The organism is Paraburkholderia fungorum, assembly GCF_046027605.1.
GTDB classification, from domain to species: Bacteria; Pseudomonadota; Gammaproteobacteria; order Burkholderiales; family Burkholderiaceae; genus Paraburkholderia; species Paraburkholderia fungorum_F.
Window position 1 is genome coordinate 57,672 of sequence record NZ_JAQQEF010000022.1, and the last position, 57,671, is coordinate 115,342.

General features: G+C 61.8%; 47 protein-coding genes and 1 pseudogene (1 of these 48 only partly in view). 33 read left to right on the forward strand and 15 right to left on the reverse strand.

Annotated elements, in window-relative coordinates:
• The 3 genes from PQR53_RS28945 to PQR53_RS28955 form a co-directional block, all read left to right on the forward strand.
• Positions 1 to 1,492 carry the 3' portion of a fimbria/pilus outer membrane usher protein gene (locus PQR53_RS28945; protein WP_408461754.1) on the forward strand. It extends 1,220 nt beyond the left edge of the window, so 1,492 of the gene's 2,712 nt are visible here — the last part of the coding sequence; the start codon falls outside the window, past its left edge; its stop codon occupies positions 1,490 to 1,492.
• Positions 1,493 to 1,619: 127 nt separating this feature from the next.
• Positions 1,620 to 2,624 (forward strand): fimbrial protein, encoded by a 1,005-nt coding sequence (locus PQR53_RS28950; protein WP_408461757.1) that lies wholly within the window; start codon positions 1,620 to 1,622, stop codon positions 2,622 to 2,624.
• 322 nt (positions 2,625 to 2,946) lie between these two features.
• Positions 2,947 to 4,548: a peptide chain release factor 3 gene (locus tag PQR53_RS28955; protein WP_408461760.1), complete on the forward strand. Its 1,602-nt coding sequence runs from the start codon at positions 2,947 to 2,949 to the stop codon at positions 4,546 to 4,548.
• A 158-nt stretch (positions 4,549 to 4,706) separates the two neighbouring features.
• Here PQR53_RS28955 and PQR53_RS28960 read toward each other — a convergent pair whose 3' ends face one another.
• From PQR53_RS28960 to PQR53_RS28975, 4 genes are all read right to left on the reverse strand, one after another.
• Complete coding sequence (locus tag PQR53_RS28960; RefSeq protein WP_408461763.1) at positions 4,707 to 5,177, reverse strand: hypothetical protein; 471 nt, start codon at positions 5,175 to 5,177, stop codon at positions 4,707 to 4,709.
• Positions 5,178 to 5,585: 408 nt separating this feature from the next.
• The gene (locus PQR53_RS28965; RefSeq protein WP_408461766.1) at positions 5,586 to 6,710 is read right to left on the reverse strand and encodes a fimbrial protein; all 1,125 of its coding nucleotides are present in this window, start codon (positions 6,708 to 6,710) and stop codon (positions 5,586 to 5,588) included.
• 306 nt (positions 6,711 to 7,016) lie between these two features.
• The gene (locus PQR53_RS28970; protein WP_408461769.1) at positions 7,017 to 7,886 is read right to left on the reverse strand and encodes a LysR substrate-binding domain-containing protein; all 870 of its coding nucleotides are present in this window, start codon (positions 7,884 to 7,886) and stop codon (positions 7,017 to 7,019) included.
• Complete coding sequence (locus tag PQR53_RS28975; protein WP_408461772.1) at positions 7,846 to 8,139, reverse strand: hypothetical protein; 294 nt, start codon at positions 8,137 to 8,139, stop codon at positions 7,846 to 7,848. Before PQR53_RS28975 ends, PQR53_RS28970 begins: the two co-directional genes overlap by 41 nt.
• Positions 8,140 to 8,242: 103 nt before the next feature.
• Between PQR53_RS28975 and PQR53_RS28980 the strand changes: the two genes are divergently transcribed.
• Positions 8,243 to 10,591 (forward strand): bifunctional acetate--CoA ligase family protein/GNAT family N-acetyltransferase, encoded by a 2,349-nt coding sequence (locus tag PQR53_RS28980; protein WP_408461774.1) that lies wholly within the window; start codon positions 8,243 to 8,245, stop codon positions 10,589 to 10,591.
• A gap of 2 nt (positions 10,592 to 10,593) precedes the next feature.
• Here PQR53_RS28980 and PQR53_RS28985 read toward each other — a convergent pair whose 3' ends face one another.
• Both PQR53_RS28985 and PQR53_RS28990 read right to left on the reverse strand, forming a co-directional pair.
• Positions 10,594 to 11,139, reverse strand: a complete 546-nt coding sequence (locus PQR53_RS28985; protein WP_323045451.1) for a hypothetical protein — start codon at positions 11,137 to 11,139, stop codon at positions 10,594 to 10,596.
• Positions 11,140 to 11,216: 77 nt separating this feature from the next.
• Positions 11,217 to 12,005, reverse strand: a complete 789-nt coding sequence (locus PQR53_RS28990; RefSeq protein ID WP_408461777.1) for an IclR family transcriptional regulator — start codon at positions 12,003 to 12,005, stop codon at positions 11,217 to 11,219.
• A gap of 311 nt (positions 12,006 to 12,316) precedes the next feature.
• On the opposite strand from PQR53_RS28990, the gene PQR53_RS28995 reads away from it, so the two are divergent.
• The 9 genes from PQR53_RS28995 to PQR53_RS29035 all read left to right on the forward strand — a co-directional run bounded on the left by PQR53_RS28995 (position 12,317) and on the right by PQR53_RS29035 (position 21,483).
• On the forward strand, positions 12,317 to 13,315 hold the full coding sequence (locus PQR53_RS28995; RefSeq protein WP_408461872.1) for a sugar ABC transporter substrate-binding protein: 999 nt from the start codon (positions 12,317 to 12,319) through the stop codon (positions 13,313 to 13,315).
• Entirely contained in the window at positions 13,312 to 14,910 is a 1,599-nt protein-coding gene (locus PQR53_RS29000) for a sugar ABC transporter ATP-binding protein (RefSeq protein ID WP_408461780.1), read from the forward strand. Before PQR53_RS28995 ends, PQR53_RS29000 begins: the two co-directional genes overlap by 4 nt.
• A complete protein-coding gene (locus PQR53_RS29005) occupies positions 14,900 to 15,958 on the forward strand; it encodes an ABC transporter permease (RefSeq protein WP_179739671.1) in 1,059 nt (352 codons plus the stop codon). Before PQR53_RS29000 ends, PQR53_RS29005 begins: the two co-directional genes overlap by 11 nt.
• A gap of 25 nt (positions 15,959 to 15,983) precedes the next feature.
• On the forward strand, positions 15,984 to 16,337 hold the full coding sequence (locus tag PQR53_RS29010; RefSeq protein ID WP_408461783.1) for a UxaA family hydrolase: 354 nt from the start codon (positions 15,984 to 15,986) through the stop codon (positions 16,335 to 16,337).
• Between the two features lie 42 nt (positions 16,338 to 16,379).
• The gene (locus tag PQR53_RS29015; RefSeq protein WP_408461786.1) at positions 16,380 to 17,693 is read left to right on the forward strand and encodes a UxaA family hydrolase; all 1,314 of its coding nucleotides are present in this window, start codon (positions 16,380 to 16,382) and stop codon (positions 17,691 to 17,693) included.
• A gap of 155 nt (positions 17,694 to 17,848) precedes the next feature.
• Complete coding sequence (locus tag PQR53_RS29020) at positions 17,849 to 18,889, forward strand: aldo/keto reductase (RefSeq protein ID WP_408461788.1); 1,041 nt, start codon at positions 17,849 to 17,851, stop codon at positions 18,887 to 18,889.
• 7 nt (positions 18,890 to 18,896) lie between these two features.
• The gene (locus tag PQR53_RS29025) at positions 18,897 to 19,727 is read left to right on the forward strand and encodes an amidohydrolase family protein (RefSeq protein WP_408461791.1); all 831 of its coding nucleotides are present in this window, start codon (positions 18,897 to 18,899) and stop codon (positions 19,725 to 19,727) included.
• 76 nt (positions 19,728 to 19,803) lie between these two features.
• Complete coding sequence (locus PQR53_RS29030) at positions 19,804 to 20,547, forward strand: SDR family oxidoreductase (protein ID WP_408461794.1); 744 nt, start codon at positions 19,804 to 19,806, stop codon at positions 20,545 to 20,547.
• A gap of 87 nt (positions 20,548 to 20,634) precedes the next feature.
• Positions 20,635 to 21,483 carry an ureidoglycolate lyase gene (locus PQR53_RS29035; RefSeq protein ID WP_408461797.1) on the forward strand — a complete coding sequence of 283 codons (849 nt, stop codon included), beginning with the start codon at positions 20,635 to 20,637 and terminating at the stop codon, positions 21,481 to 21,483.
• Positions 21,484 to 21,588: 105 nt separating this feature from the next.
• On the opposite strand, the gene PQR53_RS29040 is transcribed toward PQR53_RS29035, so the two are convergent.
• On the reverse strand, positions 21,589 to 22,023 hold the full coding sequence (locus tag PQR53_RS29040; RefSeq protein WP_179739653.1) for a PaaI family thioesterase: 435 nt from the start codon (positions 22,021 to 22,023) through the stop codon (positions 21,589 to 21,591).
• Between the two features lie 270 nt (positions 22,024 to 22,293).
• Between PQR53_RS29040 and PQR53_RS29045 the strand changes: the two genes are divergently transcribed.
• Complete coding sequence (locus tag PQR53_RS29045) at positions 22,294 to 23,916, forward strand: methyl-accepting chemotaxis protein (RefSeq protein ID WP_408461800.1); 1,623 nt, start codon at positions 22,294 to 22,296, stop codon at positions 23,914 to 23,916.
• Between the two features lie 112 nt (positions 23,917 to 24,028).
• On the opposite strand, the gene PQR53_RS29050 is transcribed toward PQR53_RS29045, so the two are convergent.
• Positions 24,029 to 24,232, reverse strand: coding sequence for a cold-shock protein (locus tag PQR53_RS29050; protein WP_007178724.1), 204 nt, complete (start codon positions 24,230 to 24,232; stop codon positions 24,029 to 24,031).
• A gap of 229 nt (positions 24,233 to 24,461) precedes the next feature.
• Here PQR53_RS29050 and PQR53_RS29055 point away from each other — a divergent pair, with 229 nt between their 5' ends.
• Entirely contained in the window at positions 24,462 to 24,737 is a 276-nt protein-coding gene (locus PQR53_RS29055) for a hypothetical protein (protein WP_179739647.1), read from the forward strand.
• Positions 24,738 to 24,790: 53 nt separating this feature from the next.
• Here PQR53_RS29055 and PQR53_RS29060 read toward each other — a convergent pair whose 3' ends face one another.
• The gene (locus PQR53_RS29060) at positions 24,791 to 25,900 is read right to left on the reverse strand and encodes an AGE family epimerase/isomerase (protein ID WP_408461803.1); all 1,110 of its coding nucleotides are present in this window, start codon (positions 25,898 to 25,900) and stop codon (positions 24,791 to 24,793) included.
• A gap of 260 nt (positions 25,901 to 26,160) precedes the next feature.
• Here PQR53_RS29060 and PQR53_RS29065 point away from each other — a divergent pair, with 260 nt between their 5' ends.
• From PQR53_RS29065 to PQR53_RS29085, 5 genes are all read left to right on the forward strand, one after another.
• The gene (locus tag PQR53_RS29065; protein WP_408461806.1) at positions 26,161 to 26,847 is read left to right on the forward strand and encodes an MgtC/SapB family protein; all 687 of its coding nucleotides are present in this window, start codon (positions 26,161 to 26,163) and stop codon (positions 26,845 to 26,847) included.
• Between the two features lie 133 nt (positions 26,848 to 26,980).
• The gene (locus PQR53_RS29070; RefSeq protein WP_408461809.1) at positions 26,981 to 28,378 is read left to right on the forward strand and encodes a hypothetical protein; all 1,398 of its coding nucleotides are present in this window, start codon (positions 26,981 to 26,983) and stop codon (positions 28,376 to 28,378) included.
• A gap of 237 nt (positions 28,379 to 28,615) precedes the next feature.
• On the forward strand, positions 28,616 to 28,774 hold the full coding sequence (locus PQR53_RS29075; RefSeq protein ID WP_179739636.1) for a hypothetical protein: 159 nt from the start codon (positions 28,616 to 28,618) through the stop codon (positions 28,772 to 28,774).
• Between the two features lie 440 nt (positions 28,775 to 29,214).
• Positions 29,215 to 29,514, forward strand: a complete 300-nt coding sequence (locus PQR53_RS29080; protein WP_408461812.1) for a hypothetical protein — start codon at positions 29,215 to 29,217, stop codon at positions 29,512 to 29,514.
• A gap of 109 nt (positions 29,515 to 29,623) precedes the next feature.
• On the forward strand, positions 29,624 to 30,577 hold the full coding sequence (locus PQR53_RS29085) for a 3-hydroxyacyl-CoA dehydrogenase family protein (RefSeq protein ID WP_408461815.1): 954 nt from the start codon (positions 29,624 to 29,626) through the stop codon (positions 30,575 to 30,577).
• Positions 30,578 to 30,613: 36 nt separating this feature from the next.
• Here PQR53_RS29085 and PQR53_RS29090 read toward each other — a convergent pair.
• Positions 30,614 to 31,425 (reverse strand): annotated as a pseudogene (locus PQR53_RS29090) (HipA domain-containing protein); the annotation flags it as partial.
• A 49-nt stretch (positions 31,426 to 31,474) separates the two neighbouring features.
• On the opposite strand from PQR53_RS29090, the gene PQR53_RS29095 reads away from it, so the two are divergent.
• On the forward strand, positions 31,475 to 32,086 hold the full coding sequence (locus PQR53_RS29095; RefSeq protein WP_323045709.1) for a flavin reductase family protein: 612 nt from the start codon (positions 31,475 to 31,477) through the stop codon (positions 32,084 to 32,086).
• A 190-nt stretch (positions 32,087 to 32,276) separates the two neighbouring features.
• Positions 32,277 to 32,711, forward strand: a complete 435-nt coding sequence (locus PQR53_RS29100) for a cupin domain-containing protein (RefSeq protein ID WP_408461817.1) — start codon at positions 32,277 to 32,279, stop codon at positions 32,709 to 32,711.
• A 56-nt stretch (positions 32,712 to 32,767) separates the two neighbouring features.
• Here the strand turns inward: PQR53_RS29100 and PQR53_RS29105 are convergent, their stop codons facing one another.
• Entirely contained in the window at positions 32,768 to 34,219 is a 1,452-nt protein-coding gene (locus PQR53_RS29105) for a polyhydroxyalkanoate depolymerase (RefSeq protein WP_408461820.1), read from the reverse strand.
• 218 nt (positions 34,220 to 34,437) lie between these two features.
• On the opposite strand from PQR53_RS29105, the gene PQR53_RS29110 reads away from it, so the two are divergent.
• Complete coding sequence (locus PQR53_RS29110; protein WP_408461823.1) at positions 34,438 to 35,091, forward strand: glutathione S-transferase family protein; 654 nt, start codon at positions 34,438 to 34,440, stop codon at positions 35,089 to 35,091.
• A 5-nt stretch (positions 35,092 to 35,096) separates the two neighbouring features.
• On the opposite strand, the gene PQR53_RS29115 is transcribed toward PQR53_RS29110, so the two are convergent.
• The 3 genes from PQR53_RS29115 to PQR53_RS29125 all read right to left on the reverse strand — a co-directional run bounded on the left by PQR53_RS29115 (position 35,097) and on the right by PQR53_RS29125 (position 40,670).
• Complete coding sequence (locus PQR53_RS29115) at positions 35,097 to 37,070, reverse strand: methyl-accepting chemotaxis protein (protein WP_408461826.1); 1,974 nt, start codon at positions 37,068 to 37,070, stop codon at positions 35,097 to 35,099.
• 195 nt (positions 37,071 to 37,265) lie between these two features.
• Positions 37,266 to 39,812 carry a heavy metal translocating P-type ATPase gene (locus PQR53_RS29120; protein WP_408461829.1) on the reverse strand — a complete coding sequence of 849 codons (2,547 nt, stop codon included), beginning with the start codon at positions 39,810 to 39,812 and terminating at the stop codon, positions 37,266 to 37,268.
• A gap of 138 nt (positions 39,813 to 39,950) precedes the next feature.
• Positions 39,951 to 40,670 carry an FMN-binding negative transcriptional regulator gene (locus PQR53_RS29125; RefSeq protein WP_408461832.1) on the reverse strand — a complete coding sequence of 240 codons (720 nt, stop codon included), beginning with the start codon at positions 40,668 to 40,670 and terminating at the stop codon, positions 39,951 to 39,953.
• A 294-nt stretch (positions 40,671 to 40,964) separates the two neighbouring features.
• Between PQR53_RS29125 and PQR53_RS29130 the strand changes: the two genes are divergently transcribed.
• Together PQR53_RS29130 and PQR53_RS29135 are read left to right on the forward strand one after the other, a co-directional pair.
• Positions 40,965 to 42,386: a DUF1254 domain-containing protein gene (locus PQR53_RS29130; protein ID WP_408461835.1), complete on the forward strand. Its 1,422-nt coding sequence runs from the start codon at positions 40,965 to 40,967 to the stop codon at positions 42,384 to 42,386.
• A gap of 302 nt (positions 42,387 to 42,688) precedes the next feature.
• Complete coding sequence (locus tag PQR53_RS29135) at positions 42,689 to 46,489, forward strand: DUF748 domain-containing protein (protein ID WP_408461838.1); 3,801 nt, start codon at positions 42,689 to 42,691, stop codon at positions 46,487 to 46,489.
• A gap of 13 nt (positions 46,490 to 46,502) precedes the next feature.
• Here PQR53_RS29135 and pdxR read toward each other — a convergent pair whose 3' ends face one another.
• The gene (gene pdxR / locus PQR53_RS29140; protein ID WP_408461840.1) at positions 46,503 to 48,044 is read right to left on the reverse strand and encodes a MocR-like pyridoxine biosynthesis transcription factor PdxR; all 1,542 of its coding nucleotides are present in this window, start codon (positions 48,042 to 48,044) and stop codon (positions 46,503 to 46,505) included.
• Between the two features lie 129 nt (positions 48,045 to 48,173).
• Between pdxR and PQR53_RS29145 the strand changes: the two genes are divergently transcribed.
• The 8 genes from PQR53_RS29145 (at position 48,174) to PQR53_RS29180 (ending at position 57,649) form a co-directional block, all read left to right on the forward strand.
• Positions 48,174 to 49,280, forward strand: a complete 1,107-nt coding sequence (locus PQR53_RS29145; RefSeq protein WP_408461842.1) for an ABC transporter ATP-binding protein — start codon at positions 48,174 to 48,176, stop codon at positions 49,278 to 49,280.
• Positions 49,281 to 49,448: 168 nt separating this feature from the next.
• The gene (locus tag PQR53_RS29150; RefSeq protein ID WP_408461845.1) at positions 49,449 to 50,498 is read left to right on the forward strand and encodes an ABC transporter substrate-binding protein; all 1,050 of its coding nucleotides are present in this window, start codon (positions 49,449 to 49,451) and stop codon (positions 50,496 to 50,498) included.
• Positions 50,499 to 50,615: 117 nt separating this feature from the next.
• A complete protein-coding gene (locus tag PQR53_RS29155; RefSeq protein ID WP_408461848.1) occupies positions 50,616 to 51,893 on the forward strand; it encodes an ABC transporter permease in 1,278 nt (425 codons plus the stop codon).
• A gap of 24 nt (positions 51,894 to 51,917) precedes the next feature.
• Positions 51,918 to 52,757 (forward strand): ABC transporter permease, encoded by an 840-nt coding sequence (locus PQR53_RS29160; RefSeq protein WP_408461850.1) that lies wholly within the window; start codon positions 51,918 to 51,920, stop codon positions 52,755 to 52,757.
• A 187-nt stretch (positions 52,758 to 52,944) separates the two neighbouring features.
• On the forward strand, positions 52,945 to 54,000 hold the full coding sequence (locus PQR53_RS29165) for an OmpA family protein (RefSeq protein WP_408461853.1): 1,056 nt from the start codon (positions 52,945 to 52,947) through the stop codon (positions 53,998 to 54,000).
• A 287-nt stretch (positions 54,001 to 54,287) separates the two neighbouring features.
• Entirely contained in the window at positions 54,288 to 54,923 is a 636-nt protein-coding gene (locus PQR53_RS29170) for a response regulator (RefSeq protein WP_408461875.1), read from the forward strand.
• A 120-nt stretch (positions 54,924 to 55,043) separates the two neighbouring features.
• A complete protein-coding gene (locus PQR53_RS29175; RefSeq protein ID WP_408461855.1) occupies positions 55,044 to 56,654 on the forward strand; it encodes an Hpt domain-containing protein in 1,611 nt (536 codons plus the stop codon).
• On the forward strand, positions 56,651 to 57,649 hold the full coding sequence (locus PQR53_RS29180; RefSeq protein WP_408461858.1) for a hypothetical protein: 999 nt from the start codon (positions 56,651 to 56,653) through the stop codon (positions 57,647 to 57,649). Before PQR53_RS29175 ends, PQR53_RS29180 begins: the two co-directional genes overlap by 4 nt.
• Positions 57,650 to 57,671 lie beyond the last annotated feature (22 nt).

A 57,671-nucleotide genomic window follows, 5' to 3' on the forward strand; every position in this document is an offset into this window, starting at 1 on the left:
CGCGCAGTCGCTGCGTCCCGGAACGACGCGCTTCTCGGTGACCGCCGGGGAACTGCGCAACTCGACGCTCGAAACGAAGCCGAACTTCGCGCAATTCACATTGCAACGTGGCCTGACGAATCTGGTGACGGCCTACGGTGGCGCTGTCGCTGCCAACGGCTACGTGGCGGCTGACGTGGGTGCGGCACTGAACACGAAGTTCGGCGCGTTCTCCGCGGACGTAACAGGCGCGCAGACACAGATCCCGAATCAAAGCACGATGCGCGGCACCAGTTTGCGCATCGGCTATAGCAAGTTTATCGATCCAACCGACACCAATATTGCGGTTGCCGCTTACCGTTATTCGACTGCAGGCTTCATGAATTTGTCGGATGCAGCATCGGTGCGTGATCTCGCAATGCGCGGCGGCGATACGAACTCGGTCTATCGTCAGCGCAACCGCTTCCAGCTCACGGTCAACCAGAACCTGAAGGATCACGGCACCGTGTTCCTGAGCGCTTCGTCGCAGCAGTATTGGAATCATGGCGGTAGCGATACGTTTTATCAGGCTGGCTATACCAACAGTTTCAAGTACGGCACCTACAGCATTACAGCAGGACGTACCCGCAATTCGGACGGATCGATGTCCAATCAGTACATGCTTAGCACCACGCTTCCGCTTGGCCATAGTCAGCATGCGCCGCTGATGTCGACGAATCTGTCGAGTTCGGGCGGCAGTACCAACTTGCAGGCGAACGTGAGCGGCTCGCTGGGTGACAGCAACCAGTATTCGTACAACGCGTACGGCACCTATGGCAGCGGTAATGGCAACAGCTCGGCCAACACAGGCGTGAGCGGTGCATGGCGCGCGCCGTATGCACAGATGACGGCATCGGCTAGCGCGGGTTCGGGTTCGAGCCAGGTATCGGCCGGTGTCAGCGGCACGGTCGTCGCGCATCCGGGCGGCGTGACTTTGTCGCAGACGGTCGGTGACACCTTTGGCATCGTCGAGGCACCGGGGGCGGCGGGCGCAAGCGTGAGTAGCGCGCCTGGCGTCAAGCTCAATAGCCGTGGCTACGCCGTGGTGCCTTATTTGACGCCTTACGGTATGAATACCGTTGACATCGACCCGAAGGGCACCTCGACCGATGTCGAATTCGAGTCGACTTCGGAACAGGCTGTGCCGCGTCTTGGGTCGGTGGTGATGATCAAGTACAAGACCGTGAGCGGGCGTGCCGCGCTGATTCGTGCGCCGCAATTGGGTGATAAGGCATTGCCGTTTGGTGTGGATGTGGTGGATGGCAATGGCCACAACGTGGGTGTGGTCGCGCAGGATAGCCGGATTTTTGCGCGCGGGCTGGAAGATAAGGGCTCGTTGTTCGTGAAGTGGGGCGAGGCGGCGGCTGAGCAGTGCCGGATTGATTATGTGTTGCCGAAGTCGACGGGTAAGGCTGGCGCGGCTTATTTGTCAGTAGAAGGACATTGCGTCGGCGGTCAGGAAAATCTCAACTAAATAGGTGAACACGATGTTCAGATGGAATAGGATACTTCGCTGCCGACTGATTGGTCAGCGCCAAACTGCTAACTCGGATTGCGAGTGCCGATCGAATTCTTCTCTGGCACGATCCTACGTGCGCGCAATGCTTGTTTTATTCGCTGCACTGCTGTCCGCATCCGCGCATGCGAACCTGAGTTGTAATCCAGGTCCGCTCAACATAGTGTTGAACGCTGGCACGATTTCCGTACCGGTAAATGCTGCTGTCGGCGCAACGGTGAAAACAGTAGCGCCGGACGCGTTCCAGTTTTTGTGTTCCATGGGTGGCAGCGGAGGCGCGCAGTCGTCCGCTACGCTGTACGGCGATCTGACGGTTACGAATCCGCTCGCGCCGGGTTTTAACGATGTCTATCAAACAGGCATTACGGGCCTCGGCATTCGTTACACCTTCAATTCAGCGAACTGTGGCATCAGTAACCAGGTGCTTGCCAACGGTTCGACACGCCTGAATTGTCCGTTTACCGGGCCAGCGGGCGGCTCGGCTGTGCCGCTCAATCTCACGGTGACGTCGATTTTGGTAGTCACCGGGACGATTGCGCCTGGAGCGTCCACCTTGTCGACGATACCGCAAATAGCTCTTACGTTCCGCACCTCGGACGGGGGGACAGCTTCGTGGGCTAAATCTCCGATCTATTCCGGTAGTGCGACCGGCACGCTCACGCACGCGACGTGTTCGGTGAGCCAGCCCAATATTTACGTCCCCCTCGCCACGGCCGACACCCGAGCCTTTGCCGCTGGTTCTGGGGCTGTCTTCGCACCTACACCGTTTTCATTGACGTTCGCCTGTAGCGCAGGGGCGAAGGTTTCGATCACGCTGACGGACAACGTTAACCCGGCGAGCCGCTCAAATACGTTGCAACTCACCGCCGACTCGTCGGCCAAGGGAATAGGGATCCAGGTGCTCAATGGTTCGGGGCCGGTTTCGTTCGGCGCCGATGCCGCGACGCCGGGCAATACGAATCAGTGGTTGATCGGTGATTCGCCGAACGGGCAGCTACAAGTTCCCTTGACCGCGCGCTACATCAGTACCGGAGCGGTCTCGGCAGGTACGGTCAAAGCGCTTGCCACTTTCACCATCTCGTATCAGTAGCGGCACAAAGGGCGGCCATTCGCCGCCCTTCCGCGCGCACACCGGTTCTCCACAGGCCCTCTTGGCACCCCGAGGCGAGGCGGTTTTCCCTATACATATCCCCATGACGTGTATCATTCGTTCCCTGCGCTGTTCTGCGCTGGCGATTCCCGTATTGTCGAACGCTCGTTCGTAAGCTGGTTGCGACGCGGTCGAGTTGCCATTGTGAGGAGGGTCCCAAGCCCAACTCCCGCAGCTCGACGCCGCCACGCCACGCGTGGCAGCCCAGAGGCCACAAGCCGCTGAAGACCGCCCGAACCCCTATCCGTGACCGCCAGACCCGATGTCAGTCTCCGAACTCAAACGCCGCCGCACGTTCGCGGTCATTTCCCACCCGGACGCGGGCAAGACCACGCTTACTGAAAAGCTGCTGCTGTTCTCGGGCGCGATCCAGATCGCCGGTACCGTTAAGGGCCGCAAGAGCAATCGCTACGCGACGTCCGACTGGATGGAGATCGAAAAGCAGCGCGGCATTTCGGTGGCCAGCTCGGTGATGCAGTTCGAGTACGGCGACGCCGTGATCAACCTGCTCGACACCCCGGGCCACGAAGACTTCTCCGAAGACACGTATCGCGTGCTCACCGCGGTCGATGCCGCCGTGATGGTGATCGACGGCGCCAACGGCGTCGAAGCACAGACGCTGAAGCTGCTCGAAGTCTGCCGCAGCCGCAAGACGCCGATCGTCACTTTCATCAACAAGCTCGACCGTGAAGTGCGTGAGCCGCTCGAACTGCTCGACGAAATCGAACAGCATCTGGGCGTGGCTGCTGTGCCGTTCACGTGGCCGATCGGCATGGGCAAGGAATTCCAGGGTGTCTACGACATCCAGCACGACCAGGTGCGCTTATTCCGCGCCGGGCAGGATAAGGCGGGCGGCGAGGTCGAAACGCTGCAAGCGCCCAGCAACGAAGAAGGCGAACGCCGCTTCGGCCATAGCTGGATCAAGGCGAAGGAAGAGATCGACCTGATCACCGGCGCGTCGCCTGATTTCGATCGCGAGCAGTTCCTCGCCGGCCAGCAATCGCCAGTGCTGTTCGGCTCGGCGATCAACAACTTCGGCGTGAAGGAAATTCTCGACGCGCTGGTCGATCTTGCACCGCCGCCGTCGATGCGGATGACGGTGCAACGTCCGGTGATGCCGGACGAGCCGAAGTTTACCGGCGTCGTGTTCAAGGTGCAGGCGAACATGGACCTGGCGCACCGCGACCGCGTGGCGTTCATTCGCGTGTGTTCGGGGCATTTCGAACGCGGCATGGCGGTGAAGGTGACGCGTACGAACAAGACGTTCCGCGCGAATAACGTGGTGACGTTCCTGTCGCAGCGTCGTGAGACGGTCAGCGAGGCGTATCCGGGCGACATCATCGGTATCCCGAATCACGGCACGCTGAGTCTCGGCGATACGCTGACTGAAGGCGAAATGCTTCAGTTCGTGGGCCTGCCGTTCTTCGCCCCGGAAATTTTCCAGACGGTCGAAGTGGTCGATCCGATGCGCGCCAAGCAACTCGGTGAAGCGCTGAAGCAGCTTGGCGAGGAAGGCGCGATTCAGGTGTTCCGTCCGGAAGTGGGCGGCTTGATGATTCTTGGCGCTGTGGGTCAACTGCAGTTCGAAGTGGTGTCGCACCGTTTGTCGACGGAATACAAGGTCGATGTGCGCATGGCACCGGCACGTTACCGGATGTCGCGCTGGGTGACTTGCGGCGATGCAGCGGAATTGCGTCGTTTCACCGATTCATATGCAGCGCGGATCGCGCTTGATGCGTCCGATGCACCGACTTATCTGGCGTCGCACGTTTCGGAAATCGAAGTCGCGCAGAAGGCGTGGCCGAAGATCGTGTTTAACGAATTGCGCGAGCATTCGGGCGCGCCGTTCAAGAAGTCGATGTAAGCCGCCCTAGGTGGGCCTGGTATGCGATGAGCCCATCGAGCAAAAAAAGGCCCTGTGGAAACGCAGGGCCTTTTTGCTGGACGGTTCACGTGGTTGTTGTGCTCACTCTCTGTGCAAACGGAAGCTTATGGAGCACAGCGATGATCGCCCTTGATCGATCAGTGTGGCGCTGCCACTGTTTGCTGCGCGTCTGCATCGGCATCTACATCGGTCGCGTTTTCAGTGACGGCTCGTTTGCTTTCTACGGTTTGTTCCGTAAGCGAAGCTTGCCCAGCGGTTCCTGCTGCCTCTGCAAGAAGGCGCGCCGCCCGGCTCGCGGTAATGCGGCTTTGAGGGATGCCTTTCGCATCGAGCGCGATGACCTGGTACAACTCACGGTCACACTCAAGCATCTGCTGATATTGCTCCCCCATGTCGACGAGCAACTCAAGCATGGTGCGATGACGTCGTCTTTCGTCAGTTGTAATAGCAGGATTCCTACACATTGAAGACGCAAGTGTGATCAGCGTATTGATTTGGCTCAACTGCCGGTCACAGAGGCTGAATGCCGAAAGTGCAAGCTTTTCGTACTGGAGTGCGTCGACTGGCGGGCGTGAATCGGGTTGAGATTGTTTTGTGGATTTGCTCATGATGCGATCTCCCTGGTACATCTCGAGACGCCCGACACGCGTTTGTGAAGCGGGTGAGCGGGCACGAAGCGGGTTTGGAAGACCGGGACACAAACAAACCGGCGAGCCTTGCGGCTCCCCCACCACGGCCCGCCCATTGAAATATAGACGTGCGGCGGTAGACGCACGACCCGCCTGGGCGGGTGTGCGGTTTGCATCACAGGCTTCCATTCCTGACCGCCGGGTGTTTCCCGAAGGCTTGATGATTATAAATGAGGGCGGCGTGGCGATGATCGTTTGCGTGGGCCAAATTGCCAGTTTTGACCATTTGGACAAGGCCCACTGAGACCGGTCAGAGCTTGATTAACGACAGCGCGGAATCACCCGGTCGCAATTCGCTTCACCGCAGACTTGAGCAGATTGCAAGTATCACTGGTAAGACATGGTGAACGTAGCGAGCGCCCTTACCGTTCCCGGTGAGACCTTGCCGGTACTAACGTATCGTGCGGTCAGCGGCACCTGTAGTGGCCCACTCGGCGAGGCGCCGATCAGCCACTGGTTGGTATTGCCGACAGTGGCCGAGTCCGGGCCGAACGATATCGGCAGTCCATCCTTCAGAATCTGGACGCCAATGCCTTGCGACGTCGAATCGCCGGTGGGTTGAAGCTTGTTGCCCTGATTGGCCGGGTTGACATTGTCGGTGAGCGTAATGAGTACCTTCGCACCTGACACGCAACTAAATGAAAGCGAGAATGCCTGCGAACCCGCGGCGGAGCCGTTACTGGAAGACAGCGCGCCTGTGCTGATGTTGGGAAGCGTAACAATCAAATTAGGCTGGTTGACCGAACAAGTGGCTTGAGTGAGCGTGCCGGTTGCGGTGCCCGTATAAAGATTCCCTTGGCTCCAGTTGGAAGGTGAGTCCGAGGACTTAAAACTAATTGCGATCGTCGGAGCAGTCGTAAGGTTGGAAATGCCGCCCTGAATGGGACCGGTAACGACCAACTGAGCGGTTATGTCGATCTTGGCCTGCATGTATGCTCCGCCGAGGGGACCGGTGAATGGACAGGTAACGGCGGCCTTACCGTTCGTCATAACGACATCAGTGGCGCCGCATGCCGACGAATTGAATGTGTAGCGGACCCCTAGGCCGGAAACGCCCGTTTGATAAACGTCTGTACCGCGTACGAGCGCTGCCGTCGTCGAGAAATTAGCAGTGTTCGTACCGGACGTGGTCATCTGACCAGAATTGAGGAATTTACACTGCAACGTATATGTGGCGGGTGCAAGTGTGCTTACCGTTGTGCCAACCGCTGTATTCGCGGGAACGGAAATGGACCCTGCGGACAGGATTTGATTGACTCCGGATTGGTTGTTGCATGTGATATCTGCGTGAGCAAAGCGGGGGATCAAGCCCGCAAGCAAAAACAACAGAGCACATACATAGAAGCGCGTTGATGATAAATCAGCATCGCGCTTGCGAGCCCGTCCGGCAGGTTGTTCTGGATAAGCATCTTTAGCGCGAGATCCGGTCAATGCCGCTGTCAATTCAAACATATGTTCACCTTTCCGATTCGCAAACAGGCAAGAGCGGAGCGGCTCAGTGCCGGTACCTGCTTGCGTTTACGCAGATCACATGTTCACCGGGTGCGATCTCGAAAAACATCGGAAATATCTGAATTCGCCAGGAAGATTCCTATCGACCGTGCAGAAATGTCCGGCATGGGAGGCGAATGCTAAGTGAACGAAGCTGCTCGACAGATGGGAGAAGGTGAGGAAAGGGTGAGGCGAAGGCAACTGCGTGGAGTGCTTCAACTGGGAGCGACAGACGGCGGGACGGTGGGAGGTTGGGCTTGGTGCCCCTCACTCCATCTTCAAAACCTCTTCCCGCATCCACGCAGCAAACGCTTGCACATACTCAAGCCCCACATGCTGCTGCGGGATATCGAGCCAGTAGCCAAACGGTCCGGCCACCTCAATATCAGAAAACCGCGCGAGACTCCCATCCGCCAGTTCCTCGACGATCATGTTCCGATCAACCACCGCCAGCCCCGCGCCTTTCCGCGCCGCGCGAATCGCCTGCTCCAGCGTGGAAAACTCAATACCGTTTTCCGCATAACGCGCCGGCAAACCCGCCTTCGCCAGCCAGTTCGGCCATAGATCCAGCCGCGCATCGTTATGCAGCACGTGTAGTGCAGGTAAATGCTCAAGCAGCATATCGAGCGATTCGCTCAGCAGACTTGGCGCGCCAACCAGCACGTGGCGTTCAGTCATCAGCAATTCGGAATGTGCACCCGTCAGCGCGTCGCGGCCGAAGCGGATGTTGCAGTGACAATCGTCCGTGGACGACGTGCGCACCGACAGTTCGACATCGGGCATTTCGTCACTGAGCGAACCGAGCCGCGGCGAGAACCACTGTGTCGCAAAGGTGGGCGGCACGGTGACGACGAGACGGCGCCGCCCTTTGGCCGTGGTGATCTGTCGAAAGCCGCGCTCGATCGTGTCGAACGCGTCGGAGAGGCAGGGCAGAAATTGCAGCCCCGCCTGCGTCAAGCGGACGCCCTTGTGATCGCGCTCGAACAGCTTCGCGCCGAGCGATTCCTCGAGCAGCTTGATCTGCCGGCTCACCGCCCCCTGAGTGACGCACAGCGCGGTGGCCGCACGGTTGAAGCTCATGTGCCGGGCCGTTTCTTCAAAGAAGCGCAACGCGATCAGCGATGGCAAGCGCCGCATAAATCACCTTCTGTTCTTTGTTCATCCGGGGAAGGCGCAATGAGTTGTCGCGCGCGTTCACGGAATCCATGTTCGTGCCGTGCGTTGTCTCCGACGCACCGTGCCGGCCTTCAATCCGCTCGCCCGTTTCAAGGAAAACGGGCTGTTCGGCATCCGTAGGATTGTCGCATTCCGAGTCGATATTTTGCCTAAGCGCGCTAAAAATATTCTGGCGCGCGTTGGGGTGAGTTCGAAGTGATTTCGCGCACTGCAACCCGCGAATTCATAACCACCGCGCAAGGTCCCGACTTCGCCTATCCTGACGAAGACGCGCACGCCTCCCTTCAGGCGCGCTTTCCTCACCCTGCGGAGCGCCCGTGACCGTTCGCAATCTCGATGCCTTGTTCCGACCCAAGTCCGTCGCCGTGATCGGCGCTTCCGAGCGGCCCGGCAGCACGGGCGCGATGGTGTGGGCGCGCGTGCTCGAAGGCGGTTTCGACGGCCCTGTCTGGCCGGTCAATCCCAAATACAACACGCTTGCCGGCCACCCGGTGATCGGCGATGCCGGCGATCTGCCGCAGGCGCCAAGCGTCGCGGTGATCTGTACACCGCCGGATACGTGGCCCGGCATCATCCATAAACTCGGCGGCCTGGGCACGCGCGCGGCGATCATCGTCGGCGAGGTGCGTAGCGATGACGATCGCCTGCATCTGCGGCACGCGCTCTCGGCGGCGCGGCCGAATCTGTTGCGCATCGTCGGGCCGGGCAGTCTCGGGGTGGTGTCGCCGGCGTTTCATGCGCATTTCGGCGCGCCGTCGTGCACGGTGAAGCCAGGCGGCGTGGCGTGGGTGTCGCAGTCGAACGCGCTGACCAACGCGGTGCTCGGTTGGGCGCATGCGCGTGGGCTCGGGTTTTCGCACGCGGTGGCGCTGGGCGGCGAGGCCGACGTGGATGCCGGCGACGTGCTCGACTACCTGGCGAGCGATCCCGGCACACGCGCGATCCTGCTGGAGTTGGACACGGTGCGAGCTGCGCGCAAGTTCATGTCGGCGGCACGCGCGGCGGCGCGCAACAAGCCGGTGCTGGCATTGCGCTCGGGCCGCGCCGATCCCGCCGACGCGCTGTACACCGCCGCATTTCGTCGGGCGGGCATGGTGCGCGTCGACTCGCTCGACGATCTGCTCGACGAAATCGAAACGCTCGGCGTGGGCCGGGTGGCGGCGGGCGCGACGGCGACGCTGATCACCAGCGACAGCGGCCTCGCGACGCTCGCCTGCGACGCCTTCGCCGCCGCTGGCGACACACTCGCGCCATGGCCCGCGGAAGCGGACGCGGCACTAAGCGAAGCGCTGCCGCACTCGGTAGCCGGCAATCCGCTGAGGCTCGGCGACGACGCCCGTCCCGAGCATTTCGGCACGGCGCTCAAGCTGCTCGCCGAGCATCGCAGCACCGGGACGGCGTTCGTGGTTCACGCGTCGACGCACGGCGCCCCGGTGGACGAGGTCGCGCAGGCGTTGATCGCGAATCAGCGCTTTGCGTATCGCGGGCTGCTGGCGTGTTTTTTCGGCGGCGTGGATGCGGCGACGCGCGACGCGCTGCACGCACAAGGTATTCCGGTTCATACAACACCGCAGCGGCTCGCGCGCGCATTTGCGCGTCTGGTCGACTATCGGATGGGCCGCGAGTTGTTGATGCAGACGCCGGAGGGTTTGCCGGCGCAGATCCCCGAAGCGATCGATGCCGCTCAGGCGCAAGCGCGTGCCGCCATCGCCGCAGGTGAGCACCAACTAACCGGCGAGGCGGCGGCGCGGTTTCTTGAGCGTTTTGGACTGCGCGTTGAAACGCAATCGCGCAAACCCGTCGTCGACATCGCCGTCGAACTTCACGATGACGACAACTTCGGCCCCGTCTTCCGCTTCACCGCGCCATCGGTGGACGGCGTCTCCGACCCGCTGCGCGTCTACGGCCTGCCGCCGCTCAATCCAATGTTGGCGCGCGACATCGTCACGCGTTCGCGCTACGCGCGGCTGATCGCGCCGGAGCCGGCATTGGCCGCGTTGACGGCGTTGTCGCAAGCAGTCTGCGACGTCAAGGAACTCGTCGGCCTCACGCTGACGCTGCGTGTGTTCAGCGAGCATGTCGTCGTGGTCGAGCCGACGCTGACCGTCGCAGCCACGCGCAGCCGGCTCGCCATCGTGCCCTATCCGCGCCGCTTCGAAGAGACGCTCGACTGGCAGGGCCTGCGCGTAACGATCCGCCCGATCCGCCCGGAAGACGAAGCCGCGCATCACGACTTCGTCGAAGCGATGACACCGGAAGATTTACGGCTGCGGTTTTTCGGCGCGGTCGGCAGCTTCGATCACTCGCAGCTCGCGCGCATGACGCAGATCGACTACGACCGCGAAATGGCGCTGATCGCAACCGTGACGAGCGAAGAGGGTTTTACGCGCACACTCGGCGTGGTGCGCGCGGTGGCCGATCCCGACAACGAGACGGCGGAGTTCGCCGCCGCGGTGCGTTCCGACCAGAAAGGCCGGCGCCTCGGGCAATTACTGATGGACCGGATCATCAAGTACGCGCGGGCGCGCGGCATCCACTGGCTGGTCGGCGAGGCGTTGCGCGAAAACACACCGATGATCGCGCTGGCCCGATCGTGCGGCTTCACCATCACGCCGACGGAAGATCCGGGCGTCGTCGGTTTCAGAATGGCGCTGGATGAAGCTTAAGCTCAAGCCGCCAGCTTCGTCGCCGCTTCATCAACCTGCGTGCGCGTCACCGACAACTCTTCCAGCAATGCTTCAGCATAAACAGCGCCGGTCTCGCGTTCCAGACGCGCGATGGTCGCGGCGCAACGGTTCGCGTCCTTCAGCGTCGCGATGAACGGCTTCACCGATTCGCCCGCCTTGAAGGCATCGAACAACGGAATGCGGATATCGTCCGGCAGTGGACGCGCCGTCCATTGATACGGCTTGCCGTTGAACGTGAACTGCGGCGGCAGCACGCGCTCTTTCTTCGCGGCCGGAATCAGGCCGAAGGTGCGCGCGGCGTCACCGATCTGCTCGGCCGAAAATAGCTCGTCCGGGCTGATGTCGAATTGCTTGATGAAGGTCTCGATGCTTTGCATCGCCGCAGCGCGGTCGTCGCGGCGCTTTTGCGCATGAGCGACGATGTCGCGCAGTTCGTCGGCTTCTTCAGGCGTGATCGTGAAGCTCGACTGCTTCTGCTGGAGTTCGGAAAAACGCTGGAATTCGGAATCGGTCAGAAGTTTCGCCATTGCTTGATCGTTGAGCGCGCAGGAGGGGACCCATGCGGCGTGATTTTTGAGAGGGTCGCCATTCTAAACCATCAGCGCTACGCGGCCGTTTCCCGAAACATCGACAATGCCTGAACCGTTTCGCGTAGCAAGGCAGTCGCCGCCTCCAGCGTCGGCGCGACATACTCATCGATACGGCGCAAGTACGGGCAGGTGAGCACCGCGATCGCCTGACCGGACGGCCCCTGGATCGGAAACGTGACGTCGGTCACACCGAAAGTCTGCTGACTGTCTTTTTGCGAAAAACCCGCCGCGCGAATCCGCTCGCATGCCTGTTCCAGCGCATCGCGATCGATCGTGACTTCGCCCTTTACCTTGGTGTGTTCGGTCAGCATCTGTTCACGCTGCTCAACGCTTTGAAACGCCAGCATCACGCGGCCCGATCCGGTATCGATCAGGCCGACCCGTGAACCGAGCCGTACCGACATCCCCCATGTACCCGGCCCGTCCACCTGCGCGATCACCAGCAGATTGCCGCGGTCGTACACCACCAGATGGCATGACTGTTCCGCAGCATCGGCAAAGCGCTGCATCAGCGGCAGTGCTTCAGAGATCAGCCGGTTCATCGGCGGATGACGATGCGCGAGCGCATATAGCTTCAGACCCAACGAATAACGGTCGCCCGCCGCCGAGCGCACCACGTATTGCCGTGCGACCAGCCGCTCCAGCATCCGGTACATCTCGCTCGCATTGCGTCCAAGCAGCTTGGTGATTTCGGCGCGCGTCAGCCCTTCTTTCTGCTCGGCAAGCAGTTCGAGGATGTCGAGGCCCTTGTCAAGCGCGGGCGCGCGGTAACGGTCGGCGTCGTCTTTGTCTTCTGCGTCCATGGTGAGCAAGGTTCCGTGTGCTTTTCTCATTATCTGGCGCGTGAGTGTAAGTGCGCGGTCTTTCTGGTGCGAAGTGTCGGGGTCCAGGGGAAACACCGACGCATGGTGCAGTGCACCTTCCTTGACTTCGAAAAGTCCGTATATGAATAATACGTTCATTGGTGAATAAGCGCACACCAATACTTCATAAGAAAGCGCCGGACGAAGTGCCCGCCACTCGTATGACGGTTCACGCAGTTCCCCGACACAGGAGACAAACCATGTCGTTCGCAAAAGGGCCGCACGCGGCTCGCCGTATGTTCCGCAGTTCGATGTTTGCCGTTGCGGCGGCAGCTTGCATCGCCGGCCTCGCCGTGAGTGGCGCCGCGCAAGCCGCCGACGCAGGCAAGATCGGTCTCGATCTGCCGTTGCTCACGTCGCCGTTCTGGCAGTCGTACAACAACTATCTGCCCAAATACGCGAAGGACATGGGCATGGATATCCTCGCACCGGTCAATTCGAACGGCGATCCCGTTCAGCAGATTACCGACATGAACAACCTGCTGAATCTCGGTTCGAAGGGCATCGTGGTCGGGCCGCTGGATTCGGCGGCGATCAGCCGCGCGCTCGATGCAGCAGCGGCGAAGAACGTGCCGGTAGTCGCGGTCGACGTCGCGCCGACGCAAGGCAAGGTGGCAATGGTGGTGCGCGCCGACAACCGCGCGTACGGCGAGAAGGCATGCAAGTACATCGGCGAGCACGTGAAGTCGGGCAAGGTCGTGCAGATCATGGGCGACCTGGCCTCGGTGAACGGGCGCGACCGCTCCGAAGCATTTCGCTCGTGTTTGAAGGGCTATCCGGGTTTGTCGCTGCTGGAGATTCCGGCAAGCTGGAAAGGCGATGTTGCCGCCACCGCGCTCGACAGTCTGCTCACCGCGAATCCTGACGTGAAGGCGATCTACATGCAGGCGGGCGGCGTCTATCTGTCGCCGACGTTGCAAACCCTGCGCCGCAAGCAGATGCTATTTCCCGCCGGCGATGCAAAGCATGTCGTGATCGTCAGTAACGACGGCATTCCTCAGGAGTTCGAGGCAATCCGCCGCGGTGATATCGACGCCACCGTGTCGCAACCTGCCGATTCGTACGCAAAATACGGCCTCTTCTACATCAAGGCCGCGCTGGCCGGGCAGACCTTCAAGCCGGGTCCGACCGATCATGGCAGCAACATCGTGCAGTTGTCGCCGGGCGTTCTCGAAGATCAATTGCCCGCGCCGCTCGTGACGAAGTCGAATGTCGACGACAAAACGTTGTGGGGCAATACCGTTAAATGAGCGAGCTGACTCCCTCCGTGCCGGTTGTCCCATCCCCCGAGGGGGCTTCCTTTGGGGCGTCCCCCAAGGGGGCTTTCCTCGGCGCGCAGGGACTTCCCGCGGTAGTCGAAGCGTTTGAGGTCACCAAACGCTTCGGCTCCACGCCCGCGCTGAAAGACGTGAGCATCCGCGTGATGCCTGGCGAGTCGCATGCGCTTGTCGGGCGCAACGGTGCGGGCAAATCGACGCTGGTGTCGATCCTCACCGGCCTGCGCAAGCCCGATACCGGCGAGGTGCGTTTCGGCGGCGTGGCCGCGCCGTCGATCGCGGACCGCGACGCATGGCGTGAGCGCGTTGCCTGCGTTTATCAACATTCGACGATCATCCGCGATCTCTCGGTTGCGGAGAATCTGTTCATCAACCGCCAGCCGGCGCGCGGCGGCGTGATCGATTGGCGCGCGATGCATCGCGACGCGCGTGAGTTGCTGGACCACTGGAAGATCGACGTACGTGAAGACGCGCGCGCCGGCGATCTGAGCGTGGAAGCACGGCAACTGGTGGAGATTGCGCGGGCGTTGTCGTATGGCGCACGCTTCATCATCCTCGACGAACCCACCGCGCAGCTCGACGGCGACGAGATCAAGCGCCTGTTCCGCCGCATCAGCGAATTGCAGCGCGAAGGCGTGACGTTCCTGTTTATCTCGCATCATCTGCAAGAGGTCTATGAAATCTGCCAGGCCGTGACGGTGCTGCGCGATGCGCGGCATATCGTCAGCGCGCCGGTTTCCGCGTTGCCGCGCGAGCAGTTGATCGAAGCGATGACTGGCGAACGTGGCGGTCTTGCCGTCGCCGATGCGGCGGCGCGCGCCGCGTTGCCTGCGGACACAGCGATCGCGCTGGAGGTCAAAGAGCTGGCCGGTTCCGATTACGAAGGCGTCTCGTTCACGGTGAAGCGTGGCGAAGTGGTCGGGCTGACCGGCGCGACGAGCAGCGGCCGCACCAGCGTGGCCGAAGCGATTGCCGGTTTGCGCGCGCCGAAGAGCGGTGCGATCCGCGTGGACGGCGTGACGCTGCCGCCCGGCGACGTGCCGGCAGCCTTGGCGCACGGCATTGGCTGCGTGCCGAAGGATCGACATCACGAAGGCCTGGTGTTGACGCAATCGGTCGCCGAGAACGCCTCGATGACCATCGCGCGTTTGCTGGGCAAATTCGGCATCGCGCCACCGGCGAAGAAAAACGCCTTCGGCCAGAAGATGATCGACGCGCTCGGCATCGTCGCGCAAGGTCCCGAACATATCGTGTCAGGGCTCTCGGGCGGCAACCAGCAGAAGGTCGTGATGGCGCGCGCGCTCGCCACCAATCCCAACGTGCTCGTGCTGATCGACCCTACCGCAGGCGTCGATGTGAAATCAAAAGAAGCGTTGCTGTCAGTCGTGGATCGGGTGCGCGAAGACGGTAAAGCCGTGCTGGTCGTGTCCGGCGAACTCGACGATCTGCGCACCTGTGACCGCGTGCTGGTGATGTTCCGTGGCCGTGTCGCGGCCGAATTTCCCGCGGGTTGGCAGGACCATGACCTGATTGCGTCCGTTGAAGGAGTGAGTCTTCATGAAGAATAGTGTGCCCAGCCCTGCATTCGGCACGGCGCAAGGTCAGCCAGCGCAGCCTCAGCCGGTTGCAATGGCGACGCGCGGCAAACGTGCTCGCAGTGAGCTCGCGCGGCTGCGTGAACTGGCTCTGCTGCCCGCGCTCGCGTTGCTGATCGTGATCGGCGCGTTTGTCAGCCCGAGCTTTCTGACGAAGGCGAATCTGATCAGCGTGCTGGGTGCGTCCGCGGCCCTGGCGTTGGTCGTGCTCGCCGAATCGCTGATCGTGTTGACCGGCAAGTTCGATTTGTCGCTCGAATCGACGGTGGGCATTGCGCCCGCTGTCGGCGCGATGCTGGTGATGCCGGCGGCGTCCGCGGGCTTCGGGACGCAATGGCCGGCGGCGGCAGGTTTGCTGGCGATCATTGTGGTTGGCGCGGTGATCGGCTTCGTCAACGGTTTTCTTGTGGTGCGTTTGCGGCTGAACGCGTTCATCGTCACGCTGGCGATGCTGATCGTGTTGCGCGGCATGCTGGTCGGCGCGACCAAAGGCGGCACGCTGTTCGATATGCCGCCTTCGTTCTTCGCGCTTGCGACCACCATCGTGCTCGGCTTGCCGCTGTCCGTGTGGCTGGCGGCGGCCGCGTTTGCGATCGCGGCATTCGTGTTGCGTTATCACCGCCTGGGCCGTGCGTTATACGCGATTGGCGGCAATCCGGAAGCGGCGCGCGCGGCGGGGATTCGCGTTGAGCGCATCACGTGGGGCGTGTTCGTGCTCGGCAGCATCCTGGCTTCGGTGGGCGGTTTGATCGTCACCGGCTATGTCGGCGCGATCAACGCGAACCAGGGCAACGGCATGATTTTCACGGTGTTCGCGGCGGCGGTGATCGGCGGCATTTCGCTCGACGGCGGCAAGGGCACGATGCTCGGCGCGCTTTCCGGCGTGCTGCTGCTCGGCGTCGTGCAGAACCTGTTGACGCTTGCCCAGGTGCCGTCGTTCTGGATCCAGGCGATCTATGGCGCGATCATCCTCGGCTCGCTGATGGTGGCGCGGCTCGCCAGCGGCGAAGGTCAAAACTAATGCGCACGCGTCACGGAGAACTCACTTGACCAGCCGTCCATTGCAAACGCCCCAAACGCCTCCAACATCGCTAACCGACCCACGCCTGATCCTGCTCAGTCCCACAGATAACTGTCTGATCGCGGCGGCACGTCTCGATGCGGGCACGCAAGTCGAGATCGAAGGCGAATGTGTGACGCTGGCCAGAACCATCGACCTCGGCCACAAGGTGGCGCGCCACGAACTCGCGAAAGACGACAAGGTGCTGCGCTACGGCGCCGTGATCGGTCACGTGACCGAAGCGGTGGCGCGCGGTGCGCATCTGCATACGCACAACCTCGAAAGCGACTACTTGCCCACTTATACGCACGACGCGGGCCACGAGTTCGTCCATCACTGATGTGAGCACAATGACGTGGCCTCGCGCCGCGCTGGAATGATCATGACTGACACTTCCGTAGCATCCGCCGCCGCGCGGCCGCCCGTGCTGCAAGGCTATCTGCGCAGCGATGGCCGCAAAGGCATCCGCAATGTAGTCGCGGTGGCGTATCTGGTCGAGTGCGCGCATCACGTCGCGCGCGAGATCGTCACGCAGTTTCGCGAACCGCTCGATGCGTTCGACGATCCTTCAGCCGAGCGCGAGCCACCGGTGCATCTGATCGGCTTTCCCGGTTGCTATCCGAATGGGTACGCCGAAAAGATGCTCGAACGCCTGACGACACATCCCAACGTAGGCGCGGTGCTGTTCGTGTCGCTCGGATGCGAGAGCATGAACAAGCACTACCTCGTCGATGTCGTGCGCGCGAGCGGCCGCCCCGTTGAAGTCCTGACGATCCAGGAAAAAGGCGGCACGCGCAGCACGATTCAATACGGCGTCGACTGGGTTCGCGATGCACGCAGGCAACTCGCCGCGCAACACAAGGTGCCGATGGCGCTGAGCGAACTGGTGATCGGCACGATTTGCGGCGGCTCGGACGGAACCAGCGGCATTACCGCGAACCCGGCCGTGGGCCGTGCGTTCGATCATCTGATCGACGCGGGTGCGACCTGTATCTTCGAAGAAACCGGCGAACTGGTGGGCTGCGAGTTCCATATGAAAACGCGCGCCGCGAGGCCGGAACTCGGCGATGAAATCGTTGCGTGTGTCGCGAAGGCGGCGCGCTACTACTCGATACTCGGGCATGGCAGTTTTGCTGTCGGCAATGCGGATGGCGGCCTCACTACGCAGGAAGAGAAATCGTTAGGTGCGTATGCGAAAAGCGGCGCGTCGCCGATTGTCGGCATCATCAAACCCGGTGATGTGCCACCGACCGGTGGCCTCTATCTCCTCGACGTCGTGCCTGACGGCGAGCCTCGCTTCGGCTTTCCGAACATCAGCGACAACACGGAAATCGGCGAACTGATCGCGTGCGGCGCGCATGTGATTCTATTCACGACCGGACGCGGATCCGTGGTCGGCTCGGCAATTTCGCCAGTCATCAAGGTGTGCGCGAATCCCGCGACCTATCGCAATCTCGCCGGCGATATGGACGTCGACGCCGGCCGCATTCTCGAAGGCCGCGGCACGCTCGACGAAGTCGGCCGCGAAGTGTTTGAGCAAACGGTGGGGGTGGCGCTCGGTGCGGCGTCGAAATCGGAAACGCTTGGGCATCAGGAATTCATTCTGGGGTACAAGACTTTTGAACCGGTGGGGCCGGCATGTTTGCCGTCGAATGCTGCACCGCTGCATCGGGTTGTTGCGATCGAGGCGCGCTGAGCGGGGCGTGTGTAATCTTATTGGCAGACAATCCGTTAGTGCGGCGCGCTAATCTCGGTCTCGCGTGGTAAAAACACAGATTGGATTGGGGTAGCGCTATGGGACCAGAGTAAGCGCTAAAGCGCTAACTCTGGTCGACAAAGGAGACGCGATCAATGACGACGAAGATCGGTTCGAAAATCGAACAGCGGCGTGGCATCGGCCGCCGTGCATTACAAGTCACCGGATTGGGGCTCGGTACGGCGCCTCTGGCCGGCCTCTACCGCGATCTGTCCGATGAAGACGCCCACGCGACCATTGCTGCCGCGTGGGACACAGGCGTGCGTTACTTCGATACCGCGCCGCATTACGGCAACACGAAAGCCGAGCATCGTCTGGGCGACGCCCTGCGCCGCTATCCGCGCAGCGAGTATGTGTTGTCCACCAAAGTAGGGCGCCGTTTTGTGCCCCGCACCACGCCCTGCGATCCGAAGGAGGGCTGGCAAAACCCGCTACCGTTCGAAGCGATCTACGACTACACGCACGACGGCATTCTGCGTTCGTTCGAAGACAGCCAGCAGCGTCTGGGCATCGTCGATATCGACATTCTGCTGGTGCACGATATCGGCCGCTTCACGCACGGCGATAAAAACCCGCATTACTGGCGGCAATTGACCGAAGGCGGCGGCTTTCGTGCTCTCGATGACTTGCGTTCGTCGGGTGCGATCAAAGCGGTCGGGCTCGGCGTCAATGAAGGCGCGGTCATACTCGAAGCGATGGCCGAATTCGATATCGATTGCGCGTTGCTTGCGGGCCGTTATACGCTCCTCGAACAGACGACACTCGACGACCTGCTCCCAGCATGCGAACAACGCGGCGTCAGCATCCTGTTAGGTGGCGCATTCAACTCGGGCATTCTGGCGCGCGGCGTCGAAGGCGACCTGAAATTCAATTATGGTGACGCGCCGCAGGAAGTCATCGAGCGCGTCGCGCGATTGGAAGCAGTGTGCCGAGTCCATGGCGTGCCGCTTGCTGCCGCGGCCTTGCAGTTTCCGTATGCGCATCCGGCGGTTGCCACCGTGTTGACCGGCGCGCGCAGTGCCGACGAATTGCGTGAGAACACCGCGTCGTTCGAGCGGCCGATTCCCGCGGACCTATGGTCCGCGTTGCGTGAAAAAGGCTTGCTCGACAGTCGCGCGCCCGCGCCAGAGGATTGATTTGACGATGCATATCGACGCTCACCAGCACTATTGGGACCCCGCTCGCGGCGATTACGAGTGGCTCACGCCGGAACTGAAAATTCTGTACCGGCCATTCGGTCCCGCCGACCTGAAGCCATTGCGTGAAAAAGCGGGCATCGAGCGGACGGTGGTAGTACAGGCGGCGCCGACGATCGACGAAACACGTTACTTGCTGGACATCGCGCGCAACGAACCCTCGATTGCGGGTGTGGTGGGCTGGGTGCCGTTGCTGTTGCCGAACGCGCCGGCTGTGATCGAAGCGCTGGCGCGTGAGCCGAAGTTCAAAGGCGTGCGGCCGATGCTGCAGGATTTGCCCGACGACACATGGATTGCAAACCCCGACCTCGCGCCTGCGATCGACACACTGATCGCGCACGACCTGGCGTTCGACGCATTGATCTACGCGCGGCACGTCGAGCCTTTTGAAACGTTCGCAGCGCGCTTTCCCATGTTGCGCATTGTTGTCGATCACGGCGCGAAGCCGCCGATTCGCTACGGTCGCGCGGGCTGGCAAACATGGGCCGACGCGATCACGCGGCTCGCCCAGTTGCCACAAGCGCACTGCAAGCTGTCGGGACTCGTCACCGAAGCGTCGCCTGGCTGGACGGAGGAAACGCTGCAACCGTATGTCGACCATCTGCTGAAATCATTCGGTCCCGCGCGTTTGATGTGGGGCAGCGACTGGCCGGTGCTCGATCTGAACGGCGACTATCTACTGTGGCATTCGGTCGCGAACACCTTGCTCGCGTCCTTGAGCGATGACGAGCGCGAAGCTGTTTTCGGCGGCAACGCCGCTGCGTTTTATCGACTTTGATGTGACGAAGGCGCGTTACGAAGTCAAGTTACGAAGACGAAAGAAACAAAAGAAGCCCATTCAACTGGAGTCGTAGATGACACAAAGACTGGCCGGCAAGACGGCCCTGATCACCGCGGCAGGACAAGGCATTGGTCTCGCCACCGCGGAACTGTTCGCGCGCGAAGGTGCGCGCGTGATCGCTACCGATATCCGCATCGACGGACTCGCCGGCAAGCCGGTCGAGGCGCGCAAGCTCGACGTGCGCGACGAGGCGGCGATCAGGGCGCTGTCGGCCGAACTCGGCGCCGTCGACGTGCTGTTCAACTGCGCGGGTTTCGTGCACGCCGGTTCGATTCTCGAATGCACGGACGAGGATTGGGACTTCGCCTTCGATCTGAACGCGAAAGCGATGTATCGCATGATCCGCGCGTTTTTGCCGGCCATGCTGGAGAACGGCGGCGGCTCGATCATCAATATGTCGTCGGCGGCCTCGAGCGTGAAGGGCGTGCCGAACCGCTTTGCGTACAGCGCGTCAAAAGCCGCGGTGATCGGGCTGACCAAGTCCGTTGCTGCGGACTTCATCACGCGTGGTGTACGCTGTAACGCGATCTGCCCGGGCACGGTGGCCTCGCCGTCGCTCGAACAGCGGATCGGCGAGCAGGCCAAGGCGCAGGGCGCGACGCTGGACGCCGTGCAGGCGGCCTTTGTCGCGCGTCAGCCGATGGGCCGCATCGGCAAGCCGGAAGAGATCGCCGCGCTGGCGCTGTATCTCGCGTCTGACGAATCGTCGTTCACCACGGGTCATGCCCATGTGATCGACGGCGGCTGGTCCAACTAAGTTGGGCCGCAAGATAGCGCAAGACACTGCCAGACACTGAACCTCGAACCTGAACTGAACATACTGAACGTAAAGGGAAGTGCAACGATGAAACTGCTTCGTTATGGGCCGAAGGGCCAGGAAAAGCCGGGCCTGCTCGATGCGCAGGGCAAGCTTCGCGATCTCTCGAAAGTGGTGCCCGATATCGACGGCGCCGCGCTGAGCGACGCAAGTCTCGCCAAACTGCGCGCGCTCGATCCGGCCTCGCTGCCGCTCGTGGAAGGCAACCCGCGCATCGGCCCGTGCGTGGCCAGGATCGGCAAGTTCATCTGTATCGGCCTGAACTATGCGGATCACGCGGCCGAATCGAATCTGCCGGTGCCCGCGGAGCCGGTCATCTTCAACAAGTGGACGAGCGCGATTACCGGCCCGAACGACGACGTCGAAATCCCGCGCGGCTCGAAGAAGACCGATTGGGAAGTCGAACTCGGCGTGGTGATCGGCAAGCCCGCGAAATATATCGACGAAGCCGACGCACTCGATTACGTCGCCGGCTACTGCGTGATCAACGACGTGTCGGAACGCGAATGGCAGATCGAACGCGGCGGCACGTGGGACAAGGGCAAGGGCTTCGATACGTTCGGCCCGATCGGCCCGTGGGTCGTGACGCGCGATGAAGTTGCCGATCCGCAGAACCTGAGCCTGTGGCTCGAAGTGGACGGGCATCGCTATCAGAATGGCAGCACGAAGACGATGGTGTTCGGCGTCGCGAAGCTGGTGTCGTATGTGTCGCAGTGCATGAGCCTGCAACCGGGCGACGTGATTTCGACCGGCACGCCGCCGGGAGTCGGTATGGGTGTGAAACCGAACCCGGTGTATCTGAAGCCGGGTCAGACGATCCGTCTGGGTATCGAAGGTCTTGGCGAGCAAACGCAGAAGACTTACGCGGCGGAGTGAGTTGCGCGTTTGGCTAACGATGTAGTGTTAATGTGAGCCGTTAGATGTGAAGAGGCCGTTCCCGCGCAATGCAGGAACGGCCTTTTTTATCGGACCCTCAGCCGTTCAACCCACCGGTTCGTGTTCGCCCATATCGCCGATCCGATTGATCGTGCCTTGGGCAACTGCGACGAGCTTCTCACGGCCGTCGTCCATCACAAACACGTTGCACTGGCAGGTCGCCTGGGATCGGCCCGCGTAGACGACCTTCGCACGCGCGATTAGCGTGCCGTTCACCACCGGCCGCAGGTAGTTGATCTTGTACTCGCCGGTGACGACCTTCGGACCCAGCGACAGCGCGCCAGCAAAAGTCAGCGCATTGTCGGCGAGATAACTGATGACGCCGCCATGCACAAAGCCATGCTGTTGCCGCAGCTCGTCGCGGATCGGCAGGCAAAGCGTCAATTCGTTGGTGCCCGTGTGCATCAGCTCGGCGCCTAACAGCATGCTGAACGGCTGGGCGTGCAGTGCGCCGCGCGCCCGGTCGAGGAGGTCGGTCATTGTGGTTCCTTCGGGGCGGTGGCCCGTGGTGATCTCTGCACCGGCGTGCGTTGTGCAGTCCCTACCCACTCTAGGAAGCGCTCACACACCGCGTCAAGGTCAATCGGAAATATGTGCGAGGCATTGTTGCAACAAATGATTGGAGTAGCGAAGTTGACCGATGAAACGGGGTTGTAACGCGATCTTTGACGAAATTGCCCTCAAGGAACGCGCGCCGATGCCGTTAACCCTGAGATCGCTCTCGTCATTCTTTGCATTCGGGTATTCACGATGTTCAGCAAGATCAAGGTCGCATCCGGCCTGTTGTGTGTTCTGGCCGCGTTCTGCGTTTTCCAGCTGGTCACGGTGGGTTTGGGATTCTGGTCACTCACGCGCACGCATGACGACGTCGGTGACCTGTCGAACATCGCGTTGAAACAGGTGGATGCGGTCAACGAAACGACCCAGCGTCTGATGGACGCGCGCATCAACCTGTCGCGCGCCGGTACGCGGATGGTGCGCGGCGGCGCTGAGCCAGCCGATATCGTGCAACATGCCCGTGAACAGCTGACGGCGGCCGATCAGTCGTTCGGCGCTTTCCTGAGCGCGCAGAAAACCGGCGACGAAAACAGCGCGCGCGCTGCCGCGCTCGCCGAATGCTACAAAAAGCTGCACGATGCGCTCGGGGAGCTGGTGCAATTTCTCGACTCGAACAATATCCAGGCCTTTCTCGATCAGCCGACCCAGTCGTTCCAGGACGCCTATCTCGCCGAGTTGCACAACTTCGCGAAATTCGGCGACACCGCTAGCCATGCGTCGCTCAATTCGATCGATTCCCGCATGAGCGCCTTCCGCGCCGTGAGCAGCGCGATCCTGCTGTTGCTGGTGGTCGGCACGTTCGCGGTGTACGCGGCGCTGCGCAAGGGCGTAGTGGCCCCGCTCGAGGAAGCCGGCCGTCATTTCGAGCGCATCGCGCAGGGGCGCCTCGACCAGCCGATCGCCGCGCGCGGTGCCAACGAGATCGGCCGCCTGTTCTCGGGTCTCGCGAAAATGCAGGCTAGCGTGGCACGCACCGTGCAAACTGTGCGCGAGTCCGCCGACTCGATCCATCTGGGTGCCGACGAAATCGCCACCGGCAACGCCGATCTGTCGGCCCGCACGGAAAACCAGGCGGCATCGCTCGAAGAAACCGCGTCGAGCATGGAGGAGCTGACCGCCACGGTGCGCCAGAACGCCGATCACGCCCGCGAAGCCAACGCGCTCGCCGAAACCGCGCTCGAAGCGACCTCGCGCGGCAGCGAAGTGGTCAATCAGGTGGTCGACAAGATGCGCGGCATCGCGCAAAGCTCGGACAAGATCGCGGAGATCATTTCGGTGATCGACGGCATCGCGTTCCAGACCAATATCCTCGCGCTGAACGCAGCCGTCGAAGCGGCGCGCGCGGGCGAGCAGGGCCGTGGCTTCGCCGTGGTGGCGGGCGAGGTGCGGGGTCTCGCCCAGCGCAGCGCGCAGTCGGCGAAGGAAATCAAAACGCTGATCAGCGAATCGGTGGCCGAGATTCAAGGCGGCTCGACGCTGGTCGAGCGTGCGGGCGAAGCCATGACCCACGTTTCCGCATCGATTTCGCGCGTCACGCAGATGATGGCGGAAATCAGCGCGTCGTCGCTCGAGCAGAGCACGGGCATCGAGCAGGTCAACCAGGCGGTGGTGCAGATGGATGAGATGACGCAGCAGAACGCCGCGCTCGTCGAGGAAGCCGCCGCAGCGGCAGCCTCACTGCATCAACAGACGCAGCAATTGAAAGAGGCCGTTTCCGTGTTCGAAATTTCGGAAACTGTGTTGCGAACGCAACAAATGGACGAACCGCGAGGGCAAGGGGCAGCGTTCGCGCTGTCGGGGATGCGGGCAATCTGAACCGCACAGGTGCCCGGAAAAAGAGCATTTGCCAAAGAAAATGGCCCGCGAAAGCGGGCCATTTTGCATTAGACGCAAGCGCCTAAGGGTGCCTCAAAGTACCTGAAGGTACTTAGGCCGGCTGGATGTTTGCAGCCTGCTTGCCCTTCGGGCCTTGCTTGACTTCGAACGTCACTTTCTGGTTTTCCTGCAGGGACTTGAAGCCGCTGCCTTGAACTTCCGAAAAGTGAGCAAACAGGTCTTCGCCGCCGTCGTCCGGGGTGATGAAGCCAAAGCCCTTTGCATCGTTAAACCACTTCACAGTACCTGTTGCCATTTTTAATCCAGTAAATGTTGTGTGTTGCATTCGCGACCGCTATTTCTCAACACGAGATCGAGCGCGAAGTACGAGTTGTATCACGTCTTTATGATGGACGCCAATCAACAAGTATTCGGGTATTCCCCTGATTGGGCCGTTTTGGGACCTTTTTGGGGCCCAGAAAGCATTTTGCGGGGTGTTCCAGCCGGTAGGGTAAACTGCTTGTATTACTCTTCCAGGAAAAACATTGACACATTATTTGCAAGAAGAACTCACCTCGTTCTGGAGTCGTTTGACCCCCTATCTCGCGATATTGGAGTCGAAATCACCTCAAGAAGGCGCCCCGGACCCGGTCGGCCGTATCACGGTCGACAGCGACGATCACCAGGCTTTCGCCCTTCACACTACCGATAAAAAGCCGCATGGCGACACATCGGAAACCCCTACCGGACAAAGCGCGACCTACACGCGATTTAAAACTGCCGGCGCCGACTGGGGACCTTGGCAACGCGAAGAATATTGATTGACCGGCCAGTCGGCGTTTTAACGCCGAGGTCCGCGCAACGTCTGCGGGTGTTAGCCCGGCAGCGCCGCGTAGGCGGTGGCGAGGTGATAGGGCGTGGTCGACGGCATGTCGGCACGCGCCACGTCACCCGCCGCCGTTTTGCATTCGAACCAGCCTTGCGGACGCAGGAAGCGCTGCCCGAAAAGCTCGATTTGCCGCGGCAGCGCGGCGAGGACGGCAGGGTCGTGGTGGCTTGCCAATGCGCGCAGATATTCTGTCTGAGCCCAGATTCGCTGGGTGGCGTCCTTGATCCGCCCAGTTTCGTCGAGCGAGGCGCACACGCCACCCGTTTGCGGGTCCACGCCATATCGCTGCGCGAAGCTGAACGCGCGCGTCAACGACTCGTCCAGACCCGAGGCTTCGAACAAGGCGCCAGCCTGCTTGACCAGCCAGAACCATTCGAACTGGTGGCCGGGTTCCAGGCGGTTGTCGTCCGCGCCAATCGGCAATTCAGCGATGCAACCGCTCGGCGCATGTACAAAGTGACGCGCGACAGCGCCGGCGAGACGGCGCAACGCCGCCTCGAAGGCGGTATCGTGCGTGGCGTCGCGCGCGGCCAGCCAGGCTTCGGTCAGGTGCATCAGGGGATTCTGGATTGGCATGCCGGTCACGCTGGCGAAGTCGGCGGTGAGCGCGGCGTTGAACAGGTCGCCTTCGGCCGCGAACTGCGACTGAATCAATGCCGACGTGCGATGCACGACTTCCAGCGCGTCGCGGTTGCCGGAACGGCCGCCGTATTCCGCACACGCGAACACCACGAATGCATGCGTGTACAGGTCTTTGGTGGTGTCGAGCGGAGCGCCCTGCGCATCCACGCTATAGAACCATCCGCCGTGGCGCGTGTCCTGAAAGGTGTGCATCAATGAATCGAACAGTACCTGGGCGTGGGCCGCATCGCCTGCTTGTGAGTATACGAACAATTGCCGCGCGCACGCCATCGCCCGGTAGCGTTGCGCGGGCGATGGCTCGGGACCCTCGGCGCTGAGCGCTTCGTAGGGCAGTTGCAGCGCGGTATTGAAACCGGGCCCGCGCCACAGCGGCAGCACCACACGAGCGAAGTGATCACGCAATGCGGTGGCGAGTGTGTTCGTCGAAGCGCTGGAAGGGGTCATGCTCTGCATTAGTTCGGTTGGTCAAACGCGGTCATTCGAAACGCCGGTGGACTTTGGCTCACGCCGTGGCGCAGCCGTCGCCGATCGTGCTGAGTCGGCGATTATGGATGCTGAGCGGCCTGCAACGGGAAGGCTCGCAAGCAGCATGTCGATCGTCCTTGCCACTCGCGCGGCGGCGTGCGGCCAAGCATAAAGCAAACGGCTGCTGCTGGCATGGCGCCACAGGTGCGCAATGCGCTTCAAATAATTTCAGATAAGGAGGAAAAACAATGCTGGGAAACCTCGAACTCATTTCCCGTCTGGTGCTGGCGGCTGCGCTCGGCAGCGTGATCGGCTTCGAGCGCGAACGGCTTTCGTGGGCGGCGGGGTTGCGCACGCACATGCTGGTTTGCGTGGGTTCGACGCTCATCATGATCGTGTCGGCCTATGGTTTCGCCGAAGTGTTGACGGGCGAGCATGTCGTGCTCGATCCGTCGCGGATGGCCGCGCAGGTGGTCTCCGGTATCGGCTTTCTCGGCGCGGGCTCGATTCTGCTGCGCGGCGAGATCGTCCGCGGGCTGACGACAGCGGCAAGCCTCTGGTCGGTCGCGGCGATCGGGCTGGCGGTCGGCGGCGGGCTATACACGGCGTCGATCGCCGCGACCATCATCATTCTGATCATCCTCGCCGGGATCAAGCCGCTCGAGCGCCGCTTCATCACCGTGAAGCAACGGCGCCAGCTCACCATGATCGTCGAGCGCGGCACCATGACATTCCATTCGATACACGACGAACTCGGCGCCGCGAGCCCGCGCGTCAAGCAGTTCGTGATGCAGCAAAGCGACGACGCGCCGGAGTGCGATGAAGTCGTGATCACACTGCATCGGGTGTCGAATACCGAATATGAGGCGATCTGCGCGCGCTTGCGTCAGCTGCCTGGCGTCAAGCAATTCCGGCAGGACGCGTCGTCGCCTTAAAAAGCGGAAAATCGTCGGCGAATGGCTTCGGCAGGGGCGCGCGGCCATGCGACAATGCGGTCTCGAAAAATTCCAATGGCATTGACGAGCGGTGCCCGGCGCCCGCTTTTCGGCGACGACCGCTTTTTTCTCTATGGCAGATTCCGCAGCATCCACGCAGTCCCGGCCTCAGCGTGCCGCTTCGAAGAAGCGGCGTCAGGCCACCGTCTCGACCGAAACTGAAAACAAGCTGGCGCGCGCCGCGCGCTCGGCACAACGTCTCGCGCAACTGAGCGATGCCTCGCGCGACGACAGCACCCTCGACCTGTTCCCCGACGATCCCACCCGCGCCACGCTGGAGGCGATGAATATCGACGTCCGGCAAGGCACGTTGCATGGCTTTGAATTACCCGATGTCGTGCTGGCGGCGGTCGGCGCGATCGATGCCGATGGCGCGTTGCTGGACGCACGGGCGGCGCGTCGCGTACCTCGCGCTGCGAAATCCGATGAACCGGCGCCGGTGAATGCGCAATTGAGCGGGTGGGAGACGGAGGCCGCAAGGGCGACGGTATCGCCTGTCGGCGAACTGGCTTTCGGGGAGGTAGCAGCGTTAGTGGATGAGAAGCTGGCATCGTCGACATCTGACGCGGTCGCACCGCTCACGCCGGCGATGGCGGCGGCCACGGTGGTGCGTAGCGTGACCACGCTGCGCCAGGCGGGTGAGCTGGGTGCCACGACCACGGAGCCAGCGGTTGCCTCGACCTCGGGCGGTACCAAGGCGCTTGCGCCGCCGCCGCGCTTCGCGGCGACCTTTGCCAAGGCGACGACGGCTTCGAGAGAAGCGGTTGGCGCTGAATCGGTGGATGCGGGGGAGGAGCTCGGTTCGTCTTCGTCTTCGTCCGGGTCTGGGGCTGATTCCGGTGAGGTGGTGGCTGAGCCGGAGCCGGCTGCCAAGGTGGCGGGCGATGTGTCTGCGTTTGCGGGTACACCAGCACCAGGATCCGCACCGGCGTCAGGATCCGCATCCGCGCCGGCGCATTCGCACCCAAACGCCGCTTTCGCTGCGCCGTCCTTCCGCGAAGCTCAACGCGCCGAAGCAGCCGCGGCAGCGCTGCGCGCCGCGCCTGAACTCGATCGTGCGCGTGCGACGGCCTTCGCCGACACCGTCGATGCCTTATATGGCGTGATCGCCGACCAACGGCTCGCCGCGACCGACCATTCGCGCCGCATGAAATGGATGCTGTCGATCGTGGTGGGCGCGTTGCTGATGACGGTCGCGATCGGCATCACACAGACCGTGCTCCTGATGCGCCTGACGCGAGAAACCACCGCCCAGCAGCATCGCATTGAACAGATGATGCAGAACCAGCAGGCCGCCATGGCGAGCTTGCTCGAGACCCACATAGCGATGGCCAATGCCGCGGCGGCCAACGCGGCTTCCGACGCAGCCGCATCCGCAGCACCTCCGCCGGTTGCGGCGACGCCCGCTCATGGCAAACGCAGCGCGCGAATCCAGCACGCGCACAAGCCGAAAGTAGCCAATTCGCGCTGATCTGCTGTGACCGCCGCGCCGGCGTGAGCGGGCGGCGGCTTCACCAGAAGGAACCTTTTGACCCTGAAATATTAAAAAAGGGACGTTGTCATGATGCGACGCATCATAAACGGAAACCCTGTGACAACTCACGCACCCGGAAAATTGCTGCATTGCACTAGCTTTTTCCTAGGGAAAACCCTATAATTCTTCTTAAGGGAAAACCCTAGCAAATGCAGTAACCAACCGGGAGTCGCCATGAGCTTCATTTTTGCATTGTTCCAAAAGGTCAGCGACCTCTTTGCGTCGCCCCATCTGCCGCTGGATTCGGACTACTCGTATGCAGCCCGTAGCCGTGAAGCAGACCGCATGCGCAAAGCGCAAGCTACGTTGTTCGGCATCAAGCTGAGCGACTAAAAAGCCAAGTAGTAAAGCCTGAACGCGGACCGCCGCGTATGGGCGCGCACGTCGAGTGCGTATTGCCTCATTGAAGCCACTGCCCGTGAATGCGTGCCGTGGCTTTTGTTTTGGTGCCGCCGCGGGCGGTCGCCGTCCCTTTTCGCCTTTCGGAATATTTCCAGGCCGAAATGAATGTAACAGGGGCTGACGAGATGTCGTCGCGCCATCTCGCCGATTCCCCGCGCATGCGCTGTAGATGGGCGGCGAACGCCAGAAAAGCGATCTCTCATCCGTCCCTTTCTACGAAATGTGTGCTTACAAGTGCTCACGTCTTCATGCGGTTTGGGCCGCTAAAGTTGGTCTCAAGCGTGCGGCGTCTGGTCCGAACCCAACATTGCGGTTCAAGTTGGACCTAACACGGGCGCTGGCTTGACACAAAACTTTGATGGGAGGTCACTTTGAAAACCTTTAACAAGACATCGCGTTCGATTATTGCAACCTTGCTGGCCGGCGGCGCATTGCTTGCGGCCGGCAGCGCCTTCGCCCAGGAACGGGTGGTCATCGAGAATGGTCCGGGACCGGCGGCCTACGGGCAGCCGCACATGATGCCGGTGGGCGTCTCGATCAACATCGGCTGGCATGGCGACCGGTATTACGACGGCCATCGCTACTGGGCTCATGACGACTGGATGCGTCATCACCCGCACGACAACGATCCGCATCACCACGACGACCATCGTCCGCCCCAGCGTTACTAATACCCGCCTGACGGCGCCGCGTGACGCGGCGTGAAGTCCGCAAAGCCGGTCCTTCCTCACGGAAGACCGGCTTTGTCACGTTCGGTCTTTAAAATTAACGCGCTGCGCTATGCTTGAACGCTTTCATCGATGGCAGCAGGAGAGCGGCGTGAACAAGGCAGTGATAGGTGTAGTCGGTACGGGATTGATGGGCGTCGGCATCGCGACGCAAAGCGCATTGCACGGGCATCGGACAATCGTCCACGACGTCGACCCAGCACGCCTCGCGAGCGTTACACCGAAGGCGGAGGCGGTGCTCGATGAACTGATCGACGCCGGACGTATCGACCACGCTGCCAAACAGGCGGCGCTTTCGCGCATCGAGACGCACGCGCAACTCGATGTCATGGCGTCGGCGCAATTCGTGATCGAGGCGATTCCCGAGGTGCTCGAGTTGAAGCATCGGCTGTATGCGTCGCTGGCCGGCCTGATGGCGGACGATGCGATTCTCGCGAGCAACACGAGTGGCTTTCCGCCTGACCAACTGGCCGCTCCGCTGCGCGCGAAAGAGCGTTTTCTGATCGCGCATTTCTGGAATCCGCCGCACATGATTCCACTTGTCGAAGTCGTGCCGGGTACCGCAACCGCGCCGCAAGTCACTGAGCAGACCGCCGCGTTGATGAGCGCGATCGGCATGGAGCCGGTGGTGCTGGCGAAGGCGATTCCAGGTTTTGTCGGCAACCGGTTGCAGTTCGCGGTGCTGCGCGAGGCGTTGCACATCGTGCGCTCGGGGGCGGCGACGCCCGAAGTGGTCGATCGGGTCATGAAGGCGTCGCTTGGACGCCGGTGGGGGATCGTCGGACCGCTCGAAGGCGCGGACATGGGCGGACTGGACACCTTCGTCGATATTTCCACGCATCTGATGCCGGAACTCGCCAAAGACGAAGATGTGCTCGATCTGCTGCGTGCGCAGGTGAATGCGGGGCGCGTCGGCATGCGCAGCGGCGCCGGTTTCTATGAATGGGACGAAGCCCAGTTGACGAAAGTCAAGGAAGGCCGCAAGCGGGTGATCAGCCGCGGGTAATGGAGCCAGACGCGAGGCGGGAGGCGCTTTCCGCTGCTACGCAGCCGACGATCGACCCGGCGCCGCCGCCAGCTTATTTCGCTGCCTCCCGATTCCACTCAGAATCGATTCCGCCAGTCCCTTCGGAAATCCTGAAGGCACCAGACCGCTCACCGCGTTGATCGCGTGATCGGTCGAGTCGACTACTTCGGCGATGACGTCCCGCGCCGTCTCGCTTCCCAGCTCGACTTGTCGGGCCTGCTCGATCCAGTGCCGACGCTGAATCTTGTCGATCGGATAGTGATTGGTACTGCCACGAACGGCCATCGCCATCTTCGCCTCCTGACGCGCAATCTGATTGCGCCCCGGGCCGATGACCGGATGTGCGGAGAGCACGTCGTAAAGCGGCGTCGAGCGGTATAAGCCGTTGGGTAAATGGAAAATGCTGAAGTTCTTCGCGTGCCCATCCGTTGCCGCCAGTAACCAGAAGACGAGTTGAGTTTTGAAGAACTGGCGCCGGTCCTGATCCGCGTTTTCCGACCCGAGCAATACGTCCATGATCTCGGCGATGCCCGGCCCACCGTCAGCCTGGTACTTCAGGTGCGAGGGCCTTGCGGTGGCCTGGCACATGTCTTCCTGAGGAAGGCGCACGATCCAGTTCGCGTCACTGGACAGCCTGCGGTCGAAGCGCTCAACCACGAGCGCTTCTGATCCTCGAACGTTGCAATCTCGCAATCCGCCACGGCCAGTCCATACGCCGCTACGATTTTCGAGCACAGCCATTCGTTTTCGATCGACGTCCGCATATCCGCCTGCATGTTCCCAACGAGGCCGAGCGGGAGCTTGAAGATATGCGTGGTCGGCGTAGTCTGCGGTATAAATACCTCCCGCCTCATCCGCCAACCCCAACGTAAAACCATGTCCCACTACTTCTATGATCCCGCTGCCGGTCATGGCCTGCCGCACGACCCGTTCAAGGCCATCGTCGCCCCGCGTCTGATCGGCTGGATTTCCTCACGCGACACCGACGGCACGCTGAACCTCGCGCCTTACAGCTTTTTCGGCGCGTTCGCCAGCTTCCCGCCGATCATCGGATTCTGCAGCGAGGGCCGTAAAGACAGCATCGCCAATATCGAGGCGACTGGCGAATTCGTCTGGAATCTCGCCACCAGGCCGCTCGCCGAGCAAATGAACCGCTCCTCCGCGCCGGTCCCGCCGCACATCGACGAATTTGAACTCGCCGGCCTCACGCCGGCGCCGGGTCGCAATGTCAATGTGCCGCACGTCGCTGAAGCGCCGGCCGCGCTCGAATGCAAGCTGCTGCAAATCGTGCGGTTGCATACGCTCGACGGCAAGCCAATGGACAACTATCTGTCCCTCGGACAAGTGGTCGGCGTTCACATCAACGAGGCCTACCTGAAAGACGGCCTGTTCGACACGCACGCCGCGCAGCCCATCATGCGCGCCGGCTACCGCGCGGATTACGCGGAAATCGGCGAGATGTTCCAGATGTTCCGCCCGAGCGCATAACAGTCCGTAAAAAGCAGCGGTGCGCCACGTAATGCGTGGCGCGGCCTCAGCCTTTGATGACGTGACGTCGCGGCCCCATCGCCTCCGGGCAGCCCAAAGCCGCCCCTCCCAAACTGGCCCGCTTGATGCTTGCAACCGACGCTCCAACGCGTCGTTTTCACCTGCCGGCTCACTCAAGAGGAGCGCGATCATGTCCGCCGAATTCGCCACGCAGTTCAGCCATGTCCGTCCGCAAGACACGTCCTACGTGGATCAGGGCCTGCGCGACTTTTTTCTTTACCGCGATTTAGGCATCGCGCAAGCAACTGGCGGCAAGGTACTCGCGCAACTCGTCAAGGCGAATCACGCACCAGAGCAAGGCACGGGCTGGCACCGCCATGAGGCCGATTTCCACATTGTGATCATGCTGAAGGGCTGGGCGCGCTTCATGTACGGCGACAAGGAGACGCTCGTCGCCGCCGGCGATTGCGTGCATCAGGCGCCGGGCATCATCCATTACCTATTCGATTACTCGGAAGATATGGAGTACATCGAAATTGTCTCGCCGGCCGATTTCAAGTCGATTGAAGTCGACGGTCCGTGCGAAGTGCCTGCGGTGCAGCCGTGGAAGAACGTCGCGGCTTGATCGCCGCTGTGTAAAGCCGCGGCACCTCGCATACCGCGGCCGTCCAACCGAACAGTTCATTGCGCCGCCGGCGGCCGCCGGCGCGGCGCGCGTGACGCTTGCTGTGGCTTGGCGGCGTCGCCGGCCATGGCTCCGTTCGGCGTGGCAGCCGTCACGTTGGTATCCATCTCGACATCGCCGACCGCCGCCGCAGCCGGCGCTGCGGCCATCACCTCAGAAGCCGCGGCCACCGACACCGGCTGGATCGTGCGCGCCCGCGAACTCACCAGCACCGCGCGTGGCTCGTTGTCGTAAATCACGGCCCGTACGCGTGGATAGATCTGCCGCTCCCACCGATGCCCATTGAACACACCATAGTGCCCCACACCGGTTTGCACGTGATGCGTCTTCAGATATGGCCGCAACTTGTCGCACATGTCCTGCGCGGCGAGCGTCTGCCCGACCGCGCAGATATCGTCTTTTTCTCCTTCGACCGTGAGCAACGCGGTGCGACGAATCTTCGAAGGCTCCACGAGACGCCCTTCTACTTCGAGCTCATGCAACGGCAGCGCATGCCGCTGAAAAACCGTATCGACCGTCTCCAGATAGAAGTCGGCCGTCAGGTCCATCGTCGCGAAGTACTCTTCATAGAAAGCGTGGATCGTGTCGGCCTTCACCGGATCGCCTTTGGCTCGCTCGTAATACAGGGTATCGAACGAATCGAGATGGCGGCCGAGGTTCATCGACATAAACGCGGTCAACTGCACGAAGCCGGGATACACGCGACGATGCGCGCCCGCAAAACCGAACGGCACAGCGCTAATCAGGTTCTGCTCGAACCACTCGATCGGCTTGCTCTTCGCGAGTTCGTTGACGCGCGTCGGGTTGATGCGCGTGTCGAGCGGGCCCGCCATCAGCGTCATGCTCGCGGGCTGCGCGGGATTGTCATCGGCGGCCATTAGCGCGACCGCGGCCAAAGCGGCGACCGTCGGCTGACACACCGCCAGCAGATGCGTGCCTGTTCCGATCGTCTCGGTGAAGTCGATCACGTGCTGCACGAATTCGTTGAAGCCAAAACGGCCCTGGGTTAACGGCACATCACGCGGGTTGTGCCAATCGGTGATGTAGACATCGTGCTCCGCCAGCATCGTGCGCACGGTGCCGCGCAACAGTGTCGCGAAGTGGCCGGACATGGGCGCGATCACCAGCACGCGCGGCTGCGGATGCGAAGGTGCAACGTCCTTACGAAAATGCAACAGCGAACAGAACGGCGTGCGCGCGGCCACTTCCTCGACGATTTTCACCGGTTTCCCTTCCGTCACGACGCTATCGATGTCGAACGGCGGCCTGACGGGCGTGAGTCCTGCGAGCGTCAACAACTCGCAGGCCGCGCGTATCGAGCGTCCGTGCGACGTATCGCCGAACGCAGGCCACGCGTCGAGCGAATGATTCACCAGCGCCGCGCTGTGCCGCATCGGCAGCATCATGTCGGCGAAAGCCTGGTATGTGGGATATGCGAACAGGTTCATAACCTTCGCACGAATGCAGAAAAGGAAGGAGCCCGAATAGAGGCAAGTCATGTGCCAATCATGCGGCCGCACTGGCGCGGCCGTCCCTCACGTTGGCATAGCATTTGCGCGAGTCATGCGAGCGGGCCGAAATTGCCGCGCTTTGGTGCGCCCGCGCACGGCAACGTGCATGCGCATCGTCAGGCGCCGGCGGAGCGCCTCATCTGGAGGAGAAACGTATGGCAAATACCACGCTCACCATTAGCAGCAAGAATTATTCATCGTGGTCGCTGCGCGGCTGGCTGCTGACCAAATTTAGCGGCTTGTCTTTCGAAGAGATCGTGATGCCGATCGACGACCCTGCCGCGCGCGCCGAATTGCTGCTGCTCTCGCCGTCGATTCTGGTGCCGTGTCTCTTTCACGATGGCATCAAGATCTGGGACACGCTGGCGATCGCCGAATATCTCAACGAGCTGAAACCGGAAGCGGCGCTATTGCCCAAGGACATCCGCGCGCGAGCACATTGCCGCTCGATTTGCGGTGAGATGCATTCGGGTTTCGGCTCGCTGCGCTCGGCGTTGCCAATGAATCTCAAAGCGCACTTCCCGGGCTTCAAGGTATGGGCGCGCGCGCAGTCCGACATCGAGCGCATTGTGACGATCTGGAGCGAGTGTCTGAAGCAGTATGGCGGGCCGTTTCTGTTCGGCGAACGTAGCGCGGCGGATGCGATGTACGCGCCGGTGGTGACGCGTTTCGTTACCTACGACGTCAAGCTGGATCCGGAGATTGTCGACTATGGGCAGCGCATCATCGCGCTGCCTGAAATGCAGCAGTGGATCGCGGACGCGCAGCAGGAAGTGGAGGAGATCGACGAACTGGACGTGGAGTTTTGACTCGCTTAATCCCGTCGCGCCTCCAGCTTGAACACACTCACTACCTGCGCCAGCCGCGCAGCCTGATCGCGCAGTTCAGCCGCCGCGAGTTCCGCCTCGCCGACGATCGTCGCATTCTGCTGGGTTGCCTCGCCAATCTGCGTGACGGCAAGGTTGACCTGTTCGATGCCGCCCGATTGCTCGCGTGACGCAGTGCTGATCTCCGCCATGATCGCGCGCACCTGGTCGACTTGCTGAACGATGCCTTGCATCGTCGAACTGGCTTCTTCAGCGATCCGGAAGCCGCTCTGAACGGTCGCTGTGGAGGCGGCGATCAGGCCTTCGATCTCCTTCACCGAAGCCGCGCTGCGCTGCGCGAGCGCGCGCACTTCCGACGCCACCACCGCAAAGCCCTTGCCGTGCTCGCCGGCGCGCGCCGCTTCGACGGCAGCGTTCAGCGCAAGGATATTGGTCTGGAACGCGATGCCTTGGATCACGCTGGTGATCTCGGCGATCTTCTGCGACGAGCGGCTGATCTCGCCCATCGTCGAGACCACGCGTTCGACGGCGCGGCCGCCTTCGAGTGCGGCGTCCGCGGCTTTCGTGACGAGCGTGTTGGCTTGCGTGGCGTGGTCGGCGTTCTGCTGCACGGTCGACGTGATCTGTTCCATGCTGGCCGCTGTTTCCTCGAGGCTGCTCGCCTGCGTGGCGATCCGCGCGGCGATGTTGCCACTGCCGGTGGCGATCTTTTCGGTGCCTTCCGACATATCCGCCGACGCATTGCGCACTTGCGAAACAATGCGCGCGAGGCCTTCGCCGATGCCGTCGATCGATTGCATCAGGCGGCCGATTTCGTCGCCGCGCGCATTCGCGCCATTCGCCACGCGCACGCTCAGGTCGCCCGAGGCAAAGCGCTCGGACGCCTTCGCGGCTTCATCGAGCGGCCGGCTCACGAGACGGCGCACCGCGATCAGGAACACGATCGCGAATGCGCCGACCAGTGCGAAACCGATCAGCAGGAATTCATTGCGCGTCGTGACGACGTCCGCCATCACCTCGTCGCGCGGCGCGACACCGCCCACCAGCCATTGCCATTCAGGCACCGTGATGAACGAGACGAATTTGTCGCGCGCGTTGTGCTCACCGAGCGTGGCGTCGGCGGAACTGAATTCGAGCTGGCCTTGCTTCATGTCGAGCATTTGCTGGTACGGCGCATTCGTTTTGCCCGCGTTCTGACCGGCGGCGGCCGGATGCACGATCAGCTTGCCGCGATCCGCGCCTTTCGACGCGTCGACCACGAAGTAGTAGCCGCTATCGCCGATTTTCAGCTTGCTGATGCCGTCCTCGACTGACTGGATCTCCTTGTCCACATTCACGCCCACGAACAGCGCGCCGATCACGCGGCCGCTTGCGTCGGCAATCGGCCGATATTGAGTAATCAAACGTTTGCCGAAGAGCGAGGCGAGTCCCGTATAGGATTGGTTCGCGAGGATCTGCCTGTACGCTGGCGCCGTGCGGTCGAGCAGCGTGCCGATGGCGCGTGAGCCGTCCTGTTTTTTCAACGACGTCGTCACGCGGACGAAATCGTCACCGCTGCGCGCGAACACGGTGGCCACTGCGCCGCTGCGTTCGAGAAACTGGTCGGGAATCGAGAAGTCCATGTTCAGGACTTTGTCACCGGCCTTGATGGCCGGGGTCGCAACGCCGTTGATGTCGACTTTCTGGGTCTCGTCGAGCGTGTAGCCCGTGGGCAGGAAGCTCGCGAACAGCGACATCGAGCGATCGACCTCGTCTGAGAGCGCCTTGTCGAACAGCGTGATCATCGCGGCGATCGAGCGGTCCTTGTCGGCGATGCGTTCGAGCACCTGATTGCTGACTTGCTGGCCGGCGGCGCGGGTGAGCGCCAACGTGAAGGCGGCGAAAATCAATGCCACCAGCACGCAAGACAGCACGGCAAGCCGGGCGCCGACACTGGCGCGGCGCAAAGAGAGAAATTCCATGGGTGCTCGGGGTAAAGAAAGACATGTAGTGCGCAAACCATGCGAATTCATGGCTTACACCCATATGATGATTACGGCCGATTTCCCGATATCTTTAGCGTTTTAGAAAGCTCGTCGTAATATATCGACGTAAATTGCCCGTCAACGCATCAACGCTTCAGCACACCAAGGCATCAGCGAAAGGGCGTCAACGCATCAACGCGCCGACGCCCCGCGCCAGGTGCGCAGCAGAAGCGCATTGGTGACGACGCTTACGCTCGAAAACGCCATCGCCGCGCCGGCCAGCATCGGATTCAGCAAACCGAACGCGGCCAGCGGGATGCCGATCAGGTTATAGACGAACGCCCAGAACAGATTCTGCTGGATCTTGCGCCAGGTCCGGCGCGAAATATCGATGGCGTCCGCCACCAGCGCGGGGTCGCCGCGCATCAGCGTGATGCCGGCCGCCTGCATCGCGACATCGGTGCCGGTTGCCATGGCGATGCCGATGTCGGCGGCCGCGAGCGCGGGAGCGTCGTTGATGCCGTCGCCCACCATCGCGACGATGCCGGCGCTGCGAATTTTCAGGTCGCGGATCACGCGGGCCTTGTCGTCAGGCAGAACTTCGGCGTGAAATTCGTCGATGCCGAGTGCCTTGGCGACGCTCGCCGCGCTGCCGTGGTTGTCGCCGGTGACGAGCACGCTTTTGATGCCCATCTGGGCGAGCCGTTCGACGGCCGCGCGGGCGTTCGGTTTGACCGTGTCGCCGAAAGCGATCAGGGCGAGCGCGACCGGTGCAAGCGGCGCGCGCTGCATCAGCCAGGAGACGGTGTTGCCGGCGGCTTCGAGCTGTTTTGCGCGCTGGGCGAGTTGCGGTGGCAACGGGATACCGAGTTCGTTGAGCCAGCGCGTGCTGCCGAGCGCCAGCGTACGGCCGTCGATGTCGGCTTCCACGCCTCGTCCGGGCACCGCGCGCGCGGCGTTTGCTGTGAGGGTTGTAATCGGCGACTTTGCCGCGAGCTTCACTCCGTCATACGCCTTCACCACCGCCCGCGCCAACGGATGATCGCTATGCCGCTGTACGGCCGCGGCGAGCGCCAATGCCTCATCGCGTCTCATATCGCCGATCGCCTCGAACGCCGTCACCGAGGGTCGCCCGACCGTCAGCGTGCCGGTCTTGTCGAACGCAACAATATTCACCCGATGCGCGGTTTCCAGCGCCTCGGCATCCTTGATCAGCACACCGTGCCGCGCGGCGACACCGGTGCCGGCCATGATGGCCGCGGGCGTCGCCAGTCCAAGCGCGCACGGGCAGGCGATCACCAGCACGGCGACCGCATTCAGAATCGCCGCTTCGCCGCCGGCGCCGGCAATCAACCAGCCCACCAGCGTCAGCGCCGCAATCGCCAGGATCGCCGGCACGAAGATCTCGCTGACCCGGTCGACCAAACGCTGGATCGGCGCCTTCTCGGCCTGGGCGCTTTCCACGAGACGGATGATGCGCGCGAGCGTGGTTTCCGCGCCGATCGCGGTGGTCGTCACCGCAATCGCGCCTTCGCCATTGATCGAACCGGCGGTAACCGGATCGGCTGCCTGTTTCGGCACCGGCAGGCTTTCGCCGGTGATCAGCGATTCGTCGATATGGGTACGGCCTTCGAGCACCGCGCCGTCGACCGGCACGCGTTCGCCGGGGCGCACGATCACCACCGTGCCGACCCGCACCTGCGCGAGCGGCACTTCGCGTTCCTCCGCGCCGACGCGGATTCGCGCGCGATCGGGGCGCAGCGCGTTGAGCGCGCGGATCGCATCCGTGGTCTGGCGCTTGGCGCGCGCTTCGAGCCATTTGCCGAAACGCACCAGCGTAATCACCACCGCCGACGCTTCGAAATACAGACGCGTCATGTCGCCCGGATGGGTGGCCAATTGATAGACGCTGATCCCATAAGCCGCCGACGTGCCGAGCGCCACCAGTAAGTCCATATTCCCGGCGCCGGCCCGCACCGCACGATAGGCCGCGCGATAGAAGCGTGCGCCGAACACGAACTGCACGATCGAGGCAAGGGCGAATTGCAGCCACGGGGAAAGCATCGCGTGCATGCCGAACCATTCGCCGACCATCGGCAGGACGAGCGGCAGCGTCAGCACGGCGGAGGCGAGCACCGTTGCCAGTTCGCGGCGGGTTTGGATGCGTTTGCTGTCGGCGGCGTTGGCAGCGGTGGCATTGTCGGCCGACGCCGACGCCGACGCCTCGGGCGGCAAAATCAACGTTGCTTCGTAGCCGGCCTTCTTGACCGCTGCGACCAGCGTGTCTGCATCGGTATTTGCGTCCGAGCCCGACTCGCTGAAATTGACGGTTGCCGTTTCGGTCGCCAGATTCACCGACACACCGGCGACGCCCGGCACCTTCGCGAGCGCCTTCTCGACGCGCGTTGCGCATGACGCGCAAGTCATGCCACCAATCGCCAGTTCCTTGACCTGCGGCGCTTGCGCTGGGGTGAAGTCTGGAAGCGCGGCCGGCGTCGCCTCGTAACCCGCCTTGCGCACGGCACTGGCGAGCGTGTCGGGGTCGACGGCAGCATCGCTGTCGACGCTGGCTTTTTCCGTGGCCAGATTCACCGACGCGCGCGTGACCCCCGGCACTTTGGCCAGCGCCTTCTCCACGCGCATCGCGCACGAGGCGCAGGTCATTCCGCCGATGTCGAGTTCGGTGGTTCTGGAGGACGTGGCGTCCGCGGGACGCAGTGGGGAGGCAAGTTCGGTCATGGTCAGCAGGGCTCATAGCGGCATCGGGCCGCATCATGAGTCCAGTATCGACCTTCCCATGATGGGAAGGTCAAGGACGTTTTTGTGGCGAGCTCAAGCGCCGCCACCGGCCACAAAATACGCCGGTCGAAAATAGGCTCAGAACGCGGGCGGCGCGTCCAGCATGGCCTGACCTACTGCCTTCTGTTCGTCGCTGGCGCGCGCCAGCAGCGTTTCGGCCGCACCGCGCCGGTCGGCGGCTTCCTTGTTCTGGCCGAGTTTCCACTTGCCGACCAGTCGTGTGATCTCGATCTCGAGGCCGACGATCGCGCCAAGCATCTGGGCGATATAGTCGGCCGGCGCGTCGCCCATTTTCCACGGCACCGCTTCGCCCGCTTCCATTTTGCGGGTGAGCCGCGCGACGAGGCCACGCAAGAATGCCTCGTCCTCGCGCACGACGATCCGGCCATGCGCGTGCACGACCATGTAGTTGTAAGTCGGCACCTGGCGATGTGTCGCGTGCTTGCTCGGATACCAGGTCGGCGAGATATAGGCGGCCGGCCCCTGGAAAATGACGAGGGTCTCCGGGTTGGCGGCGACTTCCTGCCAGACGGGGTTGGCGCGGGCCACGTGAGCGCGCAGCACGCCGTGGGCATGCGCGGGCGCGCCACTTCCTGCCGAAGCGAGCGCCGGGTCGGCGCCGGCGGCGCGCTGCGCGTCATCCCTTCCGGGGCTTGGCTTCGCGTCGAACTCAAACGGCAAATGATTCGCATCGAGCCCATTCGGTCCCTGGGTAATCAGCGCGCCGAACGGCTGCTCGGCAATCAGGCGATGGAGAACCTCTGGGCGGTTCTCTTCAAAATGGGCAGGCATATACATAAAGCACTCCGGAGACAAAAAATCGGCGGGTGGTCGGAAAGGGCGGCCAGCAAGGCAAGACCCAGCACGGAAGTGACAAGAATCGTCAAGCTTATTGTCAACGGTGTTCGCGCGCGCATTACAACGCGCTATTGCTGCCTTTGCGCTTGCCTGGTGAGCAAGGATACGATACAACCCGATGTTGTCGGCATCGCAAGCCGCGGACTGGCTGCGCTCGGCTTAGGGAGGCCACGCAAACAGGTTTCGCTGCGCACCGACGTCTCCCTTAGGACCGACGTTCCGCCACCTGAACGAATGATAAAAAATCGCCAAGAACTGTTTTCGCTTCACTGGACCTGCGCATCGCTCGCAGGCCTCGCATTTCTGGCTGGCTGTGCGTCGACTCCATCCACGACGCAAAAAACCACTGGCTGGATCAAGGACGAAGTCGCCGATTCCTATGTGTTCGGCTATCCGCTGGTGCTGATGGGTGTCGCGCGCGACGCGGCGGTCGGCACCGATCCGGGCCAGGCGCCGGTCAATACGCTGCGCAACGCGCAGGCCTTGCCGCCAATCGGTGCAGCCAATCCGCTGCGGCCCAGTCTCGACACGCTCGACTCGACCGGCTGGCTGGACCTCGGCAGCGAGCCGGTGATCGTGTCGTTGCCCGACTCGCATGGCCGCTACGTGGACGCCCGTGTCCTCGACATGTGGACCAACGTGGTGTGGTCGACCGGCTCGCAGTTTGCCACCCGCGCAGCGGGTATCAAGGCGCAGACGATTGCCTTCGTCGGCCCCGGCTGGCAGGGCGATCTGCCCAAAGGCGCGAAGCGCGTCGACGTGCCGACCCGTAACGCCTGGGTGAGTGTGCGTATCCAGTCGAACGGTACCCGCGACCTGACGGCGGTGCGCAAGCTGCAACGCGCCATCCGCGTCGCGCCGTTGAGCGTCTATGCCGGCGATACGCGCGTGGCGTCGATTACGCCGCCGCGCAGCAACGCCGCCGATGTCGCCGCCGCGGCCGCTTCCGGCACGCCGCCTGCGCAAGTCGCCGCGCTCGACGCGAACAGCTTCTTCAGCAAGCTCGCGCAGGCCTTGCCTGACAATCCGCCGACACCGGCAGATCCGCATGCGCTGAAAATCCTCTCGGACCTGGGTGTGACGCCTGGCGATCCGGTGAAGCTGCCGAGCGCGCCCGAGGCAATCGCCGCGGGCCTGGCCGACGGCCACGAGCGCGTCGTCACGCCGCCGTCCAATCTGCTGAGCGGCAACGGCTGGAGCTGGTTCGGCGACGGCGTGGGCAACTACGGCCCGGACTACGCAATGCGCGCTTACGCCGCTGCGAACACACCGGGCATCGGCACGAAGGACGATGAAGTGCGCGCGATTGTCACCCAGGACAGCGACGGTCATGCGCTCAACGGCGCGAACCGCTACCTGATCCACTTCGCGCCGAATCAGTTGCCGCCGGTACGCGGCTTCTGGTCGATCACCGCTTACACGAAGGACGGCGCGTTAGGGGAAAGCGCGCCGGCGCGTCTGGCGGTCGGCGATCGCAACGGTGCGCGCCGCAATCGCGACGGGTCACTCGACGTCATGGTGTCGTCGGCGCGCAGCAAGAGCGGCAACTGGTTGCCGGCGCCGCGCGCCGATCTGCAACTGATGCTGCGTTTGTATGCGCCGAAGCCGCAAGCTACCGACGGCAGCTGGCAACCGCCGGCGGTGGTTCGGCAATGAAGTGCGCGTCACCGAAGTGTGTCTATGAAGTTCGCCAATAAAACGCGTCGGTGATATGCATCGGCGGACGCGACAGTGATATGCGTCACTGTTGTGACAGCAATGCATGAGTAACGCATAACTCGGCATAACTCAGCCCCATGTCCGCCGCTTCGTGCCGGCGGACATGCGGTGCTGTAACGCGCAACAATGTGTAAGCTCCGGCTTACATTTCTATGCCGCGTAAGATTCACCACTTATACTGCCGCTTGCGGGATTTTCGTTTCGCGGCGGGCTTGCCGCCGCATTACCCAAGACCGAGCATGGCAAGCCTCAATAAAGCATCATTCGCCTCTTCCATGCAGACCGTGCGCGACGTCGCGCAGTCACGCCGTACCCGGCGTGTCATCACCGGTGTGCTGATCTTTCTCGTATTGTTCGGTCTGCTGGGCTTTTTCGCGGCGCCGCCGTTGATTCGCCACGTCGCCGAGCAGCAACTCAGCAGGCAACTCGACCGGCCCGCCACGATAGGGCGCATTGCGCTGAATCCGTACACGCTTAGATTCGAAGCTGATCGCGTGCATATTGGCGAGCGCGGCGGCGCGGGCGATTTTGTCGATATTTCGCGGCTCATCGTGCAGCCGTCGTGGAGCTCGCTGTTTCGCGCCGCGCCGATCATCGACGAAGTACAACTCGATTCGCCGCGTTTTCATATCGTGCGCTACGACGCGCAGCGCTTCAATTTCACCGATCTGATCGAAAAATTTTCGAAGCAGCCGGCCAAGCCCGATAGCAAGCCGACGCTGTTTTCGGTGTCGAACATCCGCCTCGAAAACGGCCAGATCACGTTCGACGACAAGCTGCTCGGCGCAACCCATGTGATCGATCAATGGAAGCTCGGCATTCCATTCATCGCCACGCTGCCTTCGAAAACCGACATCTTCGTCGAGCCGCTTTTGCGTGCGCGCATTGACGGTAGTCCGCTCGCTATCGACGGCAAGACCAAGCCGTTTGCAGCGTCGCGCGAGTCGGAAGTGTCGTTGCGTTTCGATGGGCTCGACGTGCCGCGTCTGATGTCCTATGTGCCGACCAAGCTGCCCGTGATCGTGCAGAGCGGCAAGCTGTCCACCGATCTCAAGCTCAACTTCGTGGTCTCCAATGATGCCCCTTCGTTGCGCGTGGCGGGCACGGTCGATTTGAACGATGTGGACGTGCGCGACCAAGGCAAGGCGCCATTCTTCGCGGCGCGCGCGGTGCATGTGGCGGCCGCGACGCTCGAGCCGTTGAGGAGCCTGTATCACTTCGACGATATTCGCATCGACGCGCCAAGCGCCAATCTCGCGCGTGATAAAGACGGCGTGTTGAGTGTCGAGAAGATGTTCGCGCCCGCGCCCGCTGCGAAGGCTTCCAGGTCGGCAGCGGCGTCTGCTTCCGCGGCGCCCGCTTCTGCGGCCACGACGGCTCAAAACGCCGCCAGCGCACCCGTCGCTGCATCCGGTGCGAGCGCCACGGACAAGACCGCACAGCCTCTGGATCTGTCGATCAAGCGTTTCGCGCTCAACGACGGCACCGTGAGTATTCACGATGAAGCCGCTTCGCGGCCGGTCGACCTTGGCCTGCAAAAACTGGCTGTCACGCTGACCGATTTCTCGACACTCGCCACCGCGCCGGCGCACTACACGCTGAACACCGGCTTCAAGGATGCGGGCGGTTCGCTCGGCGCGGCGGGTGCGTTCGGCCTCGTCGCGAAGACGGCCAGTGCGAAGCTCGATCTGAAGTCATTGAAGTTGCCGCTGCTGCAACCGTATCTCGACACCGCAACGGCCGCGCAGGTGGTGGACGGCGCGCTGTCCGCCAACGCGAACATCGGCGCGAACTGGTCGAAGTCCCCCGCCGCTGTGATGGTCACCGACACGCAACTCGATCTACAGTCGCTCAAACTCGCGGCACGCGGCGACACGACTCCGGTGGTCTCGCTCGCGCAAGGCACGGTGACGGTCAAGCAGGTGGACGTCGCGGGACGTACTGCCGACATCACCGGCGTCGACACGACTGGCCTCGTGGTCAACGCGCAGCGTCTGAAAGACGGCAGTATCGACCTCGCCGCGCTCGCTGGTCCGCATCAGGCCGAGCAGCAGCGCACGGCGATCCATGCGGTGAAGAAGGCGCAAGCCGAAGGGCCCGCGTGGCATTACAAGATCGGCGAACTCAACCTGAAAGACGCGAGTGCCAACTTCACCGACAACACCACGCCGCGGCCAGTGAAGCTGAGCGTGACGCCGCTGCAACTGAAAGTGCAGCAGATCAGCGACGATCTGAGCAAGCCGCTGCCGATCGATCTGCAAGCCACGCTCAACAAGAAAGGCACGCTCGGCGTAAAAGGCGATGTCACGGCCACGCCGCTCAAGGTGGCCGTCAAGGTGAACGCGAACCGTCTGGATGCGGCGGCTTTTGAACCGTACTTCGGCGGCAAGCTGAATGCGTTGATCGCGAGCGCGTTGCTCAATGCGAACGGCGACCTCGCACTGAGCCAGGCGAAGGCGCTCAAGGCGACGTACCGCGGCGACGTGGCGCTCGTCGACGTACGCATGCTCGACAAGGCGACGTCCGACCCGTTCGCGGGTTGGGGTTCGCTCGCGCTGACTAATCTGAAGGCGGACTACGACGAACACGGCACGGTGGTCGATGCGGGCCGCGTCACCTTCACTAAGTTCTATGGGCGTGTGCTGCTCGACGCGCAAGGCAAGCTGAATCTAAAAGACGTGGTCGCGCATGAAAGCGGCGCCGCGCAATCGCTGACGCGCGACAAGAGCGGCCACGAGCCGGTGCCGTTGACGCCAGAGGCCGCTTCTGCGCCCGTGGTGGCATCCGCCCCGCTTCCCGCATCTTCTGCAACGCCGGCCACGGTGACCGCCGCTACGCCGCCGCAAAGCCCGGTCAAACTGCACTTCGGTCAACTGGTGCTGCAACAGGGCCGCGTGACGTACACCGACAACTTCATCAGGCCGAACTTCACGGCGAACCTGGTTGGCATTCAAGGCACAGTCGGTGCGTTCGGCACGCAATCGACCACCTCCGCGCCTGTCGACATCGCCGCGAAGCTGGCCGCCAATGGTCCGCTGTCGATTCGCGGCACGGTCAATCCGCTGATCGCGAAACCGGCGCTTGATCTGACCGCGAGCGCGCACGATATCGAGCTCACCAATCTCACGCCCTATTCGGCGAAATACGCCGGCTATCCGATCACCAAGGGCAAGCTGAACGTCGATCTGCACTACAAGCTCGATAATGATCAGTTGAACGCGAACAATCATATTTTCATCGACCAGCTCACATTCGGCGATCACGTCGAGAACGATACGGCGACCAAGCTGCCGGTGCGGCTCGCGATCTCGCTCCTGAAAAACTCGCGCGGCGAAATCGACGTGAATCTGCCGGTGTCGGGATCGTTGTCGAATCCGGAATTCAGCATCGGCGGCTTGATCTGGCATGCCGTGCTCAATCTCTTGCAGAAGGCTGTGACCGCGCCGTTCTCGCTGATCGCCAACGCCTTCGGCGGCAACGGTGAGGAATTGGGTTACGTCGAATTCGAGCCGGGTTCAGCGAAACTTTCGGATGCCGCCGACAAGAAGCTCGACACGATCGTGAAGGCACTGGCTGACAAATCGTCAATCCGTATCGACCTGATCGGCCGTGTCGATCCGGCTGTCGACGAACCCGGTTTGCGTGCGCAGTACGTTGAACGCCAGGTCAAGCAGCAGAAGATCAAAGACGTGGTGGGCAACGGCGAGAGCGTCGATCTGTCGACTGTGACCGTTGATCCGAAGGAATACGACAAGTACCTGAGCAAGGCCTACAAGTCGGCCGACTTCAAGAAGCCGCGCAATTTTGTCGGCCTGACCAAGGGCCTGCCGGACGACGAGATGAGGAGCGCACTCGCCGCCAATGCTCCGATCGACGACGCCAGCTTGCGTCAGCTCGCGCAGCAACGGGCGCAGGCGGTGCAGCAGTATTTCGATGGCAAGATCGACAGCAGCCGCGTGTTTATCGTCGCGCCGAAGCTGAATGCGGATGGAATCAAGGACAAGGGCGCGACGACGCGGGTCGACTTCGGCCTGAAGTGATGGGGGTGCGCGCTCAGGCGGCGCGCGTAGGCCTTTTCTTCAACACCGTTTGCTCGATCACCCGCGCGAGCGTGTCGAACGCCGGACCGATCTTCTCGTTCGCCACGCAGGCGTATCCCAGCAATAGTCCGCGCCGCGCGGGCGTCTCGCTGCTGTAGTAAGCGGCGAGCGGCCGCACGATCACACCGGCGTCGTAGGCCGCAGCGGTTACCGCGCGATCATTCGCATGATCTGGCAGGCCGAGCACCAGATGCAGCCCGGCTTCGTCGCCCATCACCGGGAGTTCGTTGCCGAAACGCGCGGTGATCGCGTCGATCAGGATCTGCCGGCGCTCGCCGTAGAGTGCACGCATACGGCGAACGTGCGACGTGAGATGGCCGTCCATGATGAAGTCGGTCATCACTGCTTGCTGCATCAATTGTCCCTCGCGATACAACTCGGCCACGCCCGTGCGGAACGTATCCACCAGATGCTCCGGCGCGATCATGTAGCCGATCCGCAAACCGGGAAACAGCATCTTCCCTAAGCTGCCAACGTAGATTACCTGGCCAGCGTCGTCGAGTCCTTGCAACGATGCTAGCGGTCGGCTGCCGTAGCGGAACTCGCTGTCGTAGTCGTCCTCGATAATCCAGACGTTGTGCCGGCGCGCGTATTCGAGCAGCGTGCGGCGGCGCGCGAGACTCATCACCATGCCGAGCGGATATTGATGCGACGGCGTGACGAGCGCTAATCGCGGTGGCTGCTGCAGATCCTGTTCGCGTGGGTTGAGGCCCTCGTCGTCCACAGGCACGGGCACCAAGGTGATTCCCGACGACTGCAGCACGCTGCGCGCGCCCCAATAGCACGGCTCTTCCACCCATGCGCGATCGCCGACGTCGGTCAATAAACGCACCGCCAGATCGATCGACTGATGAATGCCGGTCGTGATGATGATCTGATCGGGCGTGCAATTCACCGAGCGCGCGACGCGCAGGTAATCGGACAATGCGCGCCTCAGTGGCCGATAGCCGCCGCCGGGCGCATAAGTCAGCAGATCGGGGTTGGCTTCCTTCCACAACTTCGCCTGCAAGCGGCTCCAGGTGCGCGCCGGAAACTCGGCGACGTCGGGCACGCCCGGCATGAACGCCCCCCACTGTTTGGCGGAGACGCCTGCCTGATCGATCAGCCGGCGTCCGCGCGTGGAGAGGTCGCCGAGATCTCGTTTTGGCGACTTCTGGGCCGCTTCCTCGTGCTCATCCACGCTCGCCACCGCCGGCTTCTTGCGCCCATTCACTGCCGCCGTGTCCGGCCGCGTGTCGGCGACATACGTGCCGCTGCCGGTGGTTGAGATGACATAGCCCTCGGCGGTCAACTGATCGTAGACGTGCAGCACCGTATTGCGCGCGATGCCGAGGTCTTCAGCGAGCGTGCGCGAACTCGGCAACTTGGTGCCAGGCGGCAGTTGGCCGGTCAGGATGGCCTGCTGCATCAGCCGCAAGGTCTGTCTGTAGACCGGTTCAGCGGCCGCGCGATCGAGCCGCGCGGCGAGCCAATCCGACAAGATCACGGTGTCCAAGTGGTTCTATCCGGAATAATGAAATGGTTCCATATTGTAGAACCGTAAGGGACTATAGTGAGCCACGCAATTGACGCTATCCCTCTGTCTTGCAGGGGGAGCCAGCCGAACCGCAGAGGAGACGAAGGTATGAAAACCGATGACGTGATCGTCAGCTTTCGAGGTGTGCGCAAGACATACGACGGCGAAACGCTGGTCGTCAAACAGCTCGATCTGGATATCTACCAAGGCGAATTCCTGACGCTGCTCGGACCTTCGGGATCAGGGAAAACCACGTGTCTGATGATGCTGGCGGGTTTTGAATTTCCCACCGGCGGCGAGATCTGGCTGGACGGCACGCTGCTCAATACCGTGCCGCCGCATAAGCGCAACATCGGCATGGTGTTTCAGAACTACGCGTTGTTTCCGCATTTGACGGTCGAGCAGAACGTCGCGTATCCGCTCACCGTACGCAAACTCTCCGCGCAGGAGCGCGCTGACCGCACGAATAATGCGCTGAAGATGGTGCGCATGGAGAGCTTCGCGAAGCGCTATCCGGCGCAGCTTTCCGGTGGTCAGCAGCAACGTATTGCACTGGCGCGGGCGCTGGTTTTCGAGCCGAAGCTCGTGCTGATGGACGAGCCGCTCGGCGCACTCGACAAGCAGTTGCGTGAGCATATGCAGTACGAACTTAAATCATTGCACGAGAAGCTCGGCGTGACATTCGTCTATGTGACGCACGATCAGGGCGAGGCGCTGACCATGTCCGACCGCGTTGCCGTGTTCGATAAAGGCATCGTGCAGCAGCTCGATACCGTCGACCGTCTGTACGAATCGCCGTGCAACGAGTTCGTCGCCAACTTCATCGGCGACAGCAACAAGCTGCGCGGCACGATTGCGAACGTCGATGGCGAGTACTGCGAGTTTCATCTGATTGACGGCACGCGGCTCACGGGACGCAATATCGGTGGCGCGCGGGCGGGCACGCCGGCGGTGGCTTGCATCCGGCCCGAGCGCATGAAGCTCGCCAACCTGATGAATGGCGTGTCACGACCGGGCGCCAATGCACTAAGCGGCGAAGCGCGCGGGCTGATCTATTTTGGCGACCACGTACGCATGCGCTGTGGGCTGCCGGAACAGGACGAGTGCTTCGTCAAGGTGCCACTGGGCACCGGTGCACTCGAAACCTTCACGCCTGGTGCGCCGGTTGCACTGGAGTTCGCACCGGAACACCTGCGGGTTTTTGCCGGGGCGTGAAGGCGTTTGGCGCGAAGCGATCGACGGAATTCGTTCGGTGCGGATCGTTCGGCGCAGCGGGTCCAACGTAGTTGATCAAATTCAGGCAGGTCGAGTCCGCAGCACATAACAAGCCGTACCGTAGTTCGCTGAAGTTGAAAGCACACCACCAAAGGAGAGCAAGACACCATGAACAAGATCGGGAAATCGCGCTGCGCCATCGCTGTCGGTGCTGTCGCGCTCGCGCTGGGCGCCGCGCAAGTCAATGCAGCTGAACTGACGGTCGTCAATTTCGGCGGCGCGAATGGCGACGCGCAAAAGGTCGCATTCAACCAGCCGTTCGAAACGCAAACCAACAACAAGGTGACTGCGGTCGAATATAACGGCGAGCAGGCCAAAGTTAAGGCGATGGTCGAAGCGAAGCATGTGAATTGGGACGTGGTGGAAGTCGAATCGGGCGACATCGGCCGAGGCTGTGATGAAGGGTTGTACGAGAAGCTCGACTGGTCGAAGATCGCCAAGAAATCGGATCTGATTCCGGATGCACCGCAAGCTTGCGGCGTGGGTTTCTTCGTGTGGTCGACAGCACTTGCGTACAACGCCGACAAGCTGAAAACCGCGCCGACGGGCTGGGCCGACTTCTGGGACGTGAAGAAATTCCCCGGCAAGCGCGCGATGCGCAAAGGCGCGCGTTACAACCTGGAATTCGCGCTGATGGCCGACGGCGTGCCGCCGAAGGACGTCTACAAGGTACTCGCCACCAAGGAAGGCCAGGACCGCGCATTCAAGAAGCTCGACGAACTGAAGCCGAATATCCAGTGGTGGGAAGCGGGCGCACAGCCGCCGCAATTCCTCGTTGCGGGTGACGTGGTGATGTCCACTGCGTACAACGGCCGTATCGATGCCGCGCAGAAGGAAGGCAAGAATCTCAAGGTCGTGTGGAACGGTAGCATCTACGACCTCGACTATTGGGCGATTCCGAAGGGCTCGCCGAACAAGGCGCTGGCTGAGAAGTACATCGCGTATTCGCTTACGTCGAAGCCGCAGCAGGACTATGCACATAACATCGCGTACGGTCCGGTGAATGTGGCGGCGATCAAGGCGCTCGATCCGAAGACGCTCGCGAATCTGCCGAACTCGCCGGCGAATGGCAAGAACGCAGTGTTGCAGAACCTCGCGTTCTGGACTGACCATGGCGATGAGCTGGAGCAGCGGTTTTCGTCGTGGGCTTCGAAGTAAGCAGGCTTGCGTGAGGGGCACGGCTTCTTTGTTGGTGAAGTCGTGCCGTATCGATGCAGGACGACGCGTGTCCATTTGAATGATGTGGACGCACGGTGGGATGCAATGGAGACGGACGTGACTACGATGACGATCGCCGCTGATTCGACGCCCGAGTCGAGTGTTCGGCTGAAGCGAGAACTGAAGGCCGCGGAAGCGAAAAAGCGCGCAATGGCGCTGCTGCTGATCGCACCGCTCGCCATTTTTCTGCTACTGATTTTCGTCGTGCCAATCGGTGCGTTGTTGACGCGCGCCGCGCAGAATCCGGAAGTTGTTAGCGCGTTGCCGCATACGCTCCACGCATTGCGCGATTGGGACCGCAAGACGCTGCCTCCTGACGCGGCGTATGCCGCATTGGCGGTGGACCTCGCCGCAGTCGCCGATAGCGACGGCATGGGTGCGCTGGCACGCCGCTTGAACGTCGAAATTCCGGGCTACCGTTCGCTGGTCGCGAAGTCGGCTCGCGCGATGCCGTTCGTCGACGACAACAACAAGCCATTAGCGCTCGCGCCCGCTCAGGTTCACGCGAAGTTCGTCGAACTCGACGAGCGCTGGAATGACGTCACCTACTGGCAAGCGATTGCCAAGAATTCAGGGGTGTATTCGCCGTTCTATCTGCTGGCTTCGTTGGACCACAAACAGGACGCGTTCGGGCATATCATTCCGACCGATCCAGACCAGCAGATCTATCTCGCTGTGTTTAGCCGCACGTTTGTAATCGGCGCGGTCGTGACGTTTTTCACGCTACTCCTCGGTTATCCGCTCGCGTACTGGATCTCGACGCTGTCCGACCGTCGCGCGAATCTGGTGATGATTCTCGTGCTGATTCCGTTCTGGACGTCGATCCTCGTGCGCGTCGCCGCGTGGATTGTGATTCTGCAAAGCGAGGGGCTGGTGAACAAGGCGCTGATTGCGAGCGGGCTATTGCATGACCCGCTGGCGTTGCTGTTCAACCGCACCGGCGTGTACATCTCAATGACGCACATTCTGCTGCCGTTCATGATTCTGCCGTTGTACAGCGTGATGAAGTCGATCCCGCCGACTTATCAGCGCGCCGCGATTTCGCTGGGCAGCCATCCGTTCGCCGCATTCTGGCGTGTGTATGTGCCGCAGACGTATCCGGGCATCGGTGCGGGCGCACTGCTCGTGTTTATTCTGGCGATCGGCTATTACATTACGCCGGCACTGCTCGGCGGACCCGGCGACCAGATGGTCAGCTACTACGTCGCATACTTCACCAACGTGACGATCAATTGGGGTATGGCGTGCGCGCTCGGCGGTCTGCTGCTCGCCGCGACGCTCGTGCTGTATGTCATCTACGGGCGCTTCACGCGCTCGTCACTCAGCCTTGGCTGATTGCCTGAACGGAGCTTACTCGCGATGAAACTTGCCAAGCCCTTGTTCGCGCCGCATACATCATGGGTTGAACGCGCGTGGTACTTCGCCCTGCGCGCGCTGGCCGTGCTGACGCTGCTGTATCTGATTTTGCCGGTGCTGGCGATTGTGCCTTTGTCGTTTTCATCGAGCACGTTTCTGGTGTATCCGATTCCGGGCTGGTCGCTGCGTTGGTACCAGAATCTGATTGCGTCCGATGAGTGGCGCATGGCCGCGAAGAACAGCTTTATCGTGGCGCCGTCGGCGACGGTGGTCGCGACCGTGCTCGGCACGTTGGCTGCAATTGGGCTGACCAAAGCGAACTTTCGCGGCAAGGCGCTGCTCATGGCGATTCTGATTTCGCCGATGATCGTGCCGGTGGTGGTGGTCGGCGTCGGCATGTATCTGTTCTTTGCGCCGCTGGGGTTGGCGAATACGTATATCGGGCTGATTCTGGCGCATGCGTCGCTAGGTGTGCCGTTTGTCGTGACGACGGTGGCTGCGACGTTGCAAGGCTTCAATTACAACCTGGTACGCGCCAGCTTGTCGCTGGGTGCGAATCCGCTGAAGACATTTTTCCGGATCACGTTGCCGGTGATTGCGCCGGGTGTGATCTCAGGTGCGTTGTTTGCGTTTGCGACTTCGTTCGATGAGGTTGTCGTGACGCTGTTTCTCGCGGGCGCGGATCAGACGACGCTGCCGCGGCAAATGTTTACGGGCATTCGCGAGAACATCAGCCCGACGATCGCGGCGTTGGCGACAATTTTGATTGTGTTTTCGACTTGCTTGCTGCTGGCACTGGAATGGCTGCGGGGGCGGAATGCGGCGCGGGCGGTGAAGGTGTGAGTGACAGGCCGTATCAACGACAGCCGTCCCGACCTTCTCCGATGCGGACTTTTTCTGCGTTTGACGTGGTCTTCCCAAAAGTCTCAACTTTCTGACGTCAATCTAAGAATCTTCCCATTCCCCCTCTAGCTGCGTCTCTTCATACTCAGAACCATCCTAAAGAAGATGCGTTCGACGCAGAAATCCAATGAAATTCCAATTAACGGTCCTCGCATGTGCGCTGGCCTTATCGGGTTGCGCGGACCATGCCGCGCGTGAGCGGCTCGGCATCGAAGATGCCACCGTGCTGAAAACTGGCGTTGGCACCTCGCAGAACGAGGCCGCAGGCGCGGTCAACGGGCAATGGATCGACACCTACGCGCCGATCGTCAGCAGCCGCACCGCGCTGACATCGTTGCAACAACGGCTCGATCAAGCACCGGGCGACAAAAACAGCTATTTCCACGCGAAGGCGCAATGCTGGTTAGACGCAGGCCAACAGGCCTGGCAGGCTAACGATCACTGGGGCTTCGTCGAGGAAGCAATCGGCCAGGCCGCAATGATTACGATGAACCTTGAAAAGGGCACGCCATTATCCGCAGCTAATCCAGCCTTGCGCACTGTGTCGAGCGTGCGCCCTGATCTGTGGAAGATCGTCAACACTATCAAGTCCGATCCCGCCATCGCCCACTGTCCTGAGGCGCAACAGCCGCTTGCGTGTGCCGAAGTCGAACTGACGCAAGCTGGACATGACGCATGGACGCGGAGTTTCTCGAACGCTGAAAAGCGCTTGCCGGAGGTTCAGGATAACTTGCGGAAATCAGCGGAAACGGCGCTGCAATGCTCGCAGGCGAAATCGGTGTCGGCAGCACCGGCGCGGGTACCGCAAAGGATTACGCTGCGAGCGGACTCCCTCTTCCGCTTCAATGGCGCTGACGAGGCAGCGATCTTGCCGTCCGGCAAGAAACGCCTCGATGACGTGGTGACTGGCATGAGACAGGCTCCCGCCATACGCGAACTGAAGATCACAGGTTATGCCGATCGGCTCGGCAGCGATGCTTACAACCGGAGTCTGTCTTTAAAGCGTGCACAGACTGTCATGCACTATTTGCGCGTCCACGGCATGACATTACCGATAGAGGCGCTGGGCGAAGGCAGTGCGAATCAAGTGGTCACTTGCGAGCAAACAAAGCGCGACGAACTGGTGCAATGTCTTGCGCCTAACCGGCGGGTGGAGATCGAGTTCCTGGCGGCTGACTCGTAGCTTGCCGTACATCGGATGACACCTGATATCGGCGGATGATGTCGTCGTTAGGTCGGTCAACATTTCGACTACTCAACGTCATATTCCGGTGGTATCTCATGTCGCTTAATCTTTCTTCGCCGTAATTTCCGGCAACGCGCCGGGCAAGCATCCCTCTGCAAAATATCCGCGCCGGAAATTTTGGACGGACAACGCAGCAGATTTCTTGTTCGAATACGGATTCTTTTGACGTGCTGCCCGTGGGCGTTGGCGTGGCAAAAATGAAAATTTTATTAGGAATACAATATATGTCTAAAATTTTGATTGTCGACGATCACCCCGCATTTCGGCTGGTTATCAAAATGCAGCTCATGCAACTATTGGGTGTCGAAGAAGTAATTGAGGCCGACAACGGGCAAACTGCTGTTGAATTGGCACGTCAGCATGCACCGAAACTTGCGATACTTGATCTCGATATTCCGCGTATCAGCGGACTTGATGTCATCCCGCGCCTCAAGCTCGCGCATCCGTCGATTCGCATGCTGATATTGTCAGGCCAGGATCCGGCCACGTTTGCACCTCGGGCAATGCGCTCCGGAGCGCAGGGTTTTGTTGCAAAGTCGCAGGAAATGAAGGAAATCATGCGCGGCGTGGAGGCCGTGTTGGCCGGGTACACTGTATTTCCCGTAACCGCTAGTGTTGGTGGATTCTCGTCCAATTCGGATGGTGAGAAAGAGGAAGACAGACTTACACAGTTATCGGACAAGGAACTCGTGATTTTGCAGATGCTTTCGAAAGGCATGTCGAACAAGGCAATTGGAGACGCGCTGTTCATCAGCGACAAGACGGTCAGCACCTACAAGAGCCGCATCCAGGAGAAGCTTGGATTGTCGTCCCTGGCTGCGCTGATCGAGTTTGCTTCATTGCACCGACTGATCGATTGAGTATTGCGGGCTATGAAAAAAATGAGCCTGCCTGGTTCTGCAGCAGGCGCGCGTCGTGTGCCGCGCTTGTCTCCCAGTTTTTCCCGCACTGCGAGGGTCGCTTCGATTCGTTTCGCGACGATGTTGGGCTGCCTCTTTGCATTTGCACTGCTGTGCGTGCTGCCGATCCGCGCCAATGCTGCTCCGTTATCCGAAAGCATGCCGCATGCGCCGCACGTCGACGAGTCGCGTCCGGCCGCGGCACGGGCCGCGCGCGATGCAGTTGGGCAACCTGCGCAACCGGCCCGTGATCTCCATTCCGCTCACGAGACAGCTGCCAGCGTACCTCTTGAGCTTGCTCTGAGTGATCGTCGCTATGCCGCGGGCCAACCGGCGACAGGCGCATATGATGCCGCGATCGAGCGCCAGACGTGGCTGTTGGCACTAGCCGCTCCGGCAGTTGTTGCGCTGGCGGGTGCGTGCTGGTCTCATGCTGCGCTGAAGCGTGTTGCTCGGAAGCTGCACCACAACGATAGCGAATGGTCGCGCCGGTGCAATGCAGCCGAAGCGCGGGCGCAGGCCGCACAGGTCGCGGCATCCGCCCAGGCGAGCATTGCTGCCAGCCAGGAGCGGCTGTGGTTACTGGGCGCGATGCGCCTCTACGCGCAAGCGCCGCTGACTGCGGTGGCGGGTCTGCTTGAGTCGGTAGAAGTGGTGGCAATGCCGCCCGCACAACGCACGCAGATGCCGGTGATCCAATCCGCGATTCGAACGTGGGTCCAAACGCTTGGTGACCTGCTCGATACTTCGCCGCTGGAGTCGCGCGCCGTCATTCTCGACGAAAGCGTGACGAATCTGCACGATCTCATCAATGGCGTCATCGCGTTGGCGTCTCCGTCTGCTGCTCAGCGAGGTTTGCGCTTGAGCGCGCGCGTCGATCAAACAGTGGCCGACCGGGTTCTCGCCGATAGCGCGCGGCTCGGTCAGATCTTTTTTTATTTGCTAAACCGTACGGTCCACTTCAGCACGCGCGGAGGGATCGCGGTCGTTGTCCGGGCGGAGCCCTTGAACTCCGGCTCGCAGCGGATTTTTATAGACGTGGCCGAGGTCGGCGAAAAAAGCGACGCGTATGCCGCTCAACTGCAACTCTTCGGGCCGGTTGCTTATGAGTCGCCCGCAGAAAAGTCGCTTGGCGATATTGATGCTTGCTTGCCGCTCTGTCAGATACTCGCGCAGCGCATGCAAGGCGAGCTCTCAATCACAAGCGGCGCCGATTCGTACCTTCGCGCGAGCTTCAATGCACCGTTCACCGTCGAGCAATGGGGGGCGTCGGCTGAACCGACCCGCGGAGTACAGCAGTCTCTGTTCGCTATTGCCGCGCAGCCGCTGGAAGCTGCCGCGAACGCCGCATTTGAGCCTTTTGAGCAACGCTATCTCGACGCGCTATCTGAAGAGGGTATTAATCTCCACACGTTTCTCGGCGCATGGCGCAGTTCGATGGATGATGACCTGGCGCGTCTGGACCGCTCGCGTGACGAGTCTGACATCAAGAGCTTACGGACCGTGCTGCATAGATTGAGCGGCGCCGTAGGCCTCGTCGGCGCGCGCAGTCTGATGGAGGCACTGCGGCGCGCAAGCGTGGTCCAGTCGGAACCGGAAGCGGGGGCAATTGACGCGCTCGCACTGCGCGCCGAAGCGCTAATGATGCAACTCGACACAGCCATCGACCCACACCGGAGCAACCTGTCATGACTCGACCGTTGGCCCTGATCGAGGGTGATCTGACGATCCCGTTGCCGCGTCCTTTCGACGGTCTGCCGCCGCCGTTCGGCTCGCGTCGGAACGTGCTGCGTGACGCGGTGCAACACGCTGTGCGTCAAACGAAAACTCCGGCGTCGGCTAGGCCGTTTCCGCCGGGCGTCAAGCATGTGCTGTTCTACAAGGCGCCGCCGCGACGTACTGACACGCATAAGTTTGACGCCTTGATGGCGGAAGCGAAGCACTACCTTGCCGCAAGTGCGGCTCGTCGGCCGCCTTCGTCACGCTCGGATCACGTGCTGGCAGCGACTATCTTCGCCGGTTGCACTATCGCGCTGACGTGGTTGCTGGTGACGTGTTCCATAAAAGACGCGGAAAAGGCGAAACCGATAGCGGTGACCTCGGCGGTTCTGGCGGGGGTCAGTCCGCGTGTCGATCGTCCGGAGCCGGTCTCCAAGGCGATCGTTGCGAATAAGGCCGTGGATAATGTCGCGCTTGAAAAGCCGACGACTCCGAAAATTGCTGCGGTCGCGAGCGCTGCGCCGGCAATGTCGGTGGCCGCCGAGGCGCCACGCGTTGCGAAGCCCGTGCCGGTAGTTCCGCTTATGCCGAAGCAGGCCGTGCGAGTCACCGCCGCTAGAAACGCTACGTTAGCGTCGTCGGAAAAGGCCGGGGATCGAGTCAAGGTAAGGCGCTTGAGCGAAACCCGCGTTACCGAACGTGTGGCCTTGAGCCGAGCAACCCGTCCGGAGATACGACCGGCGCCGTCAACGCAGCCGGAGTGGACCGCGAGCGCGTCGCGTTCGCATGACGACGCTTCGTCGAGCGTGACGCCGTGGATCAATTGGGCTGCTCAACAGCACCGGCCGTCCCCGACCATGCGCGCCGCAGTGCCGGTGGCCGGCGACAACAACTGGAACGACCACATGACGCAGCGCCGGATCACTGACGATCCCGCCGCCTTCCACGCCGACCGCAGCGGACAGTAGAAGTAGGTGGCTTTCAGCTAAA

Excerpts from the sequence above, each read along its gene's own strand:
- PQR53_RS28950 (WP_408461757.1), top strand. The coding sequence starts at position 1,620 with ATGCTTGTTTTATTCGCTGCACTGCTGTCCGCATCCGCGCATGCGAAC.
- PQR53_RS28955 (WP_408461760.1), top strand. The coding sequence starts at position 2,947 with ATGTCAGTCTCCGAACTCAAACGCCGCCGCACGTTCGCGGTCATTTCC.
- PQR53_RS28960 (WP_408461763.1), bottom strand. The coding sequence starts at position 5,177 with ATGAGCAAATCCACAAAACAATCTCAACCCGATTCACGCCCGCCAGTC.
- PQR53_RS28965 (WP_408461766.1), bottom strand. The coding sequence starts at position 6,710 with ATGTTTGAATTGACAGCGGCATTGACCGGATCTCGCGCTAAAGATGCT.
- PQR53_RS28970 (WP_408461769.1), bottom strand. The coding sequence starts at position 7,886 with ATGCGGCGCTTGCCATCGCTGATCGCGTTGCGCTTCTTTGAAGAAACG.
- PQR53_RS28985 (WP_323045451.1), bottom strand. The coding sequence starts at position 11,139 with ATGGCGAAACTTCTGACCGATTCCGAATTCCAGCGTTTTTCCGAACTC.
- PQR53_RS28990 (WP_408461777.1), bottom strand. The coding sequence starts at position 12,005 with ATGGACGCAGAAGACAAAGACGACGCCGACCGTTACCGCGCGCCCGCG.
- PQR53_RS28995 (WP_408461872.1), top strand. The coding sequence starts at position 12,317 with ATGTTTGCCGTTGCGGCGGCAGCTTGCATCGCCGGCCTCGCCGTGAGT.
- PQR53_RS29000 (WP_408461780.1), top strand. The coding sequence starts at position 13,312 with ATGAGCGAGCTGACTCCCTCCGTGCCGGTTGTCCCATCCCCCGAGGGG.
- PQR53_RS29005 (WP_179739671.1), top strand. The coding sequence starts at position 14,900 with ATGAAGAATAGTGTGCCCAGCCCTGCATTCGGCACGGCGCAAGGTCAG.
- PQR53_RS29015 (WP_408461786.1), top strand. The coding sequence starts at position 16,380 with ATGACTGACACTTCCGTAGCATCCGCCGCCGCGCGGCCGCCCGTGCTG.
- PQR53_RS29020 (WP_408461788.1), top strand. The coding sequence starts at position 17,849 with ATGACGACGAAGATCGGTTCGAAAATCGAACAGCGGCGTGGCATCGGC.
- PQR53_RS29025 (WP_408461791.1), top strand. The coding sequence starts at position 18,897 with ATGCATATCGACGCTCACCAGCACTATTGGGACCCCGCTCGCGGCGAT.
- PQR53_RS29030 (WP_408461794.1), top strand. The coding sequence starts at position 19,804 with ATGACACAAAGACTGGCCGGCAAGACGGCCCTGATCACCGCGGCAGGA.
- PQR53_RS29035 (WP_408461797.1), top strand. The coding sequence starts at position 20,635 with ATGAAACTGCTTCGTTATGGGCCGAAGGGCCAGGAAAAGCCGGGCCTG.
- PQR53_RS29040 (WP_179739653.1), bottom strand. The coding sequence starts at position 22,023 with ATGACCGACCTCCTCGACCGGGCGCGCGGCGCACTGCACGCCCAGCCG.
- PQR53_RS29045 (WP_408461800.1), top strand. The coding sequence starts at position 22,294 with ATGTTCAGCAAGATCAAGGTCGCATCCGGCCTGTTGTGTGTTCTGGCC.
- PQR53_RS29050 (WP_007178724.1), bottom strand. The coding sequence starts at position 24,232 with ATGGCAACAGGTACTGTGAAGTGGTTTAACGATGCAAAGGGCTTTGGC.
- PQR53_RS29060 (WP_408461803.1), bottom strand. The coding sequence starts at position 25,900 with ATGCAGAGCATGACCCCTTCCAGCGCTTCGACGAACACACTCGCCACC.
- PQR53_RS29065 (WP_408461806.1), top strand. The coding sequence starts at position 26,161 with ATGCTGGGAAACCTCGAACTCATTTCCCGTCTGGTGCTGGCGGCTGCG.
- PQR53_RS29070 (WP_408461809.1), top strand. The coding sequence starts at position 26,981 with ATGGCAGATTCCGCAGCATCCACGCAGTCCCGGCCTCAGCGTGCCGCT.
- PQR53_RS29075 (WP_179739636.1), top strand. The coding sequence starts at position 28,616 with ATGAGCTTCATTTTTGCATTGTTCCAAAAGGTCAGCGACCTCTTTGCG.
- PQR53_RS29085 (WP_408461815.1), top strand. The coding sequence starts at position 29,624 with ATGCTTGAACGCTTTCATCGATGGCAGCAGGAGAGCGGCGTGAACAAG.
- PQR53_RS29095 (WP_323045709.1), top strand. The coding sequence starts at position 31,475 with ATGTCCCACTACTTCTATGATCCCGCTGCCGGTCATGGCCTGCCGCAC.
- PQR53_RS29100 (WP_408461817.1), top strand. The coding sequence starts at position 32,277 with ATGTCCGCCGAATTCGCCACGCAGTTCAGCCATGTCCGTCCGCAAGAC.
- PQR53_RS29105 (WP_408461820.1), bottom strand. The coding sequence starts at position 34,219 with ATGAACCTGTTCGCATATCCCACATACCAGGCTTTCGCCGACATGATG.
- PQR53_RS29110 (WP_408461823.1), top strand. The coding sequence starts at position 34,438 with ATGGCAAATACCACGCTCACCATTAGCAGCAAGAATTATTCATCGTGG.
- PQR53_RS29115 (WP_408461826.1), bottom strand. The coding sequence starts at position 37,070 with ATGGAATTTCTCTCTTTGCGCCGCGCCAGTGTCGGCGCCCGGCTTGCC.
- PQR53_RS29120 (WP_408461829.1), bottom strand. The coding sequence starts at position 39,812 with ATGACCGAACTTGCCTCCCCACTGCGTCCCGCGGACGCCACGTCCTCC.
- PQR53_RS29125 (WP_408461832.1), bottom strand. The coding sequence starts at position 40,670 with ATGTATATGCCTGCCCATTTTGAAGAGAACCGCCCAGAGGTTCTCCAT.
- PQR53_RS29130 (WP_408461835.1), top strand. The coding sequence starts at position 40,965 with ATGATAAAAAATCGCCAAGAACTGTTTTCGCTTCACTGGACCTGCGCA.
- PQR53_RS29135 (WP_408461838.1), top strand. The coding sequence starts at position 42,689 with ATGGCAAGCCTCAATAAAGCATCATTCGCCTCTTCCATGCAGACCGTG.
- PQR53_RS29145 (WP_408461842.1), top strand. The coding sequence starts at position 48,174 with ATGAAAACCGATGACGTGATCGTCAGCTTTCGAGGTGTGCGCAAGACA.
- PQR53_RS29150 (WP_408461845.1), top strand. The coding sequence starts at position 49,449 with ATGAACAAGATCGGGAAATCGCGCTGCGCCATCGCTGTCGGTGCTGTC.
- PQR53_RS29160 (WP_408461850.1), top strand. The coding sequence starts at position 51,918 with ATGAAACTTGCCAAGCCCTTGTTCGCGCCGCATACATCATGGGTTGAA.
- PQR53_RS29165 (WP_408461853.1), top strand. The coding sequence starts at position 52,945 with ATGAAATTCCAATTAACGGTCCTCGCATGTGCGCTGGCCTTATCGGGT.
- PQR53_RS29170 (WP_408461875.1), top strand. The coding sequence starts at position 54,288 with ATGTCTAAAATTTTGATTGTCGACGATCACCCCGCATTTCGGCTGGTT.
- PQR53_RS29175 (WP_408461855.1), top strand. The coding sequence starts at position 55,044 with ATGTTGGGCTGCCTCTTTGCATTTGCACTGCTGTGCGTGCTGCCGATC.
- PQR53_RS29180 (WP_408461858.1), top strand. The coding sequence starts at position 56,651 with ATGACTCGACCGTTGGCCCTGATCGAGGGTGATCTGACGATCCCGTTG.